The 57,671-nt window shown below is 65.9% G+C and carries 42 protein-coding genes and 2 pseudogenes (1 of these 44 running past the window's edge); 18 read left to right on the forward strand and 26 right to left on the reverse strand.

What is annotated here, in order from left to right; translation table 11 throughout:
• The first annotated feature begins 97 nt into the window (after window positions 1-97).
• Window positions 98-712, forward strand: a complete 615-nt coding sequence (istB, locus tag D0Z08_RS28390; protein WP_281271789.1) for an IS21-like element helper ATPase IstB — start codon at window positions 98-100, stop codon at window positions 710-712.
• Between the two features lie 255 nt (window positions 713-967).
• A pseudogene (locus D0Z08_RS33230) lies at window positions 968-1,743 on the forward strand (transposase); the annotation flags it as partial.
• Window positions 1,744-2,005: 262 nt separating this feature from the next.
• Here D0Z08_RS33230 and D0Z08_RS28400 read toward each other — a convergent pair.
• Together D0Z08_RS28400 and D0Z08_RS28405 are read right to left on the reverse strand one after the other, a co-directional pair.
• A complete protein-coding gene (locus D0Z08_RS28400) occupies window positions 2,006-3,988 on the reverse strand; it encodes an alpha/beta hydrolase-fold protein (RefSeq protein WP_182481545.1) in 1,983 nt (660 codons plus the stop codon).
• 846 nt (window positions 3,989-4,834) lie between these two features.
• A complete protein-coding gene (locus D0Z08_RS28405) occupies window positions 4,835-6,979 on the reverse strand; it encodes a glycoside hydrolase family 30 protein (RefSeq protein ID WP_182481546.1) in 2,145 nt (714 codons plus the stop codon).
• Window positions 6,980-8,846: 1,867 nt separating this feature from the next.
• Here D0Z08_RS28405 and D0Z08_RS28410 point away from each other — a divergent pair.
• The 4 genes from D0Z08_RS28410 (at window position 8,847) to D0Z08_RS28425 (ending at window position 14,332) form a co-directional block, all read left to right on the forward strand.
• The gene (locus tag D0Z08_RS28410; RefSeq protein WP_118928702.1) at window positions 8,847-11,666 is read left to right on the forward strand and encodes an FAD-binding and (Fe-S)-binding domain-containing protein; all 2,820 of its coding nucleotides are present in this window, start codon (window positions 8,847-8,849) and stop codon (window positions 11,664-11,666) included.
• On the forward strand, window positions 11,663-12,343 hold the full coding sequence (locus D0Z08_RS28415) for an SDR family NAD(P)-dependent oxidoreductase (RefSeq protein WP_118928665.1): 681 nt from the start codon (window positions 11,663-11,665) through the stop codon (window positions 12,341-12,343). The genes D0Z08_RS28410 and D0Z08_RS28415 overlap by 4 nt, the downstream gene beginning before the upstream one ends.
• Window positions 12,344-12,495: 152 nt before the next feature.
• Window positions 12,496-13,356 (forward strand): fumarylacetoacetate hydrolase family protein, encoded by an 861-nt coding sequence (locus tag D0Z08_RS28420; RefSeq protein WP_118928666.1) that lies wholly within the window; start codon window positions 12,496-12,498, stop codon window positions 13,354-13,356.
• Between the two features lie 127 nt (window positions 13,357-13,483).
• Window positions 13,484-14,332 (forward strand): SMP-30/gluconolactonase/LRE family protein, encoded by an 849-nt coding sequence (locus D0Z08_RS28425; RefSeq protein ID WP_220454419.1) that lies wholly within the window; start codon window positions 13,484-13,486, stop codon window positions 14,330-14,332.
• A 524-nt stretch (window positions 14,333-14,856) separates the two neighbouring features.
• Here D0Z08_RS28425 and D0Z08_RS33790 read toward each other — a convergent pair.
• Window positions 14,857-15,168 carry an ATP-binding protein gene (locus tag D0Z08_RS33790; protein WP_425454078.1) on the reverse strand — a complete coding sequence of 104 codons (312 nt, stop codon included), beginning with the start codon at window positions 15,166-15,168 and terminating at the stop codon, window positions 14,857-14,859.
• A gap of 33 nt (window positions 15,169-15,201) precedes the next feature.
• On the opposite strand from D0Z08_RS33790, the gene D0Z08_RS28440 reads away from it, so the two are divergent.
• The 4 genes and pseudogenes from D0Z08_RS28440 (at window position 15,202) to D0Z08_RS32425 (ending at window position 19,620) form a co-directional block, all read left to right on the forward strand.
• On the forward strand, window positions 15,202-15,372 hold the full coding sequence (locus tag D0Z08_RS28440) for an ATP-binding protein (protein ID WP_281271788.1): 171 nt from the start codon (window positions 15,202-15,204) through the stop codon (window positions 15,370-15,372).
• Window positions 15,356-16,539, forward strand: a pseudogene (locus D0Z08_RS28445) (ISL3 family transposase); the annotation flags it as partial. The gene D0Z08_RS28440 and the pseudogene D0Z08_RS28445, both read left to right, overlap by 17 nt.
• A gap of 163 nt (window positions 16,540-16,702) precedes the next feature.
• The gene (locus D0Z08_RS28450) at window positions 16,703-19,060 is read left to right on the forward strand and encodes an ATP-binding protein (RefSeq protein WP_118928669.1); all 2,358 of its coding nucleotides are present in this window, start codon (window positions 16,703-16,705) and stop codon (window positions 19,058-19,060) included.
• A gap of 395 nt (window positions 19,061-19,455) precedes the next feature.
• A complete protein-coding gene (locus tag D0Z08_RS32425; RefSeq protein WP_182481547.1) occupies window positions 19,456-19,620 on the forward strand; it encodes a hypothetical protein in 165 nt (54 codons plus the stop codon).
• A gap of 413 nt (window positions 19,621-20,033) precedes the next feature.
• Here D0Z08_RS32425 and D0Z08_RS28460 read toward each other — a convergent pair whose 3' ends face one another.
• Window positions 20,034-21,554 carry an FAD-dependent oxidoreductase gene (locus D0Z08_RS28460; protein ID WP_118928670.1) on the reverse strand — a complete coding sequence of 507 codons (1,521 nt, stop codon included), beginning with the start codon at window positions 21,552-21,554 and terminating at the stop codon, window positions 20,034-20,036.
• A 700-nt stretch (window positions 21,555-22,254) separates the two neighbouring features.
• On the opposite strand from D0Z08_RS28460, the gene D0Z08_RS28465 reads away from it, so the two are divergent.
• A complete protein-coding gene (locus D0Z08_RS28465; RefSeq protein WP_118928671.1) occupies window positions 22,255-24,678 on the forward strand; it encodes an ATP-binding protein in 2,424 nt (807 codons plus the stop codon).
• A gap of 9 nt (window positions 24,679-24,687) precedes the next feature.
• Here the strand turns inward: D0Z08_RS28465 and D0Z08_RS28470 are convergent, their stop codons facing one another.
• Window positions 24,688-25,473, reverse strand: a complete 786-nt coding sequence (locus tag D0Z08_RS28470) for an IclR family transcriptional regulator (protein ID WP_118928672.1) — start codon at window positions 25,471-25,473, stop codon at window positions 24,688-24,690.
• Between the two features lie 523 nt (window positions 25,474-25,996).
• Here D0Z08_RS28470 and D0Z08_RS32780 point away from each other — a divergent pair.
• The 4 genes from D0Z08_RS32780 to D0Z08_RS28480 all read left to right on the forward strand — a co-directional run bounded on the left by D0Z08_RS32780 (window position 25,997) and on the right by D0Z08_RS28480 (window position 28,265).
• Window positions 25,997-26,560 (forward strand): hypothetical protein, encoded by a 564-nt coding sequence (locus tag D0Z08_RS32780; protein ID WP_220454421.1) that lies wholly within the window; start codon window positions 25,997-25,999, stop codon window positions 26,558-26,560.
• A 232-nt stretch (window positions 26,561-26,792) separates the two neighbouring features.
• Window positions 26,793-27,194 carry a hypothetical protein gene (locus D0Z08_RS32785; RefSeq protein WP_220454422.1) on the forward strand — a complete coding sequence of 134 codons (402 nt, stop codon included), beginning with the start codon at window positions 26,793-26,795 and terminating at the stop codon, window positions 27,192-27,194.
• The gene (locus D0Z08_RS32790) at window positions 27,145-27,630 is read left to right on the forward strand and encodes a hypothetical protein (RefSeq protein WP_220454423.1); all 486 of its coding nucleotides are present in this window, start codon (window positions 27,145-27,147) and stop codon (window positions 27,628-27,630) included. Before D0Z08_RS32785 ends, D0Z08_RS32790 begins: the two co-directional genes overlap by 50 nt.
• 89 nt (window positions 27,631-27,719) lie before the next feature.
• Entirely contained in the window at window positions 27,720-28,265 is a 546-nt protein-coding gene (locus D0Z08_RS28480; RefSeq protein ID WP_118928673.1) for an ATP-binding protein, read from the forward strand.
• 505 nt (window positions 28,266-28,770) lie between these two features.
• Here D0Z08_RS28480 and D0Z08_RS28485 read toward each other — a convergent pair.
• From D0Z08_RS28485 to D0Z08_RS28520, 7 genes are all read right to left on the reverse strand, one after another.
• Window positions 28,771-30,009: an alpha/beta fold hydrolase gene (locus D0Z08_RS28485; RefSeq protein WP_182481548.1), complete on the reverse strand. Its 1,239-nt coding sequence runs from the start codon at window positions 30,007-30,009 to the stop codon at window positions 28,771-28,773.
• A 182-nt stretch (window positions 30,010-30,191) separates the two neighbouring features.
• Window positions 30,192-30,785, reverse strand: coding sequence for a flavin reductase family protein (locus D0Z08_RS28490; protein ID WP_118928675.1), 594 nt, complete (start codon window positions 30,783-30,785; stop codon window positions 30,192-30,194).
• Window positions 30,757-31,395, reverse strand: a complete 639-nt coding sequence (locus D0Z08_RS28495; protein WP_118928676.1) for a ferredoxin reductase domain-containing protein — start codon at window positions 31,393-31,395, stop codon at window positions 30,757-30,759. Before D0Z08_RS28495 ends, D0Z08_RS28490 begins: the two co-directional genes overlap by 29 nt.
• A 799-nt stretch (window positions 31,396-32,194) precedes the next feature.
• A complete protein-coding gene (locus D0Z08_RS28505; RefSeq protein ID WP_118928677.1) occupies window positions 32,195-32,941 on the reverse strand; it encodes an SDR family NAD(P)-dependent oxidoreductase in 747 nt (248 codons plus the stop codon).
• Between the two features lie 142 nt (window positions 32,942-33,083).
• Window positions 33,084-34,322 (reverse strand): ABC transporter substrate-binding protein, encoded by a 1,239-nt coding sequence (locus D0Z08_RS28510; RefSeq protein ID WP_147381567.1) that lies wholly within the window; start codon window positions 34,320-34,322, stop codon window positions 33,084-33,086.
• 41 nt (window positions 34,323-34,363) lie between these two features.
• Window positions 34,364-36,958, reverse strand: coding sequence for a branched-chain amino acid ABC transporter ATP-binding protein/permease (locus D0Z08_RS28515; protein ID WP_118928679.1), 2,595 nt, complete (start codon window positions 36,956-36,958; stop codon window positions 34,364-34,366).
• A gap of 1 nt (window position 36,959) precedes the next feature.
• Window positions 36,960-37,841 (reverse strand): branched-chain amino acid ABC transporter permease, encoded by an 882-nt coding sequence (locus D0Z08_RS28520; RefSeq protein WP_118928680.1) that lies wholly within the window; start codon window positions 37,839-37,841, stop codon window positions 36,960-36,962.
• 353 nt (window positions 37,842-38,194) lie between these two features.
• Between D0Z08_RS28520 and D0Z08_RS28525 the strand changes: the two genes are divergently transcribed.
• Both D0Z08_RS28525 and D0Z08_RS28530 read left to right on the forward strand, forming a co-directional pair.
• Window positions 38,195-39,466: an alpha/beta fold hydrolase gene (locus D0Z08_RS28525; RefSeq protein WP_220454424.1), complete on the forward strand. Its 1,272-nt coding sequence runs from the start codon at window positions 38,195-38,197 to the stop codon at window positions 39,464-39,466.
• 25 nt (window positions 39,467-39,491) lie between these two features.
• The gene (locus tag D0Z08_RS28530; protein ID WP_182481549.1) at window positions 39,492-40,970 is read left to right on the forward strand and encodes an aldehyde dehydrogenase family protein; all 1,479 of its coding nucleotides are present in this window, start codon (window positions 39,492-39,494) and stop codon (window positions 40,968-40,970) included.
• 754 nt (window positions 40,971-41,724) lie between these two features.
• On the opposite strand, the gene D0Z08_RS28535 is transcribed toward D0Z08_RS28530, so the two are convergent.
• The 9 genes from D0Z08_RS28535 to D0Z08_RS32430 all read right to left on the reverse strand — a co-directional run bounded on the left by D0Z08_RS28535 (window position 41,725) and on the right by D0Z08_RS32430 (window position 50,140).
• Window positions 41,725-42,075: a hypothetical protein gene (locus D0Z08_RS28535; protein ID WP_118928682.1), complete on the reverse strand. Its 351-nt coding sequence runs from the start codon at window positions 42,073-42,075 to the stop codon at window positions 41,725-41,727.
• Window positions 42,076-42,383: 308 nt separating this feature from the next.
• Window positions 42,384-42,851, reverse strand: a complete 468-nt coding sequence (locus D0Z08_RS33795) for a histidine phosphatase family protein (protein ID WP_118928683.1) — start codon at window positions 42,849-42,851, stop codon at window positions 42,384-42,386.
• A gap of 168 nt (window positions 42,852-43,019) precedes the next feature.
• The gene (locus D0Z08_RS28545; protein ID WP_118928684.1) at window positions 43,020-43,913 is read right to left on the reverse strand and encodes a VOC family protein; all 894 of its coding nucleotides are present in this window, start codon (window positions 43,911-43,913) and stop codon (window positions 43,020-43,022) included.
• Entirely contained in the window at window positions 43,906-44,799 is an 894-nt protein-coding gene (locus tag D0Z08_RS28550; protein WP_118928685.1) for an alpha/beta fold hydrolase, read from the reverse strand. Before D0Z08_RS28550 ends, D0Z08_RS28545 begins: the two co-directional genes overlap by 8 nt.
• Before the next feature lie 8 nt (window positions 44,800-44,807).
• Window positions 44,808-45,992: an acyl-CoA dehydrogenase family protein gene (locus tag D0Z08_RS28555; RefSeq protein WP_118928686.1), complete on the reverse strand. Its 1,185-nt coding sequence runs from the start codon at window positions 45,990-45,992 to the stop codon at window positions 44,808-44,810.
• A 108-nt stretch (window positions 45,993-46,100) separates the two neighbouring features.
• Window positions 46,101-46,382: a hypothetical protein gene (locus D0Z08_RS28560; RefSeq protein WP_147381568.1), complete on the reverse strand. Its 282-nt coding sequence runs from the start codon at window positions 46,380-46,382 to the stop codon at window positions 46,101-46,103.
• Window positions 46,383-46,444: 62 nt separating this feature from the next.
• Window positions 46,445-47,608, reverse strand: a complete 1,164-nt coding sequence (locus D0Z08_RS28565) for a 3-ketosteroid-9-alpha-monooxygenase, oxygenase component (protein ID WP_118928688.1) — start codon at window positions 47,606-47,608, stop codon at window positions 46,445-46,447.
• 200 nt (window positions 47,609-47,808) lie between these two features.
• The gene (locus tag D0Z08_RS28570; RefSeq protein WP_118928689.1) at window positions 47,809-49,401 is read right to left on the reverse strand and encodes an FAD-binding protein; all 1,593 of its coding nucleotides are present in this window, start codon (window positions 49,399-49,401) and stop codon (window positions 47,809-47,811) included.
• A gap of 565 nt (window positions 49,402-49,966) precedes the next feature.
• Window positions 49,967-50,140, reverse strand: coding sequence for a hypothetical protein (locus tag D0Z08_RS32430; protein WP_182481550.1), 174 nt, complete (start codon window positions 50,138-50,140; stop codon window positions 49,967-49,969).
• A gap of 963 nt (window positions 50,141-51,103) precedes the next feature.
• On the opposite strand from D0Z08_RS32430, the gene D0Z08_RS28580 reads away from it, so the two are divergent.
• A complete protein-coding gene (locus tag D0Z08_RS28580) occupies window positions 51,104-51,670 on the forward strand; it encodes a flavin reductase family protein (RefSeq protein ID WP_220454425.1) in 567 nt (188 codons plus the stop codon).
• Window positions 51,671-51,718: 48 nt separating this feature from the next.
• On the opposite strand, the gene D0Z08_RS28585 is transcribed toward D0Z08_RS28580, so the two are convergent.
• The 5 genes from D0Z08_RS28585 to D0Z08_RS28605 all read right to left on the reverse strand — a co-directional run.
• The gene (locus tag D0Z08_RS28585; protein WP_182481551.1) at window positions 51,719-52,354 is read right to left on the reverse strand and encodes a TetR/AcrR family transcriptional regulator; all 636 of its coding nucleotides are present in this window, start codon (window positions 52,352-52,354) and stop codon (window positions 51,719-51,721) included.
• A gap of 89 nt (window positions 52,355-52,443) precedes the next feature.
• Complete coding sequence (locus D0Z08_RS28590) at window positions 52,444-53,274, reverse strand: IclR family transcriptional regulator (RefSeq protein WP_118928692.1); 831 nt, start codon at window positions 53,272-53,274, stop codon at window positions 52,444-52,446.
• Between the two features lie 252 nt (window positions 53,275-53,526).
• Window positions 53,527-54,180, reverse strand: coding sequence for an SDR family oxidoreductase (locus D0Z08_RS28595; RefSeq protein WP_118928693.1), 654 nt, complete (start codon window positions 54,178-54,180; stop codon window positions 53,527-53,529).
• Between the two features lie 50 nt (window positions 54,181-54,230).
• Entirely contained in the window at window positions 54,231-56,219 is a 1,989-nt protein-coding gene (locus tag D0Z08_RS28600) for an MFS transporter (RefSeq protein ID WP_118928694.1), read from the reverse strand.
• 3 nt (window positions 56,220-56,222) lie between these two features.
• On the reverse strand, window positions 56,223-57,671 hold the 3' portion of the coding sequence (locus D0Z08_RS28605) for a CaiB/BaiF CoA-transferase family protein (protein WP_118928695.1). It continues 1,113 nt past the right edge of the window; only the last 1,449 of its 2,562 coding nucleotides appear in the window; the start codon falls outside the window, past its right edge — the gene reads right to left on this strand; it ends in the stop codon at window positions 56,223-56,225.

Here is a 57,671-nt window from a genome sequence, read left to right on the forward strand (position 1 = left end):
CGGTCTCGACGACCAGCCGCACCGCGCCCTGCTTGAAGTCCTCGTCGTACTTCCGATAGTTCCTCGTCGTCATCGCCAACTCATCTCCTCAAAGGCGATGTCTCCACGCTACGAGGGGAAGCCCAGGTTCGGCGCCGTGAAGACGCTGGAGGACTTCGACTTCGACGCCCAACCAGCAGCACGTCAGCAAGTCGGGGCGCTGGCATCGGGAGGGTTTCTCACCGAGGCCCGCAACGTCGTCCTCCTCGGCCCACCCGGCACCGGGAAGACCCACCTGGCCACCGCCCTGGGCGTCGCGGCCGCCAACCACGGACACCGCGTGCTGTTCGCGACCGCGACCGACTGGGTCACCCGGCTCGCCGACGCCCACCGCGCCGGCCGACTACCCCAAGAGCTCGCCCGGTTGCGCCGCTACGGGCTGATCATCGTCGACGAGGTCGGCTACCTGCCCTTCGAGCAAGACGCCGCGAACCTGTTCTTCCAACTCGTCTCATCCCGCTACGAACACGCCTCTTTGATCCTGACCTCGAACCTGCCATTCAGCGGATGGGGAGGAGTGTTCGGCGACCAAGCCGTCGCCGCCGCGATGATCGACCGGATCGTCCACCACGCCGACGTCCTCACCTTGAAAGGCGCCAGCTACCGACTCCGCGGACGCGGCATCGACAGCCTTCCCAGCATCCGCACCACCACCGACCAGGCGGAGTCCTAGACTCCCCGAAACCGATCACTTTTCAAGCGCCGGTATCGACCAGCTTTCGAGCGCCGTCCACAGGAACCATCGGCGGTGGCCGCGGTAGCGACTGGTATGGCCATTAGAAGTGCTGCTGCGAGCGCCGCAGGACGCGGCGTGCGGTGGCGGCCGCGGACAGTGCCCCGCCGCCGCAGACCGCGTCTGCCTGCGGCGCGATGACCACTGTACCCAGCTGGACTGGCCTGGGACCGCCTGCTCGGCCGCTCGCCGTCGCCGGACTGGCTGCTCGGGGGTAGGAAGAATGCCGAGCGGGCACTGACGTCGGTGGTGGCGACCTGCTACCTGCTCGGGTCTCAACTCGGCGGATGGACAAGCTCGTGCAGACCCTCGGGACACCGGCCTGTCCAAGAGCCAGGTATATCGGTGATGGCACGTGACCTCGACGAGCAGGTCGATCAGTTCCGTACTCGCCGGTTGAAAGATGCTGGGCCGTTCAAGCGCTGAAGCGCTGGTGGCGAAGGTCCGCGAACGCGGCCGCGTGGCGCCGGTGCACGTGCTGGGTAGCGACCGGCGTCGACGCAGACGGGAACCGCGAGATCCTCGGCGTGCAGGGTCACGCTCGTCACCTCCGATGCGCACGCCGCACCCGTGTCGGCGATTGGCGCGACCATGCCCGGCGCGGCCTGGCAGCGCTGGCGCACCAGTACGCCGCGCACCTGATGTCCGCTACATCCAAGAGCTCGTGGGAAGGTGTGAAGGCGCTATTGCACTCGATCTACGACCAGCCGGACGCTCAGGCCGTGCACGCCCATTTCGACAGGTCGTCGACGCCCTGGCCGAGAAGCTCCCGTAGTCGAACACCTCGAGGAAGCGTTCCCACGGATTTGGAGCCAGATCTGGGTCGAATGGCCCCATATCCGAGCGGCTCAACCGCGAGATCCGTTCGGCGAACCGACGTCGTCGGGATCTTCCTCAATCGCGCGAGCATCATCCGGCTCGTCCGCGCAGTCTTGGCCAAACGACACGGCGAGGGGGCCGAGGATCGCCGCTAACTCGGACTCGACGTCCTCGCCCGAGCCCAGGCGGTCGACACCGCCGTAGTCCTCGAGGAGGTGACTGAGCCGAAACTCCAGGCCTCGCAGCCGGACCGGCATGCCCAACCCGAGGATCAACCTCGTGCACCACCCAGCGGACTTGACTCTCTCTCAGAACTGTGAGCAAGGCGGGTGTCCGTCAAGCATCGCTCGGCAGGTGTTGTCGCTGCGGGCATGCCGGTAGCGACCTCCGGCGAAGCAGTGACCGACGGGCCGGTCAGTGGCCACGTACGAGCGGGCGTCGGAGCGGGCAACCCGGGAAGTGAATGAGGACCGGGCCGTCACTCTCCACGAGGACCTTGGCCCGGCACGTCAGGCGCGCATCCAGCAGGTTCACCGCAATCGATTCCAGGCCTCGGGTTCGGACTACTACGAGGTCGCGAGCTGGTTCAGCTCGGGAGGTCGACCAGGTTAAGTCCTCGCGGGTGTACGGGTACGCCGGCAGCACGGAGATCAGATCGCTCGATGCGGGCTGGAGCACACCCGTGGTGACCGACGGCCCGACCGGCGTAGTCGCCCTCCCTCCGGCCGCGAAAGTCACGGCGTCGACGAATCCCTCGCCCGAGCTCGACATGTCGCGTAGTCGAGCGTCAGTGAGCCAGTAGGCGGTGTCAGCTTCGAGGCCCCACCGCCGGTCGGCGGCGCGGTCCCTCACGACGTACGTGACCCGATCTGGGGAATGCGGCGACCGCGCGCGATGGAGGAAGTCAGCGAGGGGGCGTCTGTCAGCGCTCAGCGTCTGATGATCCGCAGGGAACGTCCAGAACGACGTGCGGTAACCGAGTCGAACGAGCTCTTCATGCACGCTGCGTTCGTTGCTGTAGCCGCAGAGCTCATCAGCCGCGCCGACCCACGACATGGTCGGCACGTTGCGCATCGACGGCATGAGCCGTCGGACGACAGTGTGAACCCCGCTGGCTGGTTCAGTCGGCTCGCCGGGCCACAACACGTCCGCGCTGGTGCAGGGCACGAGGACACCGAGTGCCGAGAAGAGGCTAGGGAAGGTGGCAGCGAGCTTGTAGGCGCCGTAACCACCCATCGAGGTTCCGGCGATGGCGATGCGGTCCCTCGCGACTGGATACCTCCGCAAGACGTCGGCAAGGACCTCCCAGACGTCGACCTGCGCTAGGCCGTCGTACCAGTACGTGGGACCACGGCCTCCTGGTGTCACAACGAGGTAGCCCTCCCGCGCCATGGCGCGCACATGGTCGGTGCCAGCGCGGACGTTGTGGCTCTGATTCGCGTTGTGCAGGTCGAGGATCAACCCGTACAGACCGTCAGAACCAGGACGTGCCGGCACGTGCAAGCTGTAAGGCTGCAAACGCCCGGAGTAGTCGCACGGTCCGCGCGAGCCCCCGCAGCCAACGCCAGACGCTGCATGTGGACCGCCCCGGCCCTGCTTCTCTTCGAAATGGCTCACCACGATGCGATTGAGGTCTCCGGTGAGGTGGGGGATCCCCGGCCCTCCGGTCCTTGATGCCCTGAGCCTCCCCATGTCGACCAGCGCGTAGAAGTCACTCAGGTCGCCTTGACTGAGAGCCATGGCCTGAGCTCGTTCGCGCCAGGGGTTGGAGGGCTCGACGGGTTCAGCATTTCGGAACGCGACGTTGACCAGCTCGGAACCACCGCTGGCTGATCCACCCGGCGTGCTTTCCCCTGCCGTCGCACTACGAGCGACGTACGTTTCCGAGTCCGGGTCCCACAGTCCCGAAGCGGCAGCGATACGGAAGGTCCCCTCAGGTGGGTTGAAGACGCTTCGGGGAACGCGGAACTCGATCTGTCGCCTTCGATGGTCGACGGTGACCTGCTTGACCTTGCCGCTGCTCGAGTCAGCGACGTCCTGCCTCACCACTTCGGCCCGTCGCCCGTGAACCGTGACGAACACCTTTGCAGGGGACTGTGCTCCTGCCCCGTGCGGCCATGCGACGGGGCGCCCGGAACTGCCCAGCGCCACCGTGGTGGCAACGAGCCCGGGAGCGATCATGGAGTTGTAGGTGAGCCGGATCAGCAGTCCGTTCCGGTCCGGCTTGAGCCGGAACTCCAACAGATCTGCCGCGTTGCCGGCGTAGCGAGGGTCCGTGGGGTACTCGTACGTGCCGGTCGGGCGAGGCACACCCGGCACCTGAGGTGTCTCGCCCGCTCCGCGATCGTCGTAGATGAAGTCCTGGTAGACGAACTCGCCGGCCCTGTAGACGCTCACGCCCGACACCAGGGGCGGCCGAGCCCTCCACTTGCCTGAGTTCGTCAGCTGCGGAGCCGCTGCGGGCGCACGTCGGAACGCGCGGGGTCCGGCGAGCGAGGCGGGCCATGCCCGAGCGCTACGAAGTACTTCTCTCGTCCCGGGTGCCCCTGCGGCTTCCGCTCCGCGTCCAGCTGCTGCGACCGCCGACGGCGTGCTGACAAGGACGGAGATCTGCGTCGGTCCCACCATCAGGGCGATCAGCGCTACCGACAGTACAGCGGCGCGCACGCGCCCACTACGCATCATTTCGAGGTCCTTCCGCATCCTAAGAGCTGCCCGAGTCAGCCGCGCCGGTCCGTGAACAGGAAGGTGCCTCGCCTGAACTGGAGAACCATGAAACCGTTGTCCTCGCACGAGGCGCAGATCCGATACGACTGGCTCACCCAGGATGGGGCTTCGCCTTGGAACCGTCCGACGCGGCTGGGTTGCAGCGATAACCGCACGCACCTGACCGGAGACACGGTCTGCAACCGGCACGCGCCCTTGTATCCGCCCTTCAGGCAGGTGACCTCTCCCGCAACTGGCCTCGAGAGCCGACTCGGCCCGTCGCCGCAATCCGCTCGCTGCTGGCGCGCCGGCCACCGAAACTGCCGCGGCCACCCCGGTCGCGCAGGCGACATTCACCGCGAGTAGAACACGGAGGCGACCGCCACGCACATCGACGGGTCGGGATGGCTTCGGCATGGTGCGCGCCCTTTCGACGGGGTCAATATGCGATGCGTGCCCCGGCTCTCTCGACGCCGTGGTGCGCATCTTGTGTCGCGAGCTCGACGCGGGCCACGCTCGGCGGCCCGCATCGACCCGTCAGTTGACCACCGCGGCTTCGTCGATCGCGATGTTGCGGAACTGTCCTCGGTTCCATCGCGACACCGCCAGGGCCGCCTGACCAGCCGTGTGGACCGGGTCAGCCACGGCGATCAGCAGCTTGTCATCAAGGCTGATCGTGATCGTCGGCCCAAGCAACCGCATCTGCATCTTGTGCCACGACTTACCGACAAGGGAGGGATCCGTGCCGGTTGCCAGCGGCGTGTCGACGATGATCGGGACGAAGCTGTTGTTCGCGCCCGTGGGGTCGAAGGTCTCCGTCGCGGTCTGTCGGTACAGCAACCACTCCCCCTGCGCATCGATGCGGAAATGGTAGCCCTCGAGACCAGAAGCGAAGCCCGGGAAGAACGCCACCTGCGGCGCGGACGCGCGCCCGACGATCTCGACGTACCCCGACTCCGGAATATAGGCGTCGCTGGTGACGGTGTAGTTCGACCAGTGCGGGTCGCCTATCAGGGTCGCCGGCGCCGGCGTCAGCTGCCACCTTACGGGCTCCTGCGTCACCTTCTGCTCGAGGCAACGCCCAGGCTGTCCGGCACAGGGGGCAACCTCGAACGAACCGCCGAAGTCGGACAGGTACCGCGGGATCCGACCAGCCTCGTAGCGCGAGAAGTCGTCGGCATACGGGAAGGGGAAGGCTCGCTGAGGGGGCATCTGACCGGTCTCACCCTTCTTCTGGCCGCGCGAGGTGGTCAGGCTATAGACGAACCCTGGCTGAGCGTCGAAGACGAATGCTCGAAGCCGCGGTCTGATCGTTGCCACGCGGCGGAACGAGTCGCCGTTGGACGTGGAGTCGAGGTTCGTCGCCCACACGTGGACCGGATCAGCGGACATCCCACGCTCGAGCTGGAAGCGCAATCGCTGCGCTTCGCTGGCGTCGCTCGTCTCCACGATGGAGCTCCACCGCTGCGGCGTCTTCGATCGTGCACCAGAGCGGAGGGTCACGACGCTTCCGCCGGCCGGCAGCCGCTTGCTGCCGGTGTTGACGTAGCGCCATCCCGGTCGAGCGAACTGGGTGGTGTGAGCGATCGACCACATGGTCTTCCCAAGGCGGAAGGTCCCCGACCACGGGGTGTCGGCGAGGATCGGGCCTGCTCCCTCGAAGGGCAGCCCCGGGTAGGAGGACCAGATAAGGTTCCAGATGATCGTTCCGGTCATGGCACCGTCGATGTAGACGCGGTTCAGTTGACCTGCCATGCGTCCGGCGCCGGTGTTGTACGAGTCGAAGTTGTCGAAGGTGGTGACGATGGGAAGGCCGGAGACGTTGGCTCGCACTTGGAAGGGCGTCTGCTCACTCGCCCACAATGGCTTGCCCAACCGTTGTGCCCCTGGGGTGCTGGGGCAGGTCTCGCCGTTGGGGAAGCCGCAAGGGTAGTGCACCCCCGCGACGTCGATCGCCCGATAGAGGTCGGGGTCAGAAGCCATTTCCTCAGCGAATCGCCAGTTGTTGACGCCGTCATCGCCGACGATCCCCACGTCCTTGTAGCCGCGCCGATCGAGTGCCGCGCGGAGATCTTTGAACCACTCAACGTCGTAACTCTTCTCGTTCCACCCGCCGAGGTAGTCGATCTTCAGGCCGTGCTTCCGGGCGCAGTCCACCCAGCTGATGTAGTACCGGATGTTCTGCTTGGTCCACACGGTGCCGGTGCCAGCCCCGACCCAGCCGGGGGCGCCCCATTCAAGTCCGAGGAGCTTGATCGACGGGTTCCGCTTCTTCGCCTCCTTCATGATCCACCACTCATAACCGCGGTAGCAGTTCACCTCATTGGAGGATCGCATGTGGCTCGGCTCAGTACCGCCGGTCGAGTTCGCATCGCCGCCGAGCTCCACCTTGAGCATCTGGAAGGACGCGCCGAAGTTGGGCTTGAAGAGGTAGTCAAGGATCCGCGATCGCTGCGGCTCGGGATAGTCGACGAGAAGTCGAGAAGCCGCTCCTGCGCTGAGGGCGCCGACGCCGTCGAAGCGCCTACCGGCACCTTGCTTGCTCACCACGATGGGCGTGATATCTCCGGCAGCGGCGACGAGCGCGGATTTCGCCTGGACTGCGGGCGCCAGGTTGGGCAGGGCGGCAGATTGGGCGGCAACCGGGGCAGGTGCAAGCGCTAGCGCGGCGCTGGCGAGCACGGCCGCGCACCTCCTGGATCGACTGGTGGCCGCGATTACGCGCGATGTTCTGCGATGCATTGCTCTCCTCAGATCTCAAGGCAACGGCCCGTCACGCCGTGAGGACCACCTCACACGAATAGTCATATAAACTGCGAATTCTGGGGCGGGTTACGGCCTAGTACAGGCACGTTTCAATTTGCTGCGAGGCGGAGCCCAGGTGGCGACCAAGGTTCAGGTTGAGCGCCATCGACTCAATCCCCTGGTCCAGGAGCCACGCGGAGAGATCAGGGCGGCCTGAGGGATCCCGGCCCGCTGATATTGACGTACCTCCGTTGGGTCCATATCAACGCCTTGCTCCCTCTCGTGAGCGGCATTGGATGCCCCTCGCCGAGCTGGAGCGCGCCATCAAGGGTCTCACCCGCACGGTTGCGGGATCGTCGTCGTTCACGAAGCGGGGCTAGTCCCCGACCGGCTCCCCTCCGAACCACGCTGGTGCGTTTGTCGTCGAGTCGCCAGTCCTGGCGCCCTCGCGCGGTCCCGGGGCGGGCGTGCCCCCCGACCGCAGCGTCAAGCAGGTCGCCTGCGGGGGCCGCTGTCGGTTCCAAATGGCGATCCCGGTCATCACCTCCGGGCCAGGCACCGTAGTTGAGCCACACGCCAGCAAAGGGTGCTTGTTTAGGGCGGCTTTCAAGGACCAGCCCCGCGCGGTTTCGCAGCGACGTCAGGCGACCGTGAGCCGGCATGTGCGTGAACAGCTTGACCGCGCTCGGCTCGCGCGGCTGCCGACCCAACAGCCATCCAGGGAAGCCGGGCACCTCACGTCCCCAACGCAGGTGGGTGCCTACTTCCAGACGGCTGTCGGAGCTGTACATGGCCTGGCAGGACCAGTCGATGTCGAACGTGTGGTTTACGTCGGTCGTCAACGACATCAAGGCATGCATGGCCCAGAGGTAGGGGACGGGTTTGTCGCCTAGCGCATGCCGGCTGTAGTCGAACGCGACGTCGGGACCTTGCAGCGTCATCGACCGACGCAACGCGTAGGACGAGTCCGGGGAAACTCCCTCAGCGACGATCCCGCCCCCTCCCGTAGAGACCTGCCAGGGGACCGACCAGAGGACTTTATGGCCTCCACTGTGCGTGTCGCCGACCGCGATCGGTGCGATGCTTGGAATGCACTCGTCCCAACCGGCCCTTGGGTACAGATCCCACGGCTCCCCCGGCTTCGTCGGCAGGGGTGCTTGCCGCGTGGCTTGCGTCAGCCACTCGACCCCAAGCCGGTTGTCACCAAGCTCGATCACGCGTCCTCCGGCCGAATCGACGCGGATCGTCATGCACCCGCGGGCGAGACGTACTCGCGCATCCGGCGGGAGGGTCGCGGTCACTAGATCTCCGCCCGGTCGTCGCACGCCGAACCGGGACCGCAGCGGCCGGAGAATTCTGTAGGTCCGTGAGCACTCGAAGCGTTGGTGCGAATGCGCCCGCGGACTCCCGTGCGTTTATGAGCGGGTGGCATTCGCGACGGACGAGCCCGTAACCCCATGTCGCATCCCTCGCAGTGGCGCTTGACGAACCAGTGGTAGTTGTCCAGTGACCTCCGTCACTTAGGGGATAGCATGAGGTTGCGTCCGATGACATGTCAATACTATTGTCATACTTATGGGCGATCGAGAAGGTTCAGCGGTCGCTAATCTGACCCGACTCACCTCCTCCAGCCGCCGCGGACGACTCCGTTCCGTCACGTGGACAGGCTGCCTCGCTTGGCGGCGCGAGCGCTTGGCCCGGTGCTAGCCCCTGTCCCGACCGATGAAAATCCACTCCCCTAATCGGCACAGCTCCCGCGATCTGAGCGCCCCGATTACCAACGACCAGGATGTACAGGCCCGCGATGCCCCCTCCATTCAAGCCGGCGGATGCTGCCAAAGCTGCAACGACAAATTCGACGGTCCTGGACCACCTGGACCCAGCCACCGGCGAGACCTCGACGCGCGCATCGGACCGGCTTTCATTCGCTCACGACGCGTCCCACTACCTGTTGGTCCCACAAGCCATCGTCACTCCGCGCGACGCTGCACAGGTGGGCGAGTTGCTCCGACGAAGCGCCCTGCTGGGCCGTCCGCTGACGTTCCGGTCCGGCGGCACCAGTCTTTCGGGCCAAGCTGGTACAGAACACGTCCTGGTCGACGTTCGCCGGCACTTCCGCGAGATCGAGGTCCTTGACGGCGGTGAGCGCGTGCGGGTGCAGCCTGGAGCGACAGTACGAGCGGTCAACGCCCGACTCGCACGCTACGGCCGCAAGCTTGGGCCAGATCCTGCCTCGGAGATCGCGTGCACCATTGGAGGCGTCGTCGCCAATAACTCCAGCGGCATGGCGTGCGGCACGGAATTCAACACCTACCGCACATTGGAATCGGCGGTCATCGTCCTTCCGAGCGGCACCGTGATCGACACAGGCGCACCCGACGCTGACCAACGACTGCGGCAGGTCGAACCCGACCTCTATGCCGGGCTAATCCGCCTGCGCGAGCGGGTTCGCGGCGACGCCGAGTCCGTGAGCACGATCAGACGCCTGTTCGCGATCAAGAACACAATGGGTTACGGCGTCAACGCGTTTCTCGACCAATCCCAGCCCCTCGACATCCTGCTCCGCCTCATCATTGGCAGCGAAGGAACGCTGGCGTTCGTGGCCGAGGCGGTGTTCCGGACCGTCCCCCTCCCTGGGCATGTTGCGACGGGTCTGCTCGTGTTTCCCGACCTGGCCGCCGCGACAGGCTCGCTCGTGGAAATGGTCGATACCGGGCTCGCGACCATTGAACTTCTCGACGCGACGAGCTTGCGTGTCGCCCAGGATGATCCCTCGGCCGTCGCATACCTTCGTGACCTCGCAGTGGCCAAGCACGCGGCACTCCTGGTCGAACACCAGGCAGGCTCAAGCGACGAGCTGGCAGAACGCGTCGCGTCTTCCGCCGAACTGTTCAAGCAGCTACCGCTGGCGCTGCCCAGCGAGCTGAGTGCGGACGCGAGCGCTCGCGCTGCTCTGTGGCATATTCGCAAGGGCTTGTACACCGCCGTGGCAGGAGCGCGTCCCTCCGGAACGACAGCGCTGCTCGAAGACGTCGCTGTCCCGGTAGATCGGCTCCTCAACACTTGTGTCGAGCTCACCCGTCTGTTCGACGATCACGGCTATGGCGACAGCGTCATCTTCGGCCACGCCAAGGACGGCAACATCCATTTCCTTCTCAACGAGGACTTCGAACAGCCAGAACTGGTGCAACGCTACTTGCGGTTCACAGAGGACATGGTCGACCTCGTCCTTGGCATGGGCGGCACCTTGAAGGCCGAGCACGGAACCGGCCGGACCATGGCTCCCTATGTTCGCCGCCAGTACGGCGACGAGCTCTACGATGTGATGCTCGCCGTCAAGTCACTGGTAGACCCACACTGCGTCTTGAATCCGGGCGTGCTCCTCGATGAGGACCCGACGGCTCACATCATTCACCTTAAGACCACCCCCACGGTCGAGGAAGAAGTCGACCGCTGCGTCGAGTGCGGTTACTGCGAGCCCATCTGTCCATCAAAGGACCTGACGACGACACCGCGGCGGCGAATCGTCCTACGTCGTGAAATCGCTCGCGCCCGAGCCAACAGAGACAGCGCACTCGTCAAGGCCCTCGAAACCGAGTTCGACTACGACGTCGTGGACACGTGCGCCGTCGATGGGCTCTGCGAGACGAGCTGTCCCGTCCTGATAAACACCGGCGACCTGGTACGGCGCCTGCGCGCGGAAGCCCGCGGCGCCGCGAGCAACCAACTGTGGACAAGCGCCGCCAAACACTGGGACCTGTTCACCAGAGGCGCGAGCCAGGCCCTGACGGTCGCGGACACGCTCCCGGATCGATTTCCCGCAGCTGTCAGCGGAGTCGGACGAGCGGTTCTCGGTGCGGACGTCGTGCCTGCGTGGTCGTCGGACCTCCCGCTAGGAGGCAAGCGCCGCAACGCCCGGGTCGCCCCCCAGGCTTCCGCCGTGTACTTCCCTTCCTGCACCTCGACGATGTTCGCACCCGCTGGCGACGGGACAGGCGTCCAGGATGCATTCCTGGCGCTGTGCGAGCGTGCCGGCGTCGAAGTGGCCGTGCCCAGCAGCATCGCCGGCCTGTGCTGCGGCACGCCTTGGAAGTCGAAGGGCTTGGCGAAGGGCTACCTCCATATGAGCGCCGAAGTGCTCGCCGCCCTGGAGGTGGCGACGAACCACGGCCGCATCCCGGTGGTCGTCGACGCAGCTTCGTGCACCGAAGGGTTGCACGGCCTGGCGGCAGGATCGGACATCTCGATCATCGACGCTGTGGAGTTCACCAGCACGGAGTTGCTGCCACGGCTGCCAGCAGGCAAGCCCATCCCCTCGCTGGTCCTGCACCCCACCTGCTCTTCGACCAGGCTCGGCCTTGGCGACGCCATTTCGCGCGTCGCCGCTGCAGCCGCCGAGACCGTCACCATTCCCGACGACTGGGGGTGCTGTGCCTTCGCGGGCGACCGCGGGCTTCTGCATCCGGAGCTCACGGCTTCCGCGACCGCCCGAGAGGCTGCCGGCGTCGACCCCACGGCACGTTCGCATGCTTCGGTCAACCGCACCTGCGAGCTCGGCATGACCCGAGCTACTGGACACCCGTACCGACACGTTCTAGAGATCCTTGAGGAGACAACACGATGAACCGTGAACGAACCGCACTCGTGACGGGCGGTGCAAGCGGGCTCGGTGCCGCGGCCGCCCAGAGGCTGCGCGCTGATGGTCTCGCCGTGACGACCGTCGACCTGGACGGCGCGGACAGGTCGTGCGACGTGACGGACCACGACGCCTTCACCGCCTTGGCCGATGAGGTCGGCCCGATCGACGTGCTGGTGAACTCCGCTGGGATCGTTGGACCTAACATGCCGTTGCTCGACACCACGAACGAGCAGTGGCGATCCGTCCTCGAGGTCAACGTCCTAGGCACCGTCAACGCCATGCGCGCCTTTGTGCCCCGCATGCGTGAGCGCGGGTGGGGTCGAGTGGTGAACATCGCCAGCATGGCGGGCAAGGACGGCAACCCCGACCTCGCGGCGTACTCGGCATCGAAGGCTGCGGTTATCGCATTGACCAAGTCGGCCGGCAAGGAACTCGCGACGAGTGGCGTCCTGGTCAACGTCATCACGCCGGCGGTCATCGCTACTCGGTTCAACGACTCCACCGCGCCGGAGGTGCTCGCGCACATCACCTCGCTAATCCCGATGAAACGAGTCGGAAGGCCTGAGGAGGTCGCCGAGCTCATCGCATTTCTGTCCTCTGACCGGGTGAGCTTCTCCACCGGTGCTGTCTACGACATCAGTGGAGGTCGCGCCACTTACTGACCATCACGCCGAGCGCAGACGACCCACTCCGCGTAACCGCCGTTGCACCGCCAGGGAAGCGCCACCGCATCCACCACCGTGCGCGCCGGCCCGCAGGCCGGCAAGCAAGAGCCACCCCCGACAGAAAATGAAAACGACCCGAAGGAACACCAATGCACCTCATGCGCATTGGCGCACCCGGCGCCGAGAAGCCGGTCGCGCGCATCGACGACCTCAGCTACGTCGACCTGTCCGACATCGTCAGCGATTTCGACGCGACGTTCTTCGCCAGCGACGGCATCGATCGCATCCGGCCGATTGTGACCGACCGATCGTCTGGGGGGCAGGTGGCAGAGTTCGCGGGCGAGCGCATCGGTGCGCCCATCGCTCGACCCCACCAGATCCTCTGCGTGGGTCTTAACTACAGCGACCACGCCGCCGAGACAGGCCAGGCAGTGCCGACCGAACCCATTCTGTTCAACAAGGCGCCGAACACCATGATCGGACCCAACGACGACGTTCTCATCCCGCGCGGCTCGACCAAGCCCGACTGGGAAGTCGAGCTTGGGATCGTCATCGGGAAGAGAACTAGCTACCTGGAGTCCGTCGGTGAGGCTAGGGATGCGATCGCCGGGTGGGTGTTGGTCAACGACGTGAGCGAGCGAGCGTTCCAGCTCGAACGCAGCGGTCAATGGGTCAAGGGCAAGTCCGCCGAGACCTTCAATCCGGCCGGGCCATGGCTGGCGACCCTCGACGAGATCGACGACGTACTCCAACTCGACATGTGGCTCGACATCAACGGAAACCGTCGTCAGACCGGGAACACGAACACGATGATCTTCGACCCGTTCTTCATCGTGCATTACATCAGCCAGTTCATGGTCCTCGAGCCCGGTGACCTCATCAACACCGGAACTCCTCCGGGAGTCGGCATGGGTTTGGAGCCCCAGGTCTGGCTCCAGCCCGGCGATGTCATGGAACTCGGGATCGAGGGACTCGGCAAGCAACGCCAAGAGGTCCGCGGCCCCCGCTGACCCCGACCCGTCTGTACGAGACCAGACACCCCTTGGACATGCCTGGCTCCGGCTCGTCGGCAACCAATGAGCTTACCTCTACCCGTTGCTTGGCCCGCGAGCAACAGACGCAATGAAGGGACAGCACGTGACTATCACCAGCGAATGGACGCCACGAGAAGGCGAACGGTACGTCCTGGGCGAGGGCCCACGATTCGTCGACGGTCAACCACTGATCGTGGACATCCTCTCGGGCCGGCTTATCGACAGCGACAGCGGCCGAACGCTGATCCAGATCGACGAACCCCTCGGTGCCGTCGCACCCTTGACTGGGCGGAACGGCTGGATCGCCGCCGCAGGGACCGGTATTGCCCTCATTGACCCGGACGGAGTCGAGTGGCTCGCCAAGCCGGAGGTCTCAGCGGACACCCCCATGCGTATGAACGATGGCGTCGCCGATCCCATGGGGCGGTTCTGGGCCGGCTCGATGGCTTACGACAACAGGCCCGGCGCGGGCTCTCTGTATCGCGTCGGCGTCGACCGCACGGTCGACCGAGTGCTGAACGACCTCACCGTCCCCAACGGGCCCGCGTTCAGCAACGACGGGTCCGTCATGTACCTCGCGGACTCGGCACGTGGGGTCATCTTCCGCTTTGACGTCGACACGACATTGGGTGACTTGGGTCCAGCCGTCGAGTGGGTCAGGGTTGAAGGCGGCTCGCCGGACGGAATGTGCGTCGACGAGAACGACCACCTGTGGTCTGCGGTGTGGGGAGGCTCCAGGATCGATCGTTACGCACCTGACGGCACGCGCACCGCCTCGGTTCCCGTTCCGGTCACCCAGCCCACCGCCGTCCTCATCACACCCGACAAGCGCATCCTCGTCACAAGCGCATCCTTCGGTTTCGACCAACCGCAAGTCGATGACGGCGCGGTCTTCGTCGCCGAGACGACCGTTGCCGCAGCGCCTGCTGCCCGATACGGGCCGTCGAACTAGGGAGTGTCTTCTTAGTGACCACATACCTAAACCCGGTTTTTGCAACCCCGGACAAGTTCAGGGTCAGTGACTCCAGAGAGGGACCACTATGGTCGCCAATTCCCCGACGCCCGTGCTCCGTCCTGGCGTCATCTACCGAGCTCGGGATCTGTTCGTGTGCTCGGACTTCCGGTGCGCCGGTCCGACAGTGGCGCAAACGGGCCGAACGATCGGCGGTGTTCCGTTTCAGCCCGTCCGCGGCCGCGACGTGATCGAGTTCGCCAGCGTGTCACCGGGCCGTGGGCTCACGTGCGAGTGCGGAGCGCTCGCCGCCACCTTCTCGTGGATCCGCGGCCTGCGGGTCGAGACGGTCTACGCGCATCAGTAGGTCCGTGTGGGTGCGCTCTCTATCGGGATCTCGGGACAAGCCGCGCCCGTCCGGGTGAGGATCACCAAACTGATCGACCCCCGGGGTTCCGCTACCAACGGCCAAGTCGCGGTCCCCGCTGGTGGCCAACTAGAAGTCCCCACCCCCTCGCTGAGGTTCAGCTGGTCTTGAGTCGGGTTCCTCCTTTCGCTCGGGCCTGTCTCATTCGGTAGGAGTTGCCGTCGGTGACGACGGTGTGGCAGTGGTGCAGGAGGCGGTCGAGCATGCTGACCGCGGTGGTGTGCTCGGGTACGAACCGCCCCCAGGAACTCGAACGGCCAGTGCCATGCGATCCCGAGCGACCTGCGTTCGTCGGAGGCCGGGACGAACCGGAACAGCAGTTACGCTCCGGTGTTGTCCAGCGGTGCGAACCCGAGCTACCTCCCGTTCGAGCAAGACGCCGCGAACCTATTATTCCAGCTCGCCTCATCCCGCTACGAACACGCCGCACTACTCTCGGGGCGTGGTCCTCCGCCGTCTGTCGGACCTGTTCACGACCTCGCTGATCCTGACCTCGAACCTGCCGTTCAGTGGCTGGGGAGGCGTGTTCGGCGACCAAGCCGTCGCCGCCGCGATGATCGACCGCATCGTCCACCACGCCGACGTCCTCACGTTGAAGGGCGTGCTCCGGTAAATCCAGGGCGGTTCACAGTGTCCTTCGTCGGCTGGCGCACGAGCCGCTGGGTTGAGGCCCACCACGCTGGAAGTCACCGTGCGCCGCTACCGGTGCACGGGCTGCGGACACGTGTGGCGCCAGGACACCACCCAAGCGGCCGAGCCGCGGGCGAAGCTGTCGCGTCGCGAGCTGCGGCGGGCACTTGAAGCATCGTGGTCCAACACCTGACCGTGCCCCGGGTCGCCGAAGGGCTCGGGTCGCGTGGGACGCCGCCAACAACGCCGTCCTGGCCGAAGGCAGGCGCGTGCTGATCGACGACGAGCATCGATTCGACGGCGTCACTGCGATCGGGGTGGATGAGCACGTCTGGAGGCACACGCGCCGCGGCGGCAAGTACGTCACCGTGATCATCGACCTCACCGGCATCCGCGACGGCATCGGCCCCGCCCGGCTGCTCGACATGGTCGAGGGCCGCTCCAAGCAGGCATTCAAGACCTGGCTCGCCGACCGCCCGCAGACGTGGCGCGATGCCGTGGAGGTGGTCGCGATGGACGGGTTCACCGGGTTCAAGACCGCCACGAGCGAGGAACTCCCCGACGCGGTCGCCGTGATGGACCCCTTCCACGTCGTTCGCCTGGCCGGTGACGCGCTCGACCGGTGCCGGCGCACGGTCCAGTTGGCAATCAACGGTCACCGTGGCTACAAGGGCGATCCGCTCTACTCCGCCCGCCGCACCCTGCACACCGGCGCCGAACTGCTGAAAGACAAGCAGCGCAACCGGCTGACCGCCCTATTCGCCGAGGAGCCCACGTCGAGGTCGAAGCCACCTGGGCCATCTACCAGCGAATGATCGCCGCCTACCGCGAGCCCGATCGCGCCAAGGGCCGCGAGCTGATGATCAAGCTGATCGACTCGATCGGCCAGGGTGTACCGGAGGCGCTCACCGAGATCATCACGCTCGGCCGGACGCTGAAGCAGCGCGCCGACGTCCTGGCCTACTTCGACCGGCCCGGCACGTCGAACACACAAGGTGCGCCCATAGGGATTCGAACCCCAAACCTTCTGATCTATCACAGCTCCCACGTCCGTGGGGCGGCCGATCGCGTCGGTCAATCTGGCGCCGGTCGTTTCCCCGCCGCGAGCAGCCCAACGCTTTCACAACGGTCATTCGACGCCGCCTGTTGAGCCGAGAGCGACGGACGTGACGCGCGGATCGCCGGCGGCGTGGGGCATGCGGCTGCCGGCACGGTTGGGCCGCCCACTCGCCCGCGTAGCCGAGCCCCCCGGGGTATCAGGGAAACCCGTGAGCACCTGCGCGGCGTACGATCGGGACAAGGCAGGTGCTCAGATGACGAGGGCGGGCAATTCCCACGGCAGTCTTCCTCACCCGACCACGAGTTTCGTCGGTCGCCGGGAGGTGGCTGGGGCGCTCAGGCGAGCGCTCGAATCGTCCCGGCTTGTCACGCTCACTGGTCCAGGTGGCGTTGGGAAGACCCGCCTGGCACTATATCTGGCGGATCAGGCCCGGCGCGGATTCCGCGACGGGGTGCATTTTGTCGATCTGGCAAAAGTTCAGGACCCGTCGTTGGTTGTCCAGGCAACAGCGGTAGCCATTGATCTGCGCGACCAATCCGCTCGCAGCTCAGAAGCGGCACTGATCGACTACCTGTTTGGCAGGCACGTTCTGCTCATTCTAGACAATTGCGAGCACGTCCTGGCGGCTTGTGCCGAGCTTGTTGCAGAGCTGCTGATGTCAGCAGCCGACTTACGCGTGCTGGCCACGAGCCGCGAGCCCCTGAACATCGCGGGCGAATCGGTGTTCCCGGTACCACCGTTGTCAGTACCGACCAGCACGTCCTCCCAGCCGCGCATGTACCGGTCGGGCTCCCATTTCGAGGCGGTGGCACTCTTTGAGGCGCGCGCCGCGGCAGTGCTTCCCGGATTCACCGCCACGCGGGAGAACGAGGAGGCACTGGTTCGGCTGTGCGCCCGCTTGGACGGGCTGCCCCTTGCCATCGAGCTCGCCGCCGTTCGGATGCGGGTACTCTCCCCTGTCCAGATCCTCTCGCGGCTAGAGCATCGCTTTGACCTTCTCACCGAAGGCAATCGAGGGGCTCCGCAGCGCCAGCAAACGTTGCAGGCGGCGATCGCATGGAGCTACGACCTATGCACGGACCTCGAACGTGTGCTGTGGGCACGCTGCTCGGTGTTCGCGGGCGAGTTCGACATCGACGCGGCGGAGTTTATCTGTGGCGGCGACGGCGTCGGGGAGGGCGCGGTGTTTCCGGGCATCGCCGCTCTCGTCGACAAGTCCATCTTGTCTAGGATCGAGGGAGGGCCGCTAGCGCGATACCGCATGCTGGAGACCATCCGGCAGTTCGGGGCGGAACGCCTCGCCGAGACTGGAGGCCAGGACGGGATACGTCGAAGGCACTGCGACTACTTCCTGGAATTGGCAAAGCGTTGCGACAGCCAGTCCGGCAGCATCCGGCAACTGGACTGGGCCGCGCGGCTGCCCGCGGATCGTGCGGATCTCTTCGCGGCGCTTGACTACTGCGTCACCCACCCGAGCGAGGCGCGTCGGGGCCTCCAAATGGCGGCGTCACTCTGGTTCTACTGGATCGCCTGCGGGTTGCTCCGCGATGGCCGCTTCTGGCTCGACCGGATGTTGGCCGCTGACTCCACACCAAGTCCGGAACGCGCGCGCGCCCTTCTGATCGATGGCTGGGCGACGGTGCTACTGGGAGAGAACGACAGGAGCGTTGAGCTCCTGACCGAGTGTCGTCGACTGGCGACACGAGTGCATGACGATACTTCTGATGCACAGGCAGCCCAGATGCTTGGCGTGGCCAGGATGTTCGCCAACGACCCGGCCGGCGCCACAGCGCTCCTGGATCAGGCGCTGGAGAGTCACCTCAGGCGCGGAGACTTGACCGCACCGGCCCTGATCGCATGGACTTCGCGTGGGCTCGCCGCCGTCATGATGGGGGATGTAGATCGAGCCATTGCACTGACTGACCAATGCCGTGACCTTTGCGCTGTTCACGGGGAACGATGGGTGCTTTCTTGGATGACTTGGGTCTTGGCGTTGAGCAGCTGGGTCGCCGGTGACCTCCGGAACGCCGCCAGCCAGGCGCGGGATGCTTTGCGCCAGAAGGATGCGCTCAACGACCATCTCGGCATTCCCTTTTGCGTCGAGCTCCTCGCGTGGATCGCACATCAACAGGGAGACCCGCACGGCGCCGCGATGCTCTTCGGTGCTGCTGACAGCTTTTGGGAACGCGTCGGAAGGCCCCTGTTCGGGTACGCCAACCTAATTCGCTGGAGCACCGAGACCGCCAATGCTGCGCGGGCTGCCATCGGGACCCAGGAGTTCGAAGCGCGACGGAGCACCGGTGCCCGGCTAACCCACGAACAGGCGCTCTCTTCGGCGCTGGCCGATGGCGGAGCAAGTACGAAGGTAGGACGATGCGAGGATAGAGGCCAGGGCACGACACTGAAGCTGACGCGGAGAGAGCGGGAGGTTGCGGACCTGGTCGCCACCGGGATGTCCAACCGGGAGATCGCAGAGCGGCTAGTCGTGTCAGTGAGGACCGCCGAGGCGCATGTCGAACACATCCTCACCAAGTTGGGCTTTTACAGCCGCGCACAGATCGCCACGTGGGTGGCCACCTCGGCGACCCATGCGGACGACCTCCGCCACTGAACTGAGGTGGGCGGGTCGGAGTGTCTCCTTGGGAAATCTCACTTCTTTTCCCGGCCACCTGTGCTTTCTCCGAGGGTTATGACGTGGATGACCTTCTAGCGGCGCCGAGTTCTGTTGACATGTCGCTCGCCAGCTGCCGAGGTTTTCCCCGCTCGAACTTCCGGCGGCTCTCTTCGGCGACGCGTCAATTACAAACAGCGCCTTGGAAGCTTCGCGCTGGAAATGCCTTCGAGACAGAAGGAGCGCAGGGAGTCATCGTCCACCGTGCTCGAGTCGCCGACATCGCGAACGCGACCAATTGCCGCGTGTCCGCGCTTGGGTCGAGGTGCACGACCCAGAAACGCCCGACCACGCACGATCACCTACCGCAACCAGCGGCAACATGCAGCAACCGAGTGGTTCGACGAGAAGCTCGGAGAGTACGGGACGTCGTCGCCCAGCACCTCGGCGACAAGCTCACCGGCGTGCTGAACGCGCTGCGCGGCTCGGTCGGCAGGCTGGCGAAGCTCTACACCTACGGCCTCAAGAGGGCGGGCGCGCCGAGGGAGTCTTTCGCATAGCCGCGCCCTACGCGGGAGTAATGGCCGCCGCATCTACACGAGTTCTGCTCGAAGCAGGGTGAGTATTGACCTGCAGGTAGAACTGGTCCGCGCATGGTCGTGCATAGAGTCGAACGCCTTGGTGCGCTGGTCGATCGCGTCCCGGAGCACCGCGAGTCGCTGCTTGAGCGGCAGACCCGAAGTAACCCTTCGGGGGCTGTCGGATCGCGCGCTCTCTTCCATCGAAACGCCCAGCGCTTCTGCAATTCCTAAAAGTCGCGCGGGGCCGGGCCTCAGATGGCCGGACCCGATCGGTGACATCGGCGCTCCGGCACCAGCGCCCATGCTGTACCGAACCCTCTCGCCGAACTCCTGCTGGCTGAGGTCCGTTTACGGAGATAGGAACTCGACCTCGGTTCGCGAACGACTCATCGCTACCCCAGCGAGCTTCGTGAGGCCCCGAGCGGGGGGTCGTGCGCCGCGGCCCTTCCCGCCCGGCGTCCGAAGAAGCTCCCCTCGGCAAGCGAACACCCACTGGCGTAGCCGCCGGCGGCAATGCCCGAGGTGGTCCTGCCCGCAGCCCGCAAACCGGGAATGGCCTCGTTGTTAACGTCGAGCACTGCGCCGTCTATGTCCGTCCGCAGGCCGCCCAGTGGGAATCCCGAAGTCGCGCCCCTGAGGTCGAACAGCCCGTATGGCGCACGTAGCGGGCGCACCCATTGGGTGGCCTTGTGGTGTACTGGGTCTGCGCCCCTCTCGGCGTGGCGGTTGTATAGCTCGAGAGTCGCCGCGAGTGCGCCAGCCGGGATGCCGGCGGCCTCTTCCAATTCAGCCACGTCGTCGGACACCCACGCGGGCTGGGGTGGAGCAAACGCCGATGAAGGGTTGCGGTCGGCGGCCGCCTCGTCGACAGCCTGCTCGTCGGCGACGATGAATGCCTGGCTGGAATGATGGCTCACTAACTCCTGGCCGATACGGCCTGGATAGGTGTCCTCGTTGATCACCCGCGTGCCCCTACCGTCCACAACGATGCCTCGGATCATCAGCGCGGGATCCGTGTGCACCGCCGCCTCGCAGGCATGCATGTGCGTGACGTCGGCACCTAATGCCTGGGCGGCGCGGATGCACTGCCCGTCGTGGGCGTCAGTCGCCGACCCGGCTCGTGTAGTGAGTACAGGCACGTGCCGGGCAACCATGTCTGGGTTGAACGTGAAGCCACCACCCGCGAGTACGACCGAACGCCTGGCACGAACGACCAGTTCCTCGCCATACGAGGTCACGACGACGCCAGAAACGCGCCCGTCGGACTCAGCCACCAGGCGTTCGAACCTGGTGTCGTAATCGATTCTGACCCCGAGCGACGCAACGGTTTCGGCGAGCGGCTCCATCAGCATGTAGCCGCCACCGCGCTCACCGGTGCGCTTGTTCCTCATTTGCGGCACATGACCGCGCGGCGCGGGGCGAACGAGCTCGGCAAACGGGTAGGCGTTCTCCCCTCCGGAGTACATCAGACCCTCGTCCCCGGAGGGTTCCCAGCCGGGTCTGTCGTAGAAGGCGGCTCGAAAGGGGACACCGCATGAGGTCAGCCAGTCGAAGTGCTCAACGCTGCGCTCAGCGAAGATGGCCAGCTTGGCCGCGTCGGCTCCCGCCCCCATCGCCGCAGTGAGAAAGGCGTGCATGTCCTCGGGGGTGTCCTCGAAGCCGCAGGCCTTCTGCAGGGGCGTGCCTCCACCCATGTAGATGAATCCGCCTGCGAGCGCTGCCGCGCCGCCCCAGCCAGATGTCCGCTCTAGCATCAGAACGTCGGCGCCGTGCACGGCCGCCTCAACGGCCGCGCTTGCGCCGGCCACGCCGAAGCCGATGACAATGACGTCCGCCCCGTCAGCCCAGGAGCCGATGGTCCCACTGGACATCGGTTTCGCGTTGCGCGGACGTCCACCGTCCCGAGCACTCATCCTGACCTCCTGGTCCAACTTCGCCCAGACGGTAGGCGTACCTTCCGCTCGGGCGCACTAGTCGTTTCGGTCAGCAGGACCAGCCGTATCCCGCCGCCCCGGACGCGCATCCGGGGCCGTCAACCACTTTTCTGGCGCGGGGAAGGCTAGCGTGTTGTGGCGATTGTGATCGTGTGCGACGACACAGTCCATGAGGGCTGCGCCGTCTGCCTGACCACAGCCCATATATCCGGCCCCCGTGGTCGCCGAGCTTCGAAGCGGCACACGACGACGGGGCACCGCTCGTCCGGAGGGCACTCGCATTTCGACCACGTGATTGAAGCGGGAGTTTACCCGTCGTCGATCGGTCGTCGCACAGCCGCAGCCCGGGCTCAATTGGCAGCCAATCATGTAGCTGGGTGAGCGACCGGTCCCAACAGCGTCGCGCGGGGCGTGCTGACCGGCGTCTCACAGGTCCCAGGCGACGGTGCCTGGTCGACGCCTGGCTTCGTGCACGGCACCCCCTGCGGCTCCCCGGTGATGACGATAGGGTCGGCTCGCACGACGTCGTTGTGTCAACCACGAAGGAGCTCCGGCAACGCCCAACCGGTGTAGTGTTGAGGCGTTAATCACGCCTTGCCTAGCGATCGAGACCCGAGATGAGCGGCTCCGCAGACCACTCGATCGATAGATCAGCGATCGGGTCGCTCCGGCACCGGCGATGCGCATCAATCGTTCGGCCGGGTCGGTGGATCAAGCCGTGTCGCTAGAACCGCTGGAGTCGCCAAGGACCGTGGGCGCCCCTGCTGCGCTGAGTGCCGGGAGGCTGCCGGCGGACGTCACGAGTTTCGTGGGGCGGCGTCGGGAGCGCCGTGAGGTCAAGCGGCTGTTGTCCGAATCTCGGCTGGTCACGCTGATCGGTGTAGGCGGGGTGGGCAAGACACGACTGGCGCGACGGGTGGCGGCAGACGTGCGCAGAGCCTTCGAAGACGGGGTCTGGTTCGTCGACCTGACAGCAGTTCCCGATCCGGATCTGCTCAGGCAGGGCGTGGACTACCCTGAAATGCTGGCCCAGCTCATCGCCGACGAGATGGGTCTGCGGGAGCAGTCGAGGCGAGCGCCGCTGCAGTTGCTGGCGGATCACTTGGCCACTCACCACAAATTGATCGTCCTCGACAACTGCGAGCATCTCATCTCCGCGTGCGCCGTGGTCGCCAGCGCACTGCTGCACGCATGCCCTCGGTTACATATTCTGGCAACCAGCCGCGAGGCCCTGGGTATCAATGGGGAGTCGGCGTTGGCGGTGCCGCCGCTGCCGACGCCGGACGTTGACCGGCATCACGAGGCTCCTGACCTGATACTGTACGAGTCGGTCGCATTGTTCGTAGCCCGGGTGAGTGCTGCTGACCCAAGTTTCAGCCTGGCGGAGGACAACCCTCGCGCGGTTGCCGAAATCTGCCGCCGCCTCGACGGTGTGCCGCTCGCCATCGAACTGGCGGCCGCCTGGTTCAGGACGTTGGGCCCCCAGCAGATCCTCGACCGACTTGCGGACCGCTTCGCCCTGCTGGATTTGGGAAACCGTGCCGGGCCGGATCGCCAGCAGACCCTGCGCGCCTGCGTCGATTGGTCCTACGAACTCTGCACAGAGCCGGAGCGCTTGCTGTGGAGGCGATTGGCCGTGTTTGTCGGCGGCTGCGAACTCGACGCGATCGAGGGTGTCTGCACTGACGCGGAGTTACCTAGAGGCGATCTTGTCAAGGTGCTCGCCGCGCTGATCGACAAATCGGTGCTCTGGCGCGACGGGCACGGCGAGATCGCCCGCTACCGGATGCTGGAAACGATCCGCGACTATGGCCTGCAGAAGCTCGTTGCATCTGGAGAACAGGACCAGTTGCGTCGGCGACACCTCGACTGGTACCAGCAGTTGGTGGCACGCGTTCGCGCGGAGTGGCTCAGCGACCCCCGGGGTGACGGTCTGAACAGCCTTCGGCGAGCGCAACCCAACCTGCGCGCAGCGGTGAACTTCTGCCTTGGTGAGCTCGATCAGCCTGAAGAGGCCCTTCGGCTCGTGACAACGCTCCCATGGCTCTCGTGGTGGGGCCAGGGCGGGTTCGGTGAAGGCCGGCGTTGGCTGGAGCTGGCCCTGACCAAAGCCCACGCGCCGACCGCACTGCGCGCCAGAGCGCTCCTGCTCAGCGCCGAGCTTTCTCTTGGCCAGGGCGACGCCGACACCGCGATCCGGCTGCTCGAAGAAGGTGACCAGCTCGGCCGCGGGCTGAATGACGCCGCGACGGTAATACGTGCGGACACCACCCGAGGAGCGTTGCATGTGTTCCGACGGGATCCGCAGGCCGCAGTCGAAGCACTAACCCAGGCACGTGACGCGTTGTGGGGCAGCGAAGAGCCAGATCTTGACCAATTGCTGGCTGTGCTGCTCTCTCTCGGGGTTGCGGCCGCGGAGATCGGCGATCGGGAACTCGCAGATGCCTGTCGCACAGACATGCTCGCAATCACCGGTCGCGGGCCCGCCTTCCAGCAGGCGTTGTGGATACTCAGCCTCATCGCCTGGACCCTGGGCGACGCCCAGGAAGCCGGCCGGTGCGCCGAAGGCTTCCTCCGGTTCACCCGCGGCCACGGGCTCCGAGAGCCGTATGGCACCGCATGGGCTCTCGAGGTACTGGCCTGGGTCGCTGCGAGCCAACGGCGCCACCGCACGGCGGCGACACTCCTTGGCGCGGCTGAAACGCTACTTGCCGACGCCGGCACATCTGTCGCCGCTCACCCGCACATAATCGACTACCACCATGCCTGCGAGCAGCAGATTCGGGACGCCCTTGGCCCCTCGGCCTTCGACGATCACGTCCGGCATGGAAATACAGGGTCCGCCGACGCCATCGCCGACGCCCTAGGGGAACGGCGGGAAGCCGTGGCTACGGCGGCCAAGGACTCCCAGACGGTGCTGACCCGCCGTGAACAGGAGGTGGCCGAACTCGTCGCTGAGGGACGAAGCAATAAGGAGATTGCCGAGGCTCTGGTCATTTCCCCGCGCACCGCCGAAAACCACGTCGATCACATCCTCACCAAGCTGGGCTTCACGTCTCGCGTCCAGGTAGCCGCCTGGGTCACAGCTCAGCGCGCGGACTAAGGCGTCAGATTAGGCGGACGCACGAGCGGGCGTCGCGGAATGGACCGGCTCGAGAGCCAACTGGCCCCCGTGCACGTCCTCGGGAAGTTCCAGGTCGTGCGCCACCTTCCGCGCGGCCCTGATCACCAGCGGCGCCACACGCTCAAGTGGCGCCCGCGAGTCGCCTACTAGGGAAACGGCGCCGACCGGCCCGTCAGGTCCGCGGACACCCACGGCTACACACCCAATGTGCGGCGAGGTTTCGCCCCGCCCGAACGTCAGCCCATTCCGCGCACGGATCCGTTCCAGGTCCCGGTGGAGCACCGACAAGTCGGGAATCCTGTCGCTGGTGGATGTGCCTAAGCCGAGGAGCCGATCATCGACCTCCTCAGCAGGCAACCAGGCCAGCATTGCCCTACCCGGAGTGGTGGAATGCGCGGCCGAACGGCCGCCGACTCGCGACGGCACGTCCGCCATCTGCCGGCCACCTACCTTGTCAAGGTAGACGACCGCATCGCCGTCCAGTATGGCAAGGTGGGCCACCATCCCCGTGACCATCGCAAGATGGTACAGCACCGGCGCGGCGGCCGATCGTAATGCACTGTCCCCGCCGGCCAAGCGGCCGAGACCCCGGGCGCGCGGCCCCAAGCGATAGCCCGCTGGCGACCGGCTCACCCATTGCACGTTCGACAACTGCTCCAGGATGCGATGCGCCGAGGACCGGGGCAGGTTCGTCCGGTTGGACACCTCCTCCAGCGTGAGTTGCTCGGCAGGGCCCCGGAATAGGTCCAGGATCAGTGTGACCCGCTCGATCATGGACGACGGGGGCACCGTGGCACGGGACCCGGGAGAGCCACTGAAACCGCTGTTCGGGGGTGACGTCTGGCCCTCACCAGCGCCAGACTCATGATTGAAACCGCGCACGGCTTCGAGCCACGGGATTCTGAGTGGTGTGGTGGTCGCTGTGCTCGTCCGTGAACCAGGAGCCGTCGTCTCGACGTGAGCTTTTGCATCTAGTGTCTGAGTTTCAGTCGTCACGGTCTTGCCCTTCGCCTGGTGGAGCCACTCTCCTCAGAATCCGGTCTCGGAGTGGGCAGCAGATGAGTAGAAATAGCCATGTGGGTACTCAAATCCGCAACCCGAGTTCGAGATTGTCGCCTGCCATGAGCATGGGACCGGTCTGAGCGGTTTTCTGCCAGCTTCAGGGGACCCACCTGGGTTGCCAGTCGTGGGACCACCCGGCGCGCCTTGTCGGTGGGTCCTGGTTGGCCTTGTTGACTCCCCGCGTCATGACCGTGGACGCGGAGGGTCGTCGGGGATGGGATTCAGGGAGGTCAGCGTGGTTGAGGTACGCGAGGTGCTGCGGGCGTGGCTGGAGGGCCACGGGCTGCGGAAGGTGGCCGAGCGGGCGGGGGTGGACCGAAAAACCGCGCGCCGGTATGTCGAGGCGGCACAGGCAGCTGGCCTGTCCCGGGACGCAGGAGTCGCGGCGGCGACCGACGAGCTGGTCGGCGTCGTGGTCGAGGCAGTGCGTCCCGCTCGGCCGAACGGGCACGGCGCGTCCTGGACGCTGCTGCTGGCCCACGAGGAGCAGATCTGTGCCTGGGTCACCGGGAGCGGTGAAGGGCAGGAGCCGCTGACCATCGTGAAGATCGAGGAGCTGCTGGCCCGGCGGGGAGTCCGGGTGCCGTACCGGACGCTGCACCGGTTCGCGACCGAGCGGTGCGGGTTCCGGACCAAGTCCACGACGGTGCGGGGTGGCCGACGGCGAGCCGGGGGCGGAGTGCCAGGTCGACTTCGGCCAGCTCGGGCTGCTGACCGACCCCGAGTCGGGAAAGCGCAGGCGGGTGCATGGGCTGATCTTCACCGCCGTGGTGTCGCGGGCACATGTTCGTGTGGTTGACCTACTCCCAGACCCTGACTGCGGTGAACGCGGGCTGCGAGGCCGCCTGGGGCTTCTTCGGCGGCGCGTTCAAGGTGCTGATCCCGGACAACCTGAAGCCGATGGTCACCGACGCTGACGCGGTCAACCCGACGCTGTCACAGGGGTGGCTGGACTACGCCCAGCATGTCGGGTTCGGCACCGACCCCGCGCGGTCCGCAAACCTCAGGACAAGCCGCGGGTGGAGCGGGTGGTGCAGTACGTGCGCGGCAACTTCTGGGCGGGCGAGACCTTCACCAGCCTCGAGGAGGCGCAGGCGCGGGCCGAGGCATGGTGCGCCGAGCGGGCCGGGATGCGGACCCACGGCATCACCCAGCGGCGGCCGGCCGAGGCCTTCGCCGAGCTCGAAGCCGGCTGCCTGCTGCCGGTGCCCGAGCCCTATGACCAGCCGGTCTTCACGTGGGTCAAGGTGCACCGCGAATACCACCTCGAGGTCGCCAAGCGCTGTAATCGGTCCCGAGCCCTATCTGGGCCGGCACCTGGACGCCCGCGCCGACAGCGAGCTGGTCAAGCTGTACACGAGCGGACCCGGCGGCGGGCGCCTGGTGAAGACCCACCCGCGGCAGCCGGCCGGTGGCCGGTCCACCGACCGTGAGGACCTGCCCGGGCACAAGGCCGGGTACGCGCTGCGCGACCTGACCCGGCTGATCGCCACCTGCGCCGGGCACGGCGAGAACGTCGGGATCTACGCCGAGCGGCTGCTCGACGACCCGCTGCCGTGGACCCGGATGCGCAGCGTCTACCGGCTGCTCGGCCCGGTCCGCCGCTACGGCCCCGACCCGGTCGACGCGGCCTGCGAACGCTCACTCGATCTCGACGTGGTGTCGGTGTCAAAGATCGCCGCGATGCTGGCCAAGGCCACCGAACGCGAATGCCCGGTGCTGCCCGCCGCGGCCGGCTCGCCCGGCGGCCGGTTCGCCCGCGACCCCAGCGAGTACACCCGCCCCGGCAGCGTCCAGCTCACCCTCATCCCCGGCGGCGCAGCCGACACCACCGTGCACGCCACCGACGCGACAGGAGAACACCGATAACCTCCACCGCCACCACGACCGCTGCCGGGCCGCGGGATCCGGTCGGCGCCGACCTGACCAAGACGCTCAAAGCGCTCAAACTCGGACAGATGACCCAGACCCTGACCTACGACCGCGCACTGTTGGCGGACCTGACCGGCCTGCGGTTCACCGAAGCCGGCAACGGCGTGCTCATCCTCGGCCCGGTCGGGATCGGGAAGACCCATCTCGCCACGGCGCTCGGCCACATCGCGATCCGCCGCCGCCTGACCGTGCATGCTGCCCGCGCCGCCAAGCTGCTCACCCGGTTTCCGCGCCGCCCGCCTGGACAACACCCTCGAGGCCGAGATCCGCAAGCTCGCCCGCGCGTGGACGTGTTGATCGTCGACGACTTTTCACTCCGCCCGGTTGACGCGACCGAGACCAACGACTTCTACGAGCTCGTCGTAGAGCGGCACCGACGAGCCAGCACGATCGTGACCTCGAACCGGGAGCCAGCGGAATGGCTGACCATGATGAGCGACGCGATGCTCGCCCAGTCCGCCGTCGACCGGCTCACCTCAGCCGCCCACACCCTCATCATCGAGGGCCCCTCCTACCGCCAACGACACACCCACCGGCGTGCCGCCGTTGACTCCGAAGGCGAGGTCCGGTGATGCTCGCTCACACCTCCAGGTGGTCCCATGCTCGTGGCAATGGGGTGGTCCCATCACGCTGGCAAGCGACACGAGATCGACGAACTGTGCTGCAGCACGCCACGGAAGTCCAAGCGCTCTGGTCGCGGGTCGTACCGCGATGGCGCGCGCCGCGAGGTCGGGGTGAGTCGCACCACTGGCAACCGCTGGAAGAACGGCTAACCTCGATCGCCGTAGCGAGCTGGTCGGCCGGGTTGCGGCGTTGGATCCGGTGGCCAAGCGGACGATCTCCGTACCGTTCTTGTCCGCTCAGGAGCGCCTCATAGCCGCCCACTGAGGGCGTCGGCGGCGGGCGAATCACTCCGCCAACCGCACGCTGCCGCCCAGCACAAGCGCGGAGCCGAACTCGAAGTCACGCTCTACGTGTGCCAGACGCGCACTACCCCGATACCGGCTGCCCCAATTCCACTTCCGCGCCAAGACGCGAAGGGCCCGTTCATGCCGAAACCGCCGCCAGGCCGTAAGGTCAGGAGTCGACGGAAAGTTCCTCGAACGCCGTCCAGAGATCTTGCTTAAGAGCATCGGGATTCTCCGCGCAACCAAAGTGCCCGAGTCGCCGCAAGCGCTGATACCGAGCGCCCGGTATCAGCGACGCGATCCGGTCAGTGCCGCGTTCAGTGGCCATGAAGTCGTCTTCCCCGGTAAACAGGTAGACCCGTACCTTTGACGTATCGATCGAACTCAACTGGTCAGGAGTAAGGTCGTAACCCTCGGCGTAATAGTGAAGAGCTCCCTCAGTAGCATCCTGACCCGCCTGGCTATAAATCCATCCCAATTCTCTGCGATATACTTCGGGAGTCGTCGAAGCCATATTCGCGACCATCAGAGTGGACGTCCACTGGCTCCCGATGCGAGGGTCGGAGTACATCCTGAGCATCTCGCGCTGCTCCTTTTCGAACTCGGGCTTAGGGCCAGAATTTAGGGCGATGACCGCCCTGAAATCGTCCGGCAGTTCGTAGGCCAAGTGCAGGGCGAGGAGACCCCCAATCGCGCTCCCCATGAAAACCGGGCGATCCAGTTCGAGTTTTGCGGACAGACTGAGCAAGAAGTCGAAGAGAAATTCCTTGGTCAACCTGAACTCCTCTTCCCACCACCGATGCGAGGCAGGGGGAAGGGAGTTGCCATGGAATGGCAAGTCATAGCTGATCATCCTGAATCGCTTCTGCAGATCAGAATCCTCCAAGAAATGGCGTGCCTGGCGGCCGTCCGCACCCGCAGTGTGCTGGAACAGCATCGGGACCGACCCGCTCCCAGCTTCCTCGTAGTAGACGCGGTACTGCACGCCTTGAACTCGGAGGTAAACGTACCGCCCGACGATCACCTCAAAGTCCCGTTCGACCTCTGGCAGGAGGTCCGATCTTTGCACGCCGCTGCAGGCGTTTCTTAGGACGCGCTCCATTTCAAGAATGGCACGCGAAAAAACTCCAAGTGCCACAGGGTCAGCGGCGTAGGAAACCCCGCTCCGTCCATCGTTGTATAGAATCCCTTGGCATCCCGGTGGCCGATTGGCACTAAGCACATCTTGCCAAGATCGGGCGTCTCCCGAGAAGACAACTTCAGCCCCATCAACATCTTCCGTGGCCGCAAAGTCAAGAAACTCGCCATCTCTGACGGTGAGCATGTACTTCGCATCGTCAATTTTCAAGCCCACTGATCCGGTGAGGAACTTTAGGCTGATTCTAAATGCTTCGTCGTTGGACAACATCGTCCGAACCGTGGCCGCATTGAGCAAGTTCATCACATTCGCACTTTCGACGTAGTCGTAGTAGAATTTTCTCGTTAGCGAAACAACTTGGCGGTTCGTGATCGCTTTAGCCTCCCGCACCTCCGCCGAATCGCGTTCGAGCCAATGTGTGGCTGTGGCGCCGCGCCAACAAGAAGGATGGTCTACCCGTCATACGTCACGCGCACCTCTTCGGTGACCGGCCGCGCTTGGCAGCCAAGAATCATGCCCGCGGCTAGATCCTCGACGTCGAGGATCTCGTTCGAGACCATCGACACCTCTCCTTCCACTAAGAGGCACACGCACGCACTACAGGATCCTTCGCGGCATGAGTACGGCGCATCGACGCCGGCGGCGAGGAGCGCATCGAGGAGTGGGCGGCTGGCGGGCCAGCTGACCTCGTGCGTCGTGCCGTCGATTGTTGCGTGAACCCTTGCGCTGGGCCCGCTCGGATTGGACGTGTCGAACGGATCGCCCGCGATAGATACGAAGCGCTCGGTTCGGATCAGCTCGGTGGGAGTCCCGCACTGGACCAGAACGCGTTCGGTCAGTTCCATGAAGGGCGCCGGCCCACAGACGAACGCCTCGCGGCGCGCGTAGCGAGCGAGGTGCCCGGACAGAGCATCGCTGGGGATCCCTTGGAGCGACTCCAGCCAGTGAACAACTGTCAGCCGAGGGTGGTACTCAACCTCCAAGCGCCTCAACTCCTCGGCGAAGATGACCGAGTTCTCATCTCGACTGGCATAGATGAGCGCCACGTTTTGCGCTTCCTTCGGCGAGCGATGCCTTCAGTATCGACATCACCGGCGTAATGCCGCTGCCTGCCGCGACGAGGAGCAGAGAGGCGTTCAGATCGGACGGAGTGAACGTCCCGCCGGGTGCCAGCGACTGCAGTCGCGCGCCTGGGACGAGGTTGTCGCAGAGCCAGTTCGACGCATACCCACCAGCGATGCGTTTGACGGTGATCCGCGGCGCGGAATCGACTCCTGGCGCGCTGCTAAAGGAGTAACTGCGGGCAACGGTGCCACCATGCTCGGAGGGCACGCGGACAGTGAGGAACTGCCTGGCGTGAGCATGTCGGGAAGAGCGGAGACGCATGCACCTTGCACAGAACCGCTCGTCTCTCGAATGTCCGGTCGACATCGCGTTGCGGCGTGCCGATGTCCTGAGCCCCCCAGACGTTTCTGCCCTCGCCCCCGGGGGCGGTCGACCCGACCCGACCTCACCGTCATTGACGGCGCGGGCGATCGCGTCGTCGAGCACGTGGGTCATCGGGGAGTTCTGCGCATTGGCGTATGCCGTTCGGTTGAACCTGATGACCGCGACCGATTCCACTCGCTCGTACGTCACCACGGCGAACTCACTCATCGAACGCACTCCTCCTCGGGACGGCGTAGCAGGCCGGCGCTACGGCGCTCCACGACAGGCGACGACCTCGGCTGCTGCCCCCATGAGCAGCTGCCGGACCGGCCTCAGCGCCGCAGATCTTCCGACAATCTAGGCTCGGTCGTGCCGGTGGTCCGGGTTCATCCTGCTCACCGGAAGCGAATTGATCGCGCCGGCAGGACTCGCAGAGCCGCCCACGACGGCGCTGCACGTTCCGGGAATGGACCACCAACGTCTGTTCGCTTTCGATCACCTGAGGCAGACTGGCGCGGCGCGAGCCTGACGAAGCAGCGTTTGGGAGTTCCCTGTGGATCGCGTCCGCCCACGACTGCAAGGAGTCCCGGGCAAACTCATCACCGGCGCTGGTCCGCCATAGTGCCCTCGCTGCTCTTGCCCGCCGTCAACGCTCGGGAGTGTGTCGATGCCGCGGTTGCGTAGCCGGTAGCTGGCGCCCTGAATCGTGAGGACTTCGGCGTGGTTGCGGGGCGATCGACTATCGCGGCGGCAACGGCCTGGCCGCCGAAGACCACTGAGGCGGGCGACATGACCTTGCACGTCTCCTGGCCTTTCCACACTGCCCTGCCACCTATGGAGTAGGAAACGTGCCGTACACCGCGTCCACACCACCGAAGGATCGGCCCTCGACGAGATTCAGGCCGACCTGTTGGCGCGGAGAAACGAAGCAAGGAGGATGCCAGTGAACATGCGACTTGCAGACCACCTGACCGAAACTGAAGGCCCGACCGAACTCAAGTCGGTCGGTCGCCATGCGCGGCGGCACTCAGCCGGCGGTCACTCCATGGTCAAGATTGAGCACCGCCCCATGGAAGCCCTTACCTTCGTCGGAGACCAGAAAGGCGAAGAGCGCTGCAACATCCTCGGGCTCGCCGACGCCGCGCACCCCGGCGTAGCGACCCATCAGATCCATGTCAACTCCGTCTGGAACCGTGAAGTTCTGGATCAACGGGGTGTTGATGCCGCCGGGAGCTATCGCGTTAATTCGGACTCCGGTCTTCAGGAACTCCATGGCTAGCGCCTTCGTCATCTGAATCACCGCTGCCTTTGACATGCAGTAGGTCGAAGTGAACGCCTGACCGATCACCCCTGCTGTCGAAGCGAGGGAGATAACGCTTCCGTTGGACCGCACCAAGTGCGGCATGGCCGCTTGGGTGAGAAAGAACGGCGCGTCGGCGTTGACAGCCATCATCCGTCGGTACTGATCGATAGTGACGTCTGCCAGCAGTTCGGCACAGGCCATGCCAGCGATATTTCCCAGGATATCGAGCCGACCGTGGGCCTCGACCGCATCAGCGACCACCGACGCGCATGCCACGGGGTCGGTCAGATCAACGATCGACTGTGTCATCCTGCCGCCGATCATGCCCGCGGTTTCCGCCAGCGCGACTGCGTCGCGATCGACGCCGACGATCGTCGCGCGCGCTTCGGCTAGGCGAAGCACCACTGCACGACCGATCCCCGCGCCTGCGCCGGTGATCAGGGCAACCTTGCCCTCGAAATCGTTGGTCACGATGCCCGGTCCCTTCCTTAGCTCAGCAGTTAGAGCGAAATCGTCGACTGGTAGAAGTGATTCACTTCAACGACCGCGGCAACGGGAGAGCCCTAGCCCGCCCGCTGCTGCGATCAAAGACGCCCTGGCGTTTGGACGCCACTCACTCGATCGGTTCGCGGTCCTCGGTCGACGTGGCGCTGTAGGCGACCATCTGCTTGCCCAGGGGCAGCACGCTGCATGTTTCGGTTTCCTGGAAACCGACGTGTTCCTCCGAGGAGAAGTTCATGACATTTTCGGGCGTCAGATACTCCCGGTCGGAGAATCCCTCGATCTCCTCTGCCACTTGGTCGGGATCGACGCTGTTTGCCTCCTCGACCGCGTACTTGTAGGTGAGGATCGAGTTGAGGGCAGTCAGTACCCCGGTCAACTGGCCTGGATAGTTGGAGCCGATCTTCTCCACAGCGTAGTCGAGGATATCCTGGAGCTTGGGGCTAAGCGTCTCGCCGGGTGTGACGCCGTAGAGGCAGTCTGTGTAGGTAATTTCCCCGAACTCACCGATGGAGTCGAATCCGTCGCTCCACGGCGTGGAGTGCGTCGTCGTGATCAACTCCGGCGTCCAATTGATACCGCGCAGCGTGTCATACACCTGCGCCATGCCGACGCTAACCAGTGCGAACAGAGCCTCGGCGCCGTCGGCCTCGATCTCCTGCAGCGCCGTGGTGAACTCCATCGAGGCGTAAGGCACCTCTTGCACCGACACCACCTCGACACCGTTCTCTTCGAAATCGGCGGTCAACCGGTCCACCAGTCCCTCGGTGGTCGGCAGGGCATCGACGAGGATGCCAATCTTCGTTACACCGCTGTTGCCAACGAACTCCGGTGTACTCGTGTAGAGGTGGTCGAAGTCCGGGAAGTGTGAAAAGAACCGGTCGTATTTCTCGATGTCAGCGAACTCGCCGTTCGGCGGGCTCGCGGTGGTGACGATCATGTTCGCCCGCTGGTAGACCGGCATGACCTGGTCCTGCATCGGCGAGTAGCTGGGAAACACAATGGCGTTGACCTCGTCCTCGACGAAGCCTTGGGCAATCGCCACACCGGCAGCGGGGTCGGACTGATCGTTCTCGATCCGGAGTTCGATCTCGTGACCGGCGATGCCGTCCATGTTCTCGTTCACATAGGCAACCGCGGCCTCGTAGGCGGCCGCCTGCGGCTTTCCGTAGGCACCCATCGCCCCACTGAGGGGTGCGGTGCCGGCGAGAACGATGGGTCCGTCCGGAATCCCATGGGAGGACGCACTGTCGGCCTCGCCGTTCATTGCAGCACAGCCCGAGAGCGACATGCTCGCCGCGACCGTGAGGATTCCTGCACTCTTCATCATCGAGATGTTCTTTGACTTCAACGTGGTGCTCCTTGGCTATGAACGCTGCACAGCAGCGCGCGTCAAACAGAGACTGTTTGCTCGGCCGACCCGAGCAAAATGCGACTGATCCGGTCGCGGCTATCGGCCCCCCGGCAATCGCCGGCGGCAACCTCCTTCCCGTCCTCGATGACGACGTACCGGTCGGCATTGTGCAGGCTGCGGTCCACCGACTGGTCGACGACGATGATCGCCATCGACCGCTCCTTGAGTAGGTGCAGGACGGCGTAGATCTCGTCGCAGAGCTTCGGTGCGAGACCTGCCATTGGCTCGTCAAGCAACAACACCGACGGCTCCGCCATCAGCGCCTGGCCGACGGCCACCATCTGCTGCTGCCCGCCGCTCAACCGCGACGCGGGCTCGTTTCGCTTCTCGCGCAACGCAGGAAACAGGTCGTAGACCGATTCGAGCCGTCGTTGGGTCTCAGCCTGGGACTGGCGGCCGTGCACGAACGCTCCGAGCCGCAGATTGTCTTCGACCGTCAAGGTCAACGCAATGCGTCGGCCCTCCGGCACGAGCGCGAGTCCCGCAGCTGCAATCCGGTCCGGACGCTGCTGACCAACCTCCTGTCCTGCAAGGCGCACCGAGCCCCCGTTCATGCCGTGCCGCATGCCGCCGATCGCGTGTAGCGTCGTGGTCTTGCCGACACCGTTGCGACCCAGTACCGCGAGAATCTCTCCCGGTCGGACGTCCAGGTCGATCCCCGTGACAACCGGAAGCTTCCCGTAGCCAGCGGTGAGGTCTCGTACCTGAAGAACGGGGTCGCCCGGCTCTGCACCACCTCGACCAGTCGGTCCTAGCTCGGCCTCCCCCGCAGCGGCTGATACACCGGCTCCCAGGTAGGCGTCGGAGACTGCGGCTGCGGAACGAACGTGCGCTGACGTGCCGGACGCGATGACCTCGCCTTGATGCAGAACGGTCACCTGGTGCGCTACATCGAACACGACGTTGAGGTTGTGTTCGATGATCACGACACCGGCTCCGGCGTCCGCGATCCCGACGATGATGTCTTTCAGCACCGCCATTTCAGACGCGCTCAGGCCCGCAGCAGGCTCGTCGAGGAGCACCATCTGCGGCGAAACTGCAAGTGCGCGTGCGACTTCGATGAGCCGTTGCACTCCATGCGGCACCTCGCCGGCAAGATGGTGTCGATAGCCGCCGATTCCGCAGGCCTCGAGAGCCGCGTCGGCCCGCTCGAAGGCTCGCCGATAGTTACGACGTCCTCCGGGCAGACGGAGCAGTGAGGAGATGTCGCGGCACTTGTCGACCTGCTCGATCGCAACGACCAGGTTGTCGCGCACAGTTCGGCCCAGACTGAGCTTGGGAGTTTGGAATGTACGGGCGATGCCATGGCGGACGGGACGGACGGCTCCGTGTCCCGAAACCACGGCGCCCCCGAGAGTTGCCGTACCTGCGGTTGGGGCGTACATCCCTGAGATCAAGTTGAGAAGGGTGGTCTTGCCCGAGCCGTTCGCGCCGATCAACGCGTGGATCTGCCCTGGGAGCGCAGTCAAGGAGACGTCACGCACCGCCTTCACGGCACCGAAGGACTTGCTCATCCCAGCGACGGTCAGCGTGGCGTCGCCCTTCGGCCTCCCCATGATGCGCGCGATGGCTCCAGACTCGATGGCAGCCACGGCCCCGTGCGCCGCCACTACCGACGTCCCGCGGCGACGCTGGAATGCCGCGCGCGCCCGGACAGCCAGTTCCGGTAGCCCGTTGGGTATCAGCAAGGACACACTGACCAACACAATGCCCAGCACGATTCCCTGGTACTGGTTGAGCCCGCCGGAGTATTGCATGAAGCCAAACACGATGACGCCCCCGGTGACTGGGCCTGCCACGGTCCCGAACCCGCCGATGACGCACGCGGCGAGGATGTAGATGGACAGGATGGGCGCGAAGCTTCCGGGACTAATGAACTGCTGGGAGTACACGTAGTACGCCGCCGCGACGCCGGTGGGGACGGCCGCCAGCAAGTAGGCGTAGAGCTTGGTGGTGTAACCCCGGACGCCGAGCGCCGAGGCAAGGATCTCACTGTCCCTCAACGCGATGAGACGGCGCCCGACCCGAGAGTGCAGTACTAAGAATGAGAAGAGCAGCATCAGTAGCAGGAGGCCGACGCCACACAGGTAGAGGTTGTACCCGTTGATCGGCCGGACCCAGTCGAGGTTGGCTAGCAGCGAAATCCCGGAATCCTGGCCGGCGATCTCGAGGTGCGTGGCGAGCGCGGGCACCACTAGCGCAAGGTAGAGCGTGGTCATGCCGAGGTAGAAGCCGCCGACACGGAGCGCCGGCACGGCGACGATGACCGAGGAGATCAGTGCGGCCACGACACCGATAAGGCACATCTCTCCCAGGCCGAGCGACGGCACCTGGTTCGTCACGATCGCGCAGGCGTATCCGCTGATTGCGAAGATGGCCCCGGGGCCGAGGAAGAGCTGTCCCGCGAAGCCCATGACGATGTTCAGCCCAACCGCGACGAGCAGGATGGACACCACATAGCTCAATGTGGAGATCGACTGGACCGATGTGCCGAACAACAGCGGCGCAAGGGCGAGAGCGATCAGGCCAGCACCGACCATGACGCCGCTGTTGAGGCGTTCGCGTAGCTGCATCTCACACCATCCGCAAAGACTTGGTGCCGAACACGCCCTCGGGACGCACTGACAAGACAATGAGGAGCACTAGAAGACCGCCAAGAAGCTCGTAAGCCGGGTCACCGTAAAGGTTGATCGCCTGCTCGGCGACACCCACGGCCAATCCGCCGACAATCGCCCCGCGGAAGCTTCCGAAGCCGCCGATCGCCAAGGCGATGAAACCCTTCAGCGTGTAGGCGAGACCGACCGTCGGGTCGGAGTACGTCAGCGGACCGATCAAGAGGCCGGTGATAGCCGCCACCAACCCTCCCAGGATAAAGGCGAGCTGACTGATGCGATTTGGGTTGATCCCACGCAATGCCGCTGCCTCCCGGTCGTCGGCGGACGCTCGCATCGCGTTGCCCCAACGGGCCCGCCGATAGAACTGTTCGAGTGCGATGACGACAACCACCAGCGCGACGAGGATTGCGATGCGTCGGGGCACGATGGTGACCGGGCCGAGATCGATACCGTTGGCAGAGAAGGGGCTGGGGATGGCAGTGAGTGGGTGGTCGCCGTATAGCGCCAGAACAATGGCCTCGACGACGAGGCTGAACGCGAGGGTCGAGATGAACCAGCCGAAGCTTCCGGGCCTTCTGAGAAAGGGCCTTACGACGGTACGTTCCTCGACCAAGGAGAGCGCCACAACTCCCGCGATGACCGCCGGCCACGCAACCCACAGAGACATGCCTTGGATCTGAGTGAGATAGAAGGTGCCCATGATCGCGACCATCACGAGGTGGCCCTGAGCAAGATTGAAGACACCGGTCGCGCTGAACACGACCGTGTATCCGACGGCAACAAGACCGTAGATGGCGCCGACGAGGACGCCTGCCAAGAGCATGCTGAGAAAGAGGCTCACGGCGCGTCCCCGGCGACTGGGCCCGGTGGCCTGTACGACCGGACGACTGTGGTTGAGCTCACCCTGTCAACTCCTTCGCGGGTGCGACCGGCAGCCATCTGCGCCGGCGGGATGCGATGAATGGTGACGAAGAGCGCGGATGTGAGTCCCGACACATCCCACTGATCGAGAGCCGACCCGCTCGAGAAAAAATCGCGTGATCGTCGGTTCGGTGGCGAACGGACGGGTTCTCATCCACTGGATGGGATGAACGTTGACCGGCGACATCGCGAGGAGGTGAATGCAGACCAAGGTCACACCAGACACATACTGACGTCCGCAGCGCGGGCAACGCCGAAAGGACGAGCTGGCACATGCTCAACATTGATTTTCGCCGCTTGGTCGCCAGCGCCAACCAGGACTCCGAGTTCCCGCGCGCGGCACGCTACTGGAACGGGCTACTCGCGTTCACGATCGGCGCGGACACCACCGTCCTTCGTGCCGTCGACGGTCGCATTGAGCTCGCCTCCGCCGGGAGCGTTCTGGGCGCGCACGACATCCAAATCGCGGCAGCTGCCAGGGATTGGGAGATGTTCCTACGGCCAGTGCCTCCCGCTGGCTGGCACGACTTCTTCAATTCCAAGTCGTTCACGGTGTCCGCGGACATGCTGGACTTCGGCCCCTATTACGCGGCCATCCGACGCCTCACCGCACTGATGACCGAACAACTGCACGGACCCCGCCCGTCCGCGACCGTGACGCAACCGCCGCCGGGTACGCACGACGACGCCGTGGGCCGGTATGTCTATCTCGACGTCCAGGGGTCGACATACCGCGTGTACTACGAAAGCACGGGCCAGGGGATTCCGTTGGTTCTCCTGCACACCGCCGGCGCGGACAGTCGCCAGTATCGCCACCTGCTGGAGAACCAAGACCTGCAGGACCGCTACCGGCTGATCGCCGTCGATCTGCCCTACCACGGCAGGTCGCTCCCCCCTACGACCAAGGAGTGGTGGAAGGAGCAATACCTCCTCACGCGGGACTTCCTGCTGGAGTTCTTCGACACCTTCAACGCGACTCTGTCGCTGGAGCGTCCGGTCTTCATGGGCTGCTCGGTCGGCGGGATGCTGGCACCAGATCTTGCCTACTACCGGCCCGGGGTCTACCGCGCAGTGATCGCCCTCAACGGGGCCCTCGCGATGCCCGAGGCCAACCTGGCCAAGCCAGACAAGGAACAGAGCTGGTATCACCCGCGAGTCACAAGCGAGTGGAAGGCCTCCAGCATGCTCGGCTTCATGGCCCCTCACAGCCCTGAGGTCTACCGCCGAGAGACCGCATGGGTTTATAGCCAGAGCTCACCGCCCGTCTTCGCCGGTGACATTCACTACTACATGAGGGACCACGTTCTTACCGCCGAACAGGCGGCGACCATTGACACAGCGCTGACGGGCGTGTACCTCCTGACCGGCGAGTACGACCCACTTGCCATGAGCGGCCTCTCGCAGAGACTCGCCGACGCTGTGCCGGGTTCCCACTTCGAGATCAACGAGGCGATCGGCCACTTCGGCCCCGCCGAGAATCCGGAGGCCTTCTGGGCGGCGGTCGAACCGGTATTGGAGGAGATCGCGCTCAAATTCCCCAACTGAGCCGCACCGGATCGGAGCCAACAACGTGAAGAGCACCCGCGATAGCGTCTTCCTCGACGGGAGGCCAACGGCGTCAGCCGGCACCGCGCAGTTCACGGTCGTCAATCCCACGACCGAGGAACCCTACGGCAACTACGCCATCGGCACGGCCGAGGACGTGGACCGCGCCGTCACCAGCGCGCGGCGTGCGATGGCGGCCGCGAGTTGGCAGAGGACGGAAGTGGAGGAACGCTGCGACCTCGTGCTGCGCTTGCGGGATCTGCTCGCCCAGGAAGCCGCGGAACTCGCCGAACTGCACGCACGCACGCTCGGGACGCCGGTCACCACCGGCCGTCACCTCGGCGGTGCCGCCGGGCTAATCGACATGTTCGTCGACAGCGCCCGCCGCTCACCCTGGGAGTTCCTGCGGGCCGATCCAGGCGGGCGGACCACGCTGGTGACCCGACAGCCTGTCGGTGTCGTGGCCGGCATCCTGCCGTGGAACACCCCGATCCGCAGCGAGGTCAAAAAGGTGGTCCCCGCCGTCCTGGCCGGGTGTGCCGTGGTACTCAAACCGTCCCCAGAAGGCGCATTCACTTCGTTCGCATTCGCCGAGCTGTGCACGAAGGCGGGATTCCCGCCCGGCATCGTCAACGTCGTGCCGGGCGATGGCGCCACAGGGGAAGCCCTGGTCCGCCACCCGGGCGTCACCAAGGTCGCCTTCACCGGCAGTACGGCAACAGGTTCTCGGATCGCCGCAGCCGCGAGTCCCGCGTTCAAGCGCCTGCAGCTCGAGCTCGGCGGCAAGTCGGCCGCTATCGTCCTCGACGACGCCGACATAGGGCGCGCGGCCCCGATTCTGTCTCGCGCGAACTGGGGCAACTCGGGCCAGATGTGCGTTTCGCTCTCACGGGTCCTCGTGTCCCGATCCCGCCGGTCTGAGCTCGTCGATGCGCTCGTCGAGCACGCCCAGCGCCAGGTCGTCGGAGACCCCCGTGACGCCGCGACGACGATGGGCCCGCTGGTCAACCGAACCCAACGCGACAGGGTGCTGGACTATCTGCAGACCGGGATCGACGAGGGTGCCTGCCTGGCCACGGGGGGCGCCCCCGCCCCCACCAGCGAGCGCGGGTGGTTCGTTCCCCCCGCGGTCTTCGCTGATGTACAGCCCACGGCGCGGATCGCGCAGGAAGAGATCTTCGGACCAATCGTTACCGTGATCGGCTACGACTCGCTTGACGAGGCAGTTGCGATTGCGAACGACTCCCCCTACGGCCTGCACGGCGCGGTCTACAGTACGGATGAGCAGCGGGCATTGGATGTGGCCCGGCGGATCCACAGCGGATCCGTGGCCATCAACGAGTTCTATCTTGCCCCCTCCGCCCCGTTCGGAGGAGTCAAGCAGTCCGGGATCGGCCGCGAACACGGACCGGAGGGGTACGACTCGTTCCTCGAGTACGTCTCGTATGACATTCCGGCGGCCCTGGCCACGTCGCTGCGCGCTCACGGACTCCGAGATGGCTGAGACGTGATTCACCGACGGTGGCGCGTCGCCCACTTCGGTGTTTTGGTCGGTGGGTATGCGAGGTCCCCCGTCCTGCGACGACTCTTCCCCTTCGGTCCTTGGTCACCCAGTCTGCGGCTGGGGGTCGGTTATGGTGATCGGGTCGGTCGTACGGTCGCAGTGGCACAGCGGTCACCATGCGGTCCGGTGGCACATATGTGTGTACGTCTCGATGGTGCTGGGTGCCGTGGGGGCGTAGTCCGCGGGCGTCTATCCGCCCGATTTCCTCGCGGGCCTGTGCGTGTGGTTGCCAGAACTAGCCACAGGAGGTGCAGGCCGAAGCGTCGGGTGGTGGCTCGGTTCCGGTGGCGATGTTGCGGTCTTAAGCCCAAGCTGTCAACCGGCGCTGACCCAGGCCCACCGTCGCGGCCATGACGTCGGCCACGACGACGGTGCGGGCGAGATTGAACGCGGCACTGCCGACGCGACCCAGGCCGCTTCGGGCGGAGGCCCTTCGGCGCAGGGACCTTGACGAGCACCTGGCGAACCGACTGGGGCTCGCGGTCCGCCTGTTGGCTCCGCGATGACGTGCACGACGGGCGCGAGGTCGCGGTGGCGTTGTCGGGCTCGACCGGGTTGAGGGGTGGAGTTGGTTGCGCGACGCACGATGCCCCCGTCGCGGCACAGGCTCACTTGCAGCGGGAGAGGTGAGCGCGACGAACCACACTTCGGCGAACCCGACTTCGGTGACCCAGCGACCCAGCGTGTTGCTTGGTCACCTACAGATCGCGTCGGTCAGTTGATCGGCGTCCAGGCGTCCGCAATGATGCGGGGTTTCCCACGCACACGTCGCCATTCGGCCCGGCACTTCAACCTGCCTGTCACGCCCGCGGTGCAAGCTGTGCCGATGGTCGGAGTCACCGGCCGGCGCCGGCGTCGGGCGACGTTGCAGCGCCGCAATGGGCCGAGCAAACCTAAGCGCTGCCAGAGGCGACAACACAGTCGCGAGCTGGATACTCAAGCACCGCAACCCGAAGTAGCCGTTCGCCGCGTCCCCGTACAGCTCCCAGAGCATGTCATCGACATCGCCGACCGCGATCCCTTCGCTGGCGTCAGCACCGGTCACGAGCCCGACACCACCTCCAAAGTCGGACCAGGAAGGCCAACGATCGCAGCGGACTGCTGCGCGGTGTCAGCGCCGGTTGAAAACTGATCCCGGAGCGCCGAACCCGCCCGGCGAAAAGGGGTCAATTTTCGACCGGCGTTGACACACGGGTTCGTGGGCGGAACGAACGCAGGAAGGTTCCCAAGGCGAGGTGTCCGACGCTGTAGAACGGGTCGGCCCTTCCGCTAGGGCGAAGCATCACCCACGACGTTCCCTCGAGTCGGCAATTGATGCGCCGCGATGGAGCCATCGTTTCGTTCCCGCTAAGGCTAAGGCGGAATGCTCGTTGTACTCCTTGCAACCGAACTCGGCTGATCAGGGCTGAGCGGGGGGCCCCGAGGAGTAGGTGTCGTCGGAGTCGGTGTCGCCGTCGTCAAGACGCCGGAATGTGCAGATGGACGTCGTTGAAGCTCTCCGCGCCAAAGCCCTGCGCGGTTTTGTCCCGCGAGCCATTGCCGGAGCCTATCCCCAATGGTTGTGTTGATCTTTTCGCGCGGCACGCCGGTTGGGTCGACGGTGACCTCGTTGATGCGTTCGTCTGTAACGACGGGCAGGGCGTGGTCGGTGGCCAGTGCAGCCCCGGTTTGGAACGCACGAAGCAGCATGCTCGTGTAGACGGCGTTGACCGATTGGTCGTGGAGGAGCTCAGCCAGGGCAGCAATCCAGCTCGAGGCCGTGTTGTGACAGAGGACCGTTGGGCGGACTGGCTTCGGCGTGGCGGACGAAGAGTACGCCATACGCAGCCGGAGTCGGCCTAGGGGCCGCGCTGGTCTTATCGAGTCCACCCCAACTGAATAGGCGTGGCGAGGAGGAGGAGGAGGAGGAGGAGGAGGAGGAGGAGCGAAGTACCGACAGCAGCGCCGCAACGCCGGAGACGACGAGTCATGCGGAGGTCTCCCGAGATGTCATGGTTGTGGGCGCGCGCGCCAGGCGTGGCCCCAATAACTGTCGGCAGTGATCTCCTCGGCCGAATAGGAGTCTTGGTCCACCAGATAGCCCTGACAGCCGACCTCGAGGTCCCAGCCGCCCGGTGTCCGGACGTAGAACGACACCATCTTGTCGTTGGTGTGCCGGCCTAGGGTGACCGTGATGTGCGAGCCGTTGGCGATTACCCGGTCCAGTGCTCGACCAACGTCGTCGAGGGTCTCCACCTCGACCATGATGTGCAGGATTCCGGGGCCCTCGCTTTCGGGCGACGGGAAGATCGCGAGGCTGTGGTGACGGGGGTTGACTCCCATGAACCTCATCCGCACCGGGTCGCCCGGCATCTCCGGCAGCCGGAAGGAGCCCCGGTTGAAGAACCCGAGTGTGGTGTTGAAGAAGTGGAAGGTGTTTTCGATGTCGGTGGTCGGCAGCACCACGTGGCCGAGGCCGAGGCGACCCGCGACGAACCGGTTGCCGTACGGCGCCGCCACAGGCGAGTGGTCCAGCGCGGCTCCGTGGAATACCTCGATCGGCGCGCCCCCCGGCGCCTCGAATGCGATCGCGTTCTCAACCCGGCGGATGTCCAATTCGTCTTGGTCCAGCGGCTTGGTGCCGATGCCGGCGCCCTCGACGGCCTCACGGACGGTCGCTAGGCCGGCGGCGTCGGCGACTTCAAAGCCGACAGCCTCGACGTGGTCCTCCTCGCCGGGCAGCAGGATGATCCGAGCGGGGCGCTCGTCGATGCGCAGGTAGAGCGCCCCCTCCTCGGGGCCCTGGCCAAAGGCGAATCCGATCTCCTCGCCGGCGAAGACGCGCCAGCGGTCCATGTCAGTGACGCGGACGCGCACGTAACCCAGCGCGCAGATGTCAGGCATTTCGGTCTCCGTTCAGTGTGGTGGACACGCGGTCGAGGAAGTCAAGGACCACGCGCTCGAAGGCGTTCTTGCGTTCCTGCATCGCCCAGTGTCCGCAGTGCGGGAAGACGTGCAATTCGGCGTTGCGGATGTTGCGCAATGGATGCAACGCACCCTCCAACGGGGTGACCCGGTCGTCCCTGCCGTAGGTGAGCAGGGTGGGAGCGGCGATCTCGTGCAGTCGTGCCCAGATCGGCGTGCCCGGCGCCGGTTCGTCCGGAGCCATCGCCATCCGCATGAAGTCGCGGATGAAGTCGACGCCGCCCGGAGCCGACGCCGCTGCCCACCGTTGCTCCACAAGCTCGTCGGTCAGGAAGGACTGGTTGCCCACCATAGAGCGCATCCACGTGGTCAGCCGCTCGCGCGTCGGGTCCTCGCAGAAGGCGATGAGCAGCTTGATCCCCTCGGTGGGGAGCGGCTGGAGCAGGGCCGGTGAGACCCCGCCCGGTCCCATCAGAACGAGGCTGGACACCCGGTCCGGGTGATCCAGGGTCAGCTGGGTGGCGACTCCCCCGCCCAGCGAGTTGCCGAGAACGGCAACCTTGTCCAGGCCGGCCGCGTCGAGCACTCGGACCACGGCCTCGACGGCGACCGCGAAGTACGGCGTCGGGAGATCGGGGCGGTAGCTCGCTCCGAATCCCGGGAGGTCAGGGATCAGGACGTCATAGCGTGCGGCGAACGTCGCGAGATTTCCGCCGAAGTTGGCCCATCCGGACACGCCGGGACCGGAGCCGTGCAGGAGGAGGAGCCCGTCGCCTGCTCCGGCTCGGTGGTAATGCATCGGGCGTGGGTCGTTGAGCACACGGCTGGTGGACTCGCGGGTGGGTTCCTCGGCGAGGGTCGTCATCGCAGTCCTCAAATCAGGATGCGTAGCGGCGGGGCTGGGTCGACGCCCATCTCGGTCAGCGCCGCTGCGTGATACGCACCGCCGGTGACGTGAATGGCGTGGTTGAGCCCCGCGTGCGCGTCGCGCCAGGACCGCTGCATCGGGTTGTCGGTGCGCAGGGCGTTGCCGCCGGAGCGGGCAAAGATCTGATCGGCCGCCATCACGGCCCGCCAGGCGGCCCGCACCTGGTTGCGGCGGATCAGGGCGCGCTGCTCGAAGGTCACCACCTCGCCCGAGGCGGCGGTCTCGTAGGCGCGGTTAATGCCGTCGAGGAGGTGTGCCCGCGAGGCGGCGATCTCGGCGGCGGCCTCGGAGATGGCGTGCAGGGTATACGGGTCGTCCTTGACCTTCACGCCATTGGCCATGGTGCGCTCAGACTGGTACTTGTAGTGCTCCGCGAGCAGACCCTCGCAGATGCCGATCACGGCGGAGGTGATGCCCAGCGGGAACATCGCCCAGAACGGCAGGCGGTAGAGCGTCTCTGACCGGCCGGCGCGCTCGGCGGCGACCTCTCCCTCGGCGACCTCGTTGGCGTCGATCGTCCGGTACGACGGGATGAACGCGTCCTTGACCACGATGTCCTTGGAACCGGTTCCCTGGAGTCCGACGACATTCCAAGAGTCCTCCACGATCGTGTAGTCCTTGCGCGGCAGAATCACGTGCATGACCCTGGGCGGCATCAACGGCTGACCGTTCTCGTCGCCGACCATCGCCCCGAGGAAGATCCACTGGCAGTGATCGGTGCCCGAGGAGAACTGCCAGTTCCCGGACATGATGTAGCCGCCCTCGGTGGGCACCGCGACACCGCCAGCCATGTAGGGCGAGGCGATCCAAGTCGTCGGGTCCTCGCCCCAGACCTCCTTCTGCACCCGGCTGTCGCACAGGGCCATCTCCCAGGGGTGGACCCCGCCAACACCGCACACCCAGCCCGACGCACCGCAGTTCTTTGCGACCTCCAGAACGGCCTGGGCGAAGTCGGCAGGGTGGGCGGCGTAGCCGCCGAAGTCCTCCGGCTGGAGCATCCTCATCACGCCGGCCTCACGGATCAGCGCCACTGACTGGTCCGACAGTCGTCCGAGTCGCTCGGTCTCGGCTGCCGCAGCCGCGAACTTGGGTCCGAGCTCCCGGACCTTCTGCACAACCTCGTGGACCATTTGTTCTCCTCAGGAAGTTCAACGCCGCTGCGGCGTGCTCTAGAGCACGACCATAGGAACCGCGTGCGCCTCGATCTGCTGCGTTTTCACTGATCGGGAGAGGGTTCCTCAGCCGTGTCGGACGGGTTGGGCGTCGAAGCGCACGGGCTGGGTGTCCTGCGCGACCCGGTCGTCCGGAGGTCCGACAGGCAGTTCCCCCGAGCGCACCGCATCGTCGATGGAGGCGCGCAGTTCACGGCACGACCGGTTCATGGCCCGCTCCATCACGCCGCCGGCCATCGCGAATTCGACGCAACGGCTGGAGTCACCCCACTGGATAGCGGTATGGGCAAGGGTGTTCTTCTGGGCGAGGACGCGGCTCTCGCACGTCCGGCAGGTCACAGGTTCCACGGTTTTCTCCGCAACTTGTCCTTTTCGTGGAGCCGCGCTGCCGCGGCTCCACGACTAGATGGTCACTTGTTCCCGGGAGCGGTGACCACCGTCCGGCCGGCGGCGAGGTTCTCCTCGACTTCCTTCTCCCAGATCTCGTTGGCACGCTCGACGTCGATCTCGTACTCGAAGCGCTGCACCATCTCCGGCGTCACGTCCTCGACATCCACGTAGAACTGCTCGTACCACCGGCGCAGCTGGTAGACGGGTCCGTCCTCGTCGCAGAGCAACGGGTTGTCGATCTTCGCCTTGTTGCGCCAGATCTCGATGTCCTGGAGGAACCCGGTCTCGACGCCGCCCGCGAAGCCCGCGGCCATCTCGTTTGCCTGGTCCTCGGTGAACCCCTCGGGGTGCTTAACGCTGATACCCCACTGCAGCTGGAAGGAGGTCGGTGACACCGGGTAATGGCAGTTGATCAGCACGGCCTGGACATCGCCGAAAACCATCGGGGTAGTCTCGTAGTCGATCATGTAAGACGGACCGAAGTAGGTCGCTTCGGCGCTTCCCGGACCGGTTGGTCCGCCTGCCTCACCGGAGGTGTAGATGTCGGCGTCCGCGCGGGCCTTGGTTTGCGAGTACTGGGTGGCGATGTGGCCCTCGAAGACGTTGCGGAAGTAGACGGGAAACGCGTAGTGCACGTAAAAGAAGTGCGCCATGTCGACCACGTTGTCCACGATCTCGCGGCAGTGAGAGTTCTCGATCAGGACGGAGTTCCACGACCAGTCTGTCCAGGTCCCTTCGTTGAATCCGCGGATCTCGGGGATCGTCACGTCCTCCGGAGGAGGGTTGCCCTGCGGGTCATGCCACACGAATAGCTGGTCGTTGCGCTCCAAGGTCTGCCAGGTGCGGGTGCGCGCACGCATCGGGACTCGCTTGGCGTAGGGGATTCTCTTGCACTTGCCGTCGCCGCCCCAGCGCCAGTCGTGGAAGGGGCAGGCGACCTCGTCGCCCTTGGTCGTGCCCTGGGAGAGATCACCTCCCATGTGCCGGCAGTAACTGTCGAGGACCTTCAACTCGCCCTCGGAGTCGGTGAACACGACGAGCTTGGTGCCGAACGCCTCGATGCCGTGCGGTTTGCCGTCGCGGAAGGACTCGGCGAGTCCGATGCAGTGCCATCCGCGAGCGAAGCGGACCGGCGGGGCCGCCGACTCGATGGTGCGAACCTCGGGTTCCTGCGTTGCCGTCATGATGGCCTCCGTCGTTATTCAGCGCAGTCGGTACGAGGTGACGTGGCTCACGCTCGCGCCGTTCAAGGTAGGAGCCTCGAGCTTCCGGTTCTGCTCCACTTCCGATCAGTGAGAAGAGGTTGTCCTGGGTCTCCCAGGCGACGAACGAGGCAACGCCGTCCGGGAGCAGGGACGGCGTGGCCTTGTACGCGCAGAGCTGGTCAGCGAGTGGCCACCTCGGGAGTCCGCGCGCCGCCCCGAGCACGTGCCATCGCCTTGGCGGCACGGTAGGCGAAGACCATGCCGGAGCCGAGCGGTGTGCCGGGGCCGGGGTACACGTGTCCGGCGACCGACGCGGCCGACCCGCCGGCGGCGTAAAGCCCGGGAATGGGCTGGCCGTCGGGACGCAGCACCTCACCGTCGGTGCCGATCCGGGCGCCACCCTTGGTGCCGAGGTCGCTGAGGACTAGGCGCATCGCGCGGAACGGGCCGATCTCCAGCGGGATCAGGGCCGGGTTCGAACCGTTCCCGGTGCCGAAAAAGCGGCCGAAGTCGTCGATGCCCCGCCCGAAGTCGTCGTCGCGGCCATCGGCCGCGCCTTTGTTGAAGCGTTCGACGGTTGCGGCCAGGGTGTCGGCGTCGATGCCGAGCTTGCCGGCGAGTTCCTTGACGGTTTCAGCGGTGTGGAACCACTCCGAGTCTGCGGTGAACTCCTCCAGGACCAGCGGCGGCTCACAGATCCCAGGCGCTCCTGCGTCCCGGGAGTCGAAGACCCACCAGAAAGTGGCGTCGGCGCCGAGGCGGTGGACCTGCTCCAACAACTCGTGCCCCAACCGGTCGTACGGCAGCGACTCGTCAGCGAAACGACGGCCGTCGGTGCCTACGAAGATGCCGCCCTGCACGATCGGCAAGAAGGTGGCCCGGCCGGTCGGCATCACGATCCCGGGCGCCCACCAGGCTTCCTCGAGCAGGTCGATGTCCGCACCGACGGCCGTAAATGCGTCAAGGGCGTCGCCGGTGTTGATGCCGACTGGTGTTGAGGCGGCGCCACCACCGGCGATGCCCTGTAGGCTTCGGCGTCGCGCGTCGTCGGCGTCGTAGCCGCCGGCGGCGACAATCACACCGAGACGGGCGACGATCTCCGCGCGCCCGGCCCGCACGCCGCACACGCGCCCGTTTTCATACACGAGGGAATCCATCGGGCACTCGATGCGGATATCGACGTCGGCACACCCATCAAGCGCCAACAGCAGCTGCGCAATCAGCGACTGGCCGCCGTGCAGTTCGGCTCGCGCAACGTCGCGGCCGAACTTGTCGGCGGCGGCGGTGGGCCGCAGCACGTCGAGGGCGGCGCCGAGGCGCGCCGACGGGATCGGGGTCGGCCCAATCGCGCGACCGGTTGGCTTCGCTCGTCCGGGGGCCTCGAAGTAGTCGGGGAACGACATCTTGTCGGCAAGGAAACCGGCCTCGTCGGCGAGGAAGGCGACCATCTCCGGTCCGGTCCGGACGTAGGCCTCCTGAAGATCGCGCGGCGTGCGGTCGCCGACGGTGGCGCGGAAGTAGGTCAGGCCAGTCTCGACGTCGTCCTCGACGCCGTCACGCTCGAGGATGTGGTTCCCGGGAAGCCACATCGCGCCACCGGAGTAGGCGCACGTCCCACCGAGGTAGGAGGACTTCTCCAGAACCAGGACGCAGAGTCCCGAGTTCGCGGCGGCGAACGCTCCGGTCAGTGCCGCCGCCCCCGAGCCGACGACGATGACGTCCACCTCGGCGGGCAAGGCTCGTGGGACATCGATTGCGCGTGACGCGGACATCGCGTGCTCCTCCTGTGCAGGTGCTTTCGGGCCGGACCGCGATTGGTCAACGGCGTCGTCGCTCCACCGGCGACGGCGCCCGAGACTAGGTCGACTCTCGGGGCGCTCTCGGCCAGGATTCCACTGAGCAGGAAGAGGTTTGTCGCCGCGCTCGCTTCTGAATAGCGTCGTTCGACCAACGCCGAAGGAGCACCTCCGCAAAGCCCCGCCAGCCCGTCCGTGGCTCGGCCCGGCCGCTACCCTGGCCGAGCCCGCGTCGTTAACCAACCGCATGGATGCCCGACGTCCTGATGGTCGGGTATCGCGTCGCTGGCGCGGCCGCCGCCGTCGCGGCCGACAGTTGGGGCGGACGTCCTGGTATTGGAGCGCGCCTCGGTAGGGGCCCCTGCCGCGGCCATGGTGGGCGGCTTCATATACCTCAGTGGCGGCACCGCGCTGCAACGCGCCTGCGGGTTCGACGACACCCCCGAAAACGACGTTCACCTTCCTGACGGCGGCGGTGGGCGCCGGCCGCCAATCGCGACAGGATCGCCTCCTACTCCGAGAGGAGTGTCGACCACTGCGGTTAGCTGGCGAAGTGCGGCGTCCCCTTCCGCGCCGCCTTCCACGACCAGCCCGCCTGGGAGCCACCCGGCGGCGAGGGGCTGACGTACTCCGGCAGCGAGAACGCCCATCCGTTCGCCGAGCTGATGCCGCCCGCGCCGCGAGAGCACGTCCCCCAGATGCTCGACAAGCGCACTGAGAGATGCGGCGGCGCTTTCATACTGATGTACACGCCGAGCAGGCCGGATAACGGAGGTGATGGTGCCCGCCTCAGGGTGGTCCTGGCCCCGGGCGAGTTCGCCCAGAACGCGACGATGGTTGAGCAGCGCTTTCCGGAGCTCAGCGGGCGTCCGAGGTCGCCGAGCGAGGAACACGACGGGCAGGAGATCCCGGCCGCGCAGTGGCTCGGCGCGGACGTCGCCCAAGTGGATCGTGCGAGGCGGTCGTGCCTTCCGATCCAGGGTCTGATGGCCCGCGGCGTGTTGGTCGGACCTCAATGCCGTCATCAACGAGGACATCTACCCCAGTCGGATTGGCGACGCACTGATGCAGCACCACGGCAGCCAGGCGTTCCTGGTGACGGACGAACACGCCGCCGAGAAGGCGGCGGACGGTCCACCCCGCGGCCGTGCTGGGCTCCCGCGACCTGCCCGAGTTGGAGGCGGAGGCCGGAATCCCTTCGGGCGAACTCGCGCACACCGTCGAGACCTACAATATGCACCCGCTGCCCGGGGTGCGGATCCATTGCGGCACAAGGCACCGCGCGCGCTCTACTGGCCGTAGACGGTCGCCGCGACGCTGACCACCGCGCCGCTGGATTCGTCGACGAGGCGCTCCAGGCGGCGTCGCAACGACCCGCCGAGCGACTCCGCGGTCTGCACCAGCGGCCAGGCCTCGGGCTTCCCGTTGGGCGGCGGGCCACGGATGTCGACGGCGACCCGGTCCCCGGGCTCTACGCGGCCGGGCGCACGACGCCCGGGCTCGCCAGCCGCGGCTACGCGAGCGGCTGTTGGTTGGGCAATGGCAGCTTCTTCGGCCGACGCCCCGGCGCCACCGCGACCGCTGGTGACGGCGGCTAGCCCGGCGCGGCAACGCCGTCCCGGTCCCGGCCATCGGGATCCATGCGGATGGTGGGCTGCCGCCTGCCTACCGTCAGGACGTGACTGTGGCCCCTGAGAATCCCATGCCGAGTACCGAGCAGTCGGCAAACAACGCACTCGACTACCGCAAGACGCTCGCGGAGTTCGCCAGCGGAGTCACCGTCATAACAGGCGGCACGCAGGACGCGCCTCTTGGCTTCGCCTGCCAATCGTTCTCGTCGGTCTCGCTAGAACCGGCGCTTGTGATGTTCTGTGTCGACCGTGGGAGCAGGACCTGGCCGAACCTACGACCGTTCGGCCGGTTCTGCGTCAACGTCCTCGGAGAGCATCAGCAGGACGTCTGTTGGGCCTTCGGGTCGAAGGCGGGAAGTAAGTTCGACGCACTCGACTGGGAATGGTCGGCCTGGGAAACTCCCGCACTGCAGGGCGTCCTGGCTCGCATCCACGCCGACGTCAGCGCCGTTCACGAAGAGGGTGACCACGACATCGTGATCGGGCGGGTCGTCGCGCTCGAGCGAATGACCGACGGGCGCCGCCCTCTGGTCTTCTTCCGCGGCACTTTCAATATCGACGCCGACGCGACCGACGCGCGTCACACGTGGACGCTGATGGGCGGCTGGATCTGAACCGGACGGCCCCGCCACACGACGGTTGTCAGTGACCGAGCAGCGGCTTCAGGTCACCGAGCCCAACTGATCGTCCTGTCCGCACCGGCAAGGACCGAGGATCAGGCGCACCGCCATCTTGATCTGCGCCTCACCCCGCTCGACGCTGGTCGCGTTGTTCGCGATGGCGATCAGGACCGACCACCACGCGTAGACAACCAGCTGTGCACGATCGTGGTGACTATCGACGTCGTCGTGATGTCCCGAGACCTCCAGGATCCTGGTGATCAGGGGATGCTGCTGCTGCGCAATCTCGGCCTCGGAATAGGAAAAGTAGGCGGTGTTCGCGCATTGGATCATCGCCACCGCAAGACGCGGTCTAGCCAGGATACGGCGGGTCAACATCACCATGTGCTCACCGATGTCCGCGATGGGATCGGCGTGATCCCTCACCTCCCAGGAAGCCGCGAAATGCCACAAGTGTTCGTACAGCAAGATCTCAAAGAGCTTCGCCTTCGACGGGAAGTAGCGGTAGAGGGTGCCAACCGCGACGCCCGAGGCCTTGGCGATCTCGGTCATCTGCACATGCTCGAAGCCGTCCCGATCACCAAGCTGTGCAGCGACCTCTAAGACGCGCTGCCGCCGCTCGGCCTGCTCTAGGTTCTGAGCCTGTGCAGGCTCACGTCCCAGTGGAAGTCTGGCCACCGTGCACTCTCCGATCGGACGTTCGTGTTGAGGGCCGGCACCGTCCCCGGCGTGGACCGCCGGGCTCTGCAACCGCCAGCGATAGCGTGTCAGCCTGCCTTCAACGGGCAGGCACGGACATGGTGCACCTTGGCGGGACGAGGCAGTCGGACGAGTTCGCGGGATATCCGTCGCGCAGCGTCCGCAACCAGCGGCACGATCCGCTCGAGGGCGTCGCCGGCGTGCGTCACCAGGGAGATGGCGGCAACCGGACCGTCGGCGCTGTGCAGAGCGGCGGCCACCGAAGCAAACCCCGGCACGCCGGCGCCGCGTTCGATAGCGACACCCTTCCGCTGCCGCACCCGACCGAGTTCGGCGTGGAGATGGGCGTAGCCGTCGGCCACCGGAGTCGCTGCACGAACTCCGCCGGTGAGCTGCGCGTCGACCTGCTCCGGGTTCAGGCAGGCGAGCATGGCCAGCCCCAACGCCGTCTCCACGGCCGGGGCGCGGCCGCCTACACGGTTCGGCACGGCAAGGGCCTGTCGGCCCCCAAGCTTGTCCAGGAAGACGACGTTCGCCCCCTCGAGCACGCCCAGTTGCGCTACGAGGCCGGTCGAGACCGTCAACTCCTGCAGCACCGGTGTCGCCGCGGTACGCAGGCGGCTCGAGTCTCCGGTAAGCCTGCCGAGGCCGCGGGCACGACTGCCGAGGCCGTAGCCCGCATCCGCCCGGCACGCCCAACCGAGCAAGATCATGTGCTCAAGGATCCGGTGTGCCGATGAACGAGGCAGGCCCGTTCGGCGAGAGATCTCCTCGAGCGGTAGCCGACGCCCAGCGTGATCGAACAGGTCCAGTATCGCGGTGACCCGCTCCAACATTGAGGACGGAGCCATCGCTGGCTGCGCCGCTTCAACTCCATCATGAGTCAATGCCACTGACATCCCGCGCCTCCCGTGCCTGGCACTAGAAATGATTCTTGTGACGACGGTAACACCAGATTCGCAGTTTGTGACCCCCGCCGCTGAAATTGATTCCAGCCGATAGGAGCGCGAAGAGCGGCACTCTCAGACTATTAGTTTGTCCTTGCCGCCGATCACCGGATCCGCGTGAACGCCGAATGCCGCCGTTAGGTTGACCGCCTGCCAACTCGTAGCAGCACCCCTGAAGCTGGCAGGGCGATGCCCGCTGCATGCTCATGGGTGACGCACGTGCGGCGTCCATGCGTCCTCGTCCCGACCGGCCACCTGGGTGATCGCTTCCGCGATCGCCTCCGGCGAAAAGACGCCCTCGTCCTGGACCACGCCATCAACGGTGACCGAGGCCGCGCGGATGCCGTCACCGGCCAGACAAAGGTCGATACTCTGCACCAGGTTGCGCAATCCCGCCTTCTGCACACCCAGGCTGGCGGCCACCACATTCGGGGCATCCGCCGCCACGCTGCCTGTCGCGGTGATCCGTGATCCTGCGCGCATCGTAGGTAGGGCCGCCTGGAGTGCGACGAGGAGGCCACCCACGCCGAACGAGACATCCGCGGCGAGCTCCTGTGGCGTCAGGGACAACGGACTCTTCGACCGCCACCAACTCGGATTGAAGTGGAGCAACTCGACCGAGCCCAGGGAGGCTGCCAGGTCCTGAACCGCCGCGGCTAGGGCATCGGAGTCGGCAACGTCGGCAACCGCGGCGAATGCCGACCGGCCGACCTCGCCGATCCGGGCGACCAGTTCGTCCATCACACCGGTGTCAAGGCCGACGAGCCCGACGTCGTAGCCCTCCTCGGCCAGCCGTAGCGCGAGCGCGGCCCCGATCCGGGGACCGGCACCGACGACGATAGCTCCGCGGCTCTGCATAGTTGTTCCCTCTCCGATGGGTTGCACGTGGAATGATGTTGGACGGCCGCTCACGGATGTGCCGCGACAGGGCGCGATCCGCCGACGTGGAGTTCCAGAAACTTCGTCCCGCCCCAGACGTCCAGCGCCACCGAGGCCGTCGACTGACCGGCGGAGGCGGTGACGACGTACCGACCGTTCGGCGGGAGGGGGAGCTCGAAAGTCCCGTCACTCGCCGTGCGGATGGAATAGACGGCGTCGCCGGTCAGCAGCGTCACGACCACTAGCGCGTCCTCCGCAGGTCCCCGGTCCGGGCGGATGACTGCGCCCGAGACCATGAGGCGTTCGGGCAGCACGACAGAGCCGACATGCGTCTCATCGACCAGAACTATCCACAGCGAACGCGGTGTCCAGCCTTCGGCAGCGACGACCAGGAGATACCGGCCAGGTCCTGCCACGGAGGCGGCGACCTCACCGGTGGAATCCACCTGCGCCCAGTCGACCTGAGTCCCCTCTGCATCCAGCACGGTGGCGACCGCGTTCTGCACCGGTCGCCCGCCGGAGGAGATCACCTGCCCCCGGACGAGGGCGCCGTTGGCAACGCGAACCAGATCGGACTGCTCCTCGCTGTCTCGCACGAGGCGGTAGAGCGGGATCGACAACAGGCAGGCCGCGCCGGCCAAGAGCGCCGAAAGGCCGAACAGTGCGATCAATGACCCGAACGTCGGGTAGTTGCCAACTGCGTGCGTTACGCCGAGGGAGGCCGCGGCGGCAGCTGTGGCGCTGGACGCTGAGGTCCCGATCGAGCGCATCAGTGTGTTGAGGCCGTTCGCCGCCGCCGACTCGGTGGCCGGCACGAGGCGCATGATCAACGCCGGCATCGCGGCGTACGCGATCGAGGTGGAGCCGGCCACCAAGATCGACCCGAGCACGACCAGCCAGATTTCTTCACTCGCCACCATCCGGACGGCATACACAACAGACATCAGCCCGGTCCCCACGGTAAGGGTGATGCGCGGGTTCCACCGACGCATCATCCAGGCCGAGACCGGCGCGAGAAGGCCGAATGCCAGGGCATTGGGCGCCATCATCAAGCCCGCTTCCTGAACACTGAGCCCGAAACCGAAGCCCGAGTCCTCAGGCAGCTGCAACAGTTGAGTCGAGACCAGCATGTTGATGTACATCGCGAACCCGCTGAAGAACGCGATCGCATTGACCAGGAGAACCGGACGGCAGGCTGCGGTGCGGACGTCCACCACGGGATTGCGCACCCGCAGTTCGAGTGGCACCCAAACAGCAAACATGATGCAGGCGAACACCACCAATCCCAGGGTGCGTCCAGACAACCACCCCCAGTGGCTACCCTTGGACAGCGCGATCAGCGCGGCAGACAAAGCCGCCGAAAGCAACGCCGCACCCTTGATGTCGAAGACACCGCCGGTCCGGATCGGGGACTCCTCGAGCACCCGTGCCACGACCGCGAAGGTGAGCAAACTGGCGGCACCGGTCAGCCAGAAGATCGAGTGCCAGTCGAGGTGCTCGACGATCAGGCCGCAGACCGGCAGTCCGACCCCTGCGCCGATCGCCATGGTGGCGCTCATCAATGCAATGCCGAGGGGGACCTTCTCCTTGGGGAGCTCGTCGCGCATCATCGCGATCCCGACCGGGATCGCAGCCATGCCGACGCCCTCCAACGCACGAGCCAAGATCAGGAGGCCGAGGTCCTCGCCCACGGCGCCCACAGCGGAGCCAATCACCATGGCGCCAAGCGCCACGAGGATCATCCGCTTCTTGCCGAACATGTCGGCGAGGCGGGACAAGATTGGGGTAGCCACCGCGCCGCTCAACAACGTTGCCGTGACCAGCCAGGATGCGCTGGACGAATCGGTTTTCAGCAACTGGGGCAACTCTGGTAGCAGCGGGATGACGATACTGGACTGCAGTGAGACGACGATCCCGGTCGAGGCGAGTACCCCGATGACCAAGTTCGAGGACCGCCTCGAACGCGTCTCGGGTCCCCGCGGCGGGCTCGCCCGCTCGTCGCGGCCGACCAGCGACATCCCTCAGACCACGCCCTCGTCCTGCAGTCGCTTGATCTGCGAAGTCGAGTAGCCGAGCAGCTCGCCAAGCACCCACTCGTTGTCCTCGCCGTAGCAGGGCGCGCCGCGGTCAATGGCCCCGCCGATATGCGTCGGTGTCTTGGTCATCGTCCCGGGGACCTCGGCAATCGGCCAGGTGCCGATCTTGGTGCCCGTCACCTCGGTCAGCCAGTTCAGGTCCGCCAGCTGCGGGTCTACGTCACACCGGTCCTCAGCGGTCTGACACACGCCGGCAGCCACCCCCGCCGCCTGCAGCCGACGCATTAGCTCGTAGCGATCGTGCTCACGCGTCCAGGAGGTGAGCGCGGCGTCCAACGCTTCCTGGTGGGTGATCCGGTCCTCTAAGGTCGCGAAACGCGGGTCGGCCAGCCACCCGGGTCGCTCGGCGACTGCCGTGAGGTTCTTCCAGTCCTCCTCGGCGAAGCAGCTCACCGCAAGCCACCGGTCAGTACCTGCGCAGGGGTAGATCCCATGCGGCGCTGCAGGCTTGCACGGCGATCGGTTGCCGGTCCGCTCCCAGCTAGTGCCGATCGCGGAGTGAGCGAGGATGGGAACACCGGCCAGGAAGATCCCGGTCTCGGTCTGAGAGGCGTCGATCCACTGGCCCCGACCGGTCCGGTCGCGATGAAGGATCGCCGACATCATCGCCACCGAGAAGCTGTAGGCGCCGATCCAATCAAGGTAGGAGTATCCCCATCCGGCCGGCATCGCTGGCTCGGGGAGGCCGGACATCTCCGACATCCCGGAAAGCGCAGCGGCAACCGGTCCGACCGCCCGGAACCGCCCGTAGGTACCCGTTGTGCCCATCCCGGACTGCTGGGCGTAGATGATGTCCGGCTTGATGGCCCGGAGTTCGTTATAGCCCAGACCCCACCGATCCATGACCCCCGGTGAGAAACCCTCGGCCACGATGTCGGAGATCGCGACCAACTTGCGGGCGATCTCGAGGCCGTCGGGATGGCGAACGTTCAGAGACATTCCCCGCTTGCCAGCATTCTTGTTGTTGAACTGTCCGCCCATGTCGCTGTCGGTTACTCCCTCGAGCGGCCCGGTGGCCTTGCGCCGAGCCTGGCGCCCACCGACGGGGGCCATCGCACCGAGCCGGGTATCGGGAGCAGCGGCCCACTCGACCTTGATGCACTCCGCGCCCAGCGCCGAGAGGAATCGCGTGCCACCGGCCGAGGCAAGGAACCATGTGAAGTCCAGGATCCGGATCCCATCAAGCGCCATCGGCTTTCCGTGAACCGAGGACCGCCCGCGGTGCCAGGACGTCACCGGCGGAACCACATCACGGATCTCGAGGAACGGCTCGATAGCTCCGGCGTCCTCGTTGAGCAGCGGCGCGCGCCGACCAACCTCCCAGGAGGTCTCGGTGGAGAGCCACTTGCTCGCGACATAGGTGAACGAGCAGTC

This window comes from Nocardioides immobilis (genome assembly GCF_003515065.1).
Classification (GTDB): Bacteria; Actinomycetota; Actinomycetes; order Propionibacteriales; family Nocardioidaceae; genus Nocardioides; species Nocardioides immobilis.

What these genes read in the sequence shown, in the direction of transcription:
- istB (WP_281271789.1), top strand. Translation starts at nt 98, where the DNA reads ATGTCTCCACGCTACGAGGGGAAGCCCAGGTTCGGCGCCGTGAAGACG.
- D0Z08_RS28410 (WP_118928702.1), top strand. Translation starts at nt 8,847, where the DNA reads ATGCCCCCTCCATTCAAGCCGGCGGATGCTGCCAAAGCTGCAACGACA.
- D0Z08_RS28415 (WP_118928665.1), top strand. Translation starts at nt 11,663, where the DNA reads ATGAACCGTGAACGAACCGCACTCGTGACGGGCGGTGCAAGCGGGCTC.
- D0Z08_RS28420 (WP_118928666.1), top strand. Translation starts at nt 12,496, where the DNA reads ATGCACCTCATGCGCATTGGCGCACCCGGCGCCGAGAAGCCGGTCGCG.
- D0Z08_RS33790 (WP_425454078.1), bottom strand. Translation starts at nt 15,168, where the DNA reads ATGAGGCGAGCTGGAATAATAGGTTCGCGGCGTCTTGCTCGAACGGGA.
- D0Z08_RS28450 (WP_118928669.1), top strand. Translation starts at nt 16,703, where the DNA reads ATGACGAGGGCGGGCAATTCCCACGGCAGTCTTCCTCACCCGACCACG.
- D0Z08_RS28460 (WP_118928670.1), bottom strand. Translation starts at nt 21,554, where the DNA reads ATGAGTGCTCGGGACGGTGGACGTCCGCGCAACGCGAAACCGATGTCC.
- D0Z08_RS28465 (WP_118928671.1), top strand. Translation starts at nt 22,255, where the DNA reads ATGCGCATCAATCGTTCGGCCGGGTCGGTGGATCAAGCCGTGTCGCTA.
- D0Z08_RS28470 (WP_118928672.1), bottom strand. Translation starts at nt 25,473, where the DNA reads ATGATCGAGCGGGTCACACTGATCCTGGACCTATTCCGGGGCCCTGCC.
- D0Z08_RS28480 (WP_118928673.1), top strand. Translation starts at nt 27,720, where the DNA reads ATGACCCAGACCCTGACCTACGACCGCGCACTGTTGGCGGACCTGACC.
- D0Z08_RS28485 (WP_182481548.1), bottom strand. Translation starts at nt 30,009, where the DNA reads ATGTTGTCCAACGACGAAGCATTTAGAATCAGCCTAAAGTTCCTCACC.
- D0Z08_RS28495 (WP_118928676.1), bottom strand. Translation starts at nt 31,395, where the DNA reads ATGAGTGAGTTCGCCGTGGTGACGTACGAGCGAGTGGAATCGGTCGCG.
- D0Z08_RS28515 (WP_118928679.1), bottom strand. Translation starts at nt 36,958, where the DNA reads ATGCAGCTACGCGAACGCCTCAACAGCGGCGTCATGGTCGGTGCTGGC.
- D0Z08_RS28525 (WP_220454424.1), top strand. Translation starts at nt 38,195, where the DNA reads ATGCTCAACATTGATTTTCGCCGCTTGGTCGCCAGCGCCAACCAGGAC.
- D0Z08_RS33795 (WP_118928683.1), bottom strand. Translation starts at nt 42,851, where the DNA reads ATGGCGTACTCTTCGTCCGCCACGCCGAAGCCAGTCCGCCCAACGGTC.
- D0Z08_RS28545 (WP_118928684.1), bottom strand. Translation starts at nt 43,913, where the DNA reads ATGCCTGACATCTGCGCGCTGGGTTACGTGCGCGTCCGCGTCACTGAC.
- D0Z08_RS28550 (WP_118928685.1), bottom strand. Translation starts at nt 44,799, where the DNA reads ATGACGACCCTCGCCGAGGAACCCACCCGCGAGTCCACCAGCCGTGTG.
- D0Z08_RS28555 (WP_118928686.1), bottom strand. Translation starts at nt 45,992, where the DNA reads ATGGTCCACGAGGTTGTGCAGAAGGTCCGGGAGCTCGGACCCAAGTTC.
- D0Z08_RS28565 (WP_118928688.1), bottom strand. Translation starts at nt 47,608, where the DNA reads ATGACGGCAACGCAGGAACCCGAGGTTCGCACCATCGAGTCGGCGGCC.
- D0Z08_RS28570 (WP_118928689.1), bottom strand. Translation starts at nt 49,401, where the DNA reads ATGTCCGCGTCACGCGCAATCGATGTCCCACGAGCCTTGCCCGCCGAG.
- D0Z08_RS28590 (WP_118928692.1), bottom strand. Translation starts at nt 53,274, where the DNA reads ATGTCAGTGGCATTGACTCATGATGGAGTTGAAGCGGCGCAGCCAGCG.
- D0Z08_RS28595 (WP_118928693.1), bottom strand. Translation starts at nt 54,180, where the DNA reads ATGCAGAGCCGCGGAGCTATCGTCGTCGGTGCCGGTCCCCGGATCGGG.
- D0Z08_RS28600 (WP_118928694.1), bottom strand. Translation starts at nt 56,219, where the DNA reads ATGTCGCTGGTCGGCCGCGACGAGCGGGCGAGCCCGCCGCGGGGACCC.